This is a genomic window from Dyadobacter psychrotolerans (assembly GCF_004349265.1).
In the GTDB taxonomy this organism is placed as follows: Bacteria; Bacteroidota; Bacteroidia; order Cytophagales; family Spirosomataceae; genus Dyadobacter; species Dyadobacter psychrotolerans.
Window position 1 is genome coordinate 1 of the sequence record NZ_SMFL01000008.1, and the last position, 57671, is coordinate 57671.

At 40.9% G+C, this 57671-nt stretch carries 47 protein-coding genes, 1 tRNA gene, 1 rRNA gene and 2 pseudogenes (1 of these 51 running past the window's edge); 18 read left to right on the plus strand and 33 right to left on the minus strand.

Annotation, left to right across the window (positions count from 1 at the left end; genetic code table 11):
• Positions 1-179 precede the first annotated feature (179 nt).
• A 5S ribosomal RNA gene (rrf, locus tag E0F88_RS20425) occupies positions 180-291 on the plus strand.
• A 96-nt stretch (positions 292-387) separates the two neighbouring features.
• Positions 388-461, plus strand: a tRNA-Pro gene (locus tag E0F88_RS20430).
• 208 nt (positions 462-669) lie between these two features.
• Here the strand turns inward: E0F88_RS20430 and E0F88_RS20435 are convergent.
• The 5 genes from E0F88_RS20435 to E0F88_RS20455 all read right to left on the minus strand — a co-directional run bounded on the left by E0F88_RS20435 (position 670) and on the right by E0F88_RS20455 (position 5629).
• A complete protein-coding gene (locus E0F88_RS20435) occupies positions 670-801 on the minus strand; it encodes a 30S ribosomal protein THX (protein WP_131960142.1) in 132 nt (43 codons plus the stop codon).
• 105 nt (positions 802-906) lie between these two features.
• Positions 907-1986 (minus strand): winged helix DNA-binding domain-containing protein, encoded by a 1080-nt coding sequence (locus E0F88_RS20440; protein ID WP_131960143.1) that lies wholly within the window; start codon positions 1984-1986, stop codon positions 907-909.
• Positions 1987-2032: 46 nt separating this feature from the next.
• Complete coding sequence (locus tag E0F88_RS20445) at positions 2033-2710, minus strand: 2-C-methyl-D-erythritol 4-phosphate cytidylyltransferase (protein WP_131960355.1); 678 nt, start codon at positions 2708-2710, stop codon at positions 2033-2035.
• A 97-nt stretch (positions 2711-2807) separates the two neighbouring features.
• Complete coding sequence (gene queA / locus E0F88_RS20450) at positions 2808-3857, minus strand: tRNA preQ1(34) S-adenosylmethionine ribosyltransferase-isomerase QueA (protein WP_131960144.1); 1050 nt, start codon at positions 3855-3857, stop codon at positions 2808-2810.
• A gap of 266 nt (positions 3858-4123) precedes the next feature.
• A complete protein-coding gene (locus tag E0F88_RS20455) occupies positions 4124-5629 on the minus strand; it encodes an acetyl-CoA carboxylase biotin carboxylase subunit (RefSeq protein WP_131960145.1) in 1506 nt (501 codons plus the stop codon).
• Positions 5630-5815: 186 nt separating this feature from the next.
• Here E0F88_RS20455 and E0F88_RS20460 point away from each other — a divergent pair, with 186 nt between their 5' ends.
• Together E0F88_RS20460 and E0F88_RS20465 are read left to right on the plus strand one after the other, a co-directional pair.
• Positions 5816-7087 (plus strand): aminotransferase class I/II-fold pyridoxal phosphate-dependent enzyme, encoded by a 1272-nt coding sequence (locus E0F88_RS20460; protein ID WP_131960146.1) that lies wholly within the window; start codon positions 5816-5818, stop codon positions 7085-7087.
• Positions 7088-7345: 258 nt separating this feature from the next.
• Entirely contained in the window at positions 7346-7525 is a 180-nt protein-coding gene (locus tag E0F88_RS20465) for a BF3379 family histone-like protein (protein ID WP_131960147.1), read from the plus strand.
• A 55-nt stretch (positions 7526-7580) separates the two neighbouring features.
• Here E0F88_RS20465 and E0F88_RS20470 read toward each other — a convergent pair whose 3' ends face one another.
• From E0F88_RS20470 to E0F88_RS20480, 3 genes are all read right to left on the minus strand, one after another.
• Positions 7581-7994, minus strand: coding sequence for a MaoC family dehydratase (locus tag E0F88_RS20470; RefSeq protein WP_131960148.1), 414 nt, complete (start codon positions 7992-7994; stop codon positions 7581-7583).
• Between the two features lie 119 nt (positions 7995-8113).
• Positions 8114-8497, minus strand: coding sequence for an HPF/RaiA family ribosome-associated protein (locus E0F88_RS20475; protein WP_131960149.1), 384 nt, complete (start codon positions 8495-8497; stop codon positions 8114-8116).
• Positions 8498-8727: 230 nt separating this feature from the next.
• Positions 8728-9030 (minus strand): DUF4286 family protein, encoded by a 303-nt coding sequence (locus E0F88_RS20480; RefSeq protein WP_131960150.1) that lies wholly within the window; start codon positions 9028-9030, stop codon positions 8728-8730.
• A gap of 168 nt (positions 9031-9198) precedes the next feature.
• Between E0F88_RS20480 and E0F88_RS20485 the strand changes: the two genes are divergently transcribed.
• Complete coding sequence (locus tag E0F88_RS20485; RefSeq protein WP_131960151.1) at positions 9199-9618, plus strand: cytochrome B; 420 nt, start codon at positions 9199-9201, stop codon at positions 9616-9618.
• A 119-nt stretch (positions 9619-9737) separates the two neighbouring features.
• Here E0F88_RS20485 and cysM read toward each other — a convergent pair whose 3' ends face one another.
• The 13 genes from cysM to E0F88_RS20550 form a co-directional block, all read right to left on the minus strand.
• Entirely contained in the window at positions 9738-10610 is an 873-nt protein-coding gene (gene cysM / locus E0F88_RS20490; protein WP_131960152.1) for a cysteine synthase CysM, read from the minus strand.
• Between the two features lie 178 nt (positions 10611-10788).
• Entirely contained in the window at positions 10789-12009 is a 1221-nt protein-coding gene (locus tag E0F88_RS20495; protein WP_131960153.1) for an alpha/beta hydrolase family protein, read from the minus strand.
• 75 nt (positions 12010-12084) lie between these two features.
• Positions 12085-12825, minus strand: coding sequence for an alpha/beta fold hydrolase (locus tag E0F88_RS20500; protein ID WP_131960154.1), 741 nt, complete (start codon positions 12823-12825; stop codon positions 12085-12087).
• 164 nt (positions 12826-12989) lie between these two features.
• Positions 12990-14705, minus strand: a complete 1716-nt coding sequence (locus tag E0F88_RS20505) for an AMP-binding protein (RefSeq protein WP_131960155.1) — start codon at positions 14703-14705, stop codon at positions 12990-12992.
• Positions 14706-14841: 136 nt separating this feature from the next.
• The gene (locus E0F88_RS20510; RefSeq protein WP_131960156.1) at positions 14842-15354 is read right to left on the minus strand and encodes a GNAT family N-acetyltransferase; all 513 of its coding nucleotides are present in this window, start codon (positions 15352-15354) and stop codon (positions 14842-14844) included.
• A 45-nt stretch (positions 15355-15399) separates the two neighbouring features.
• Positions 15400-16794, minus strand: coding sequence for a hypothetical protein (locus E0F88_RS20515; RefSeq protein WP_131960157.1), 1395 nt, complete (start codon positions 16792-16794; stop codon positions 15400-15402).
• A gap of 63 nt (positions 16795-16857) precedes the next feature.
• Positions 16858-17949, minus strand: a complete 1092-nt coding sequence (locus E0F88_RS20520) for a hypothetical protein (protein ID WP_131960158.1) — start codon at positions 17947-17949, stop codon at positions 16858-16860.
• A 98-nt stretch (positions 17950-18047) separates the two neighbouring features.
• Positions 18048-18650: a hypothetical protein gene (locus tag E0F88_RS20525; protein ID WP_131960159.1), complete on the minus strand. Its 603-nt coding sequence runs from the start codon at positions 18648-18650 to the stop codon at positions 18048-18050.
• A gap of 18 nt (positions 18651-18668) precedes the next feature.
• Positions 18669-19241, minus strand: coding sequence for a thermonuclease family protein (locus tag E0F88_RS20530; protein ID WP_229213848.1), 573 nt, complete (start codon positions 19239-19241; stop codon positions 18669-18671).
• Positions 19242-19313: 72 nt separating this feature from the next.
• On the minus strand, positions 19314-19712 hold the full coding sequence (locus E0F88_RS20535; protein WP_131960160.1) for a hypothetical protein: 399 nt from the start codon (positions 19710-19712) through the stop codon (positions 19314-19316).
• Between the two features lie 48 nt (positions 19713-19760).
• Complete coding sequence (locus E0F88_RS20540) at positions 19761-20993, minus strand: sulfite oxidase (RefSeq protein ID WP_131960161.1); 1233 nt, start codon at positions 20991-20993, stop codon at positions 19761-19763.
• Positions 20994-21215: 222 nt separating this feature from the next.
• A complete protein-coding gene (locus E0F88_RS20545) occupies positions 21216-22001 on the minus strand; it encodes a ferritin-like domain-containing protein (protein WP_131960162.1) in 786 nt (261 codons plus the stop codon).
• A gap of 29 nt (positions 22002-22030) precedes the next feature.
• Positions 22031-22756, minus strand: coding sequence for a ferritin-like domain-containing protein (locus E0F88_RS20550; protein WP_131960163.1), 726 nt, complete (start codon positions 22754-22756; stop codon positions 22031-22033).
• Between the two features lie 735 nt (positions 22757-23491).
• On the opposite strand from E0F88_RS20550, the gene E0F88_RS20555 reads away from it, so the two are divergent.
• Positions 23492-23797 carry a hypothetical protein gene (locus E0F88_RS20555; protein ID WP_131960164.1) on the plus strand — a complete coding sequence of 102 codons (306 nt, stop codon included), beginning with the start codon at positions 23492-23494 and terminating at the stop codon, positions 23795-23797.
• Between the two features lie 138 nt (positions 23798-23935).
• Positions 23936-25312, plus strand: coding sequence for a sigma-54-dependent transcriptional regulator (locus tag E0F88_RS20560; protein ID WP_131960165.1), 1377 nt, complete (start codon positions 23936-23938; stop codon positions 25310-25312).
• Here E0F88_RS20560 and E0F88_RS20565 read toward each other — a convergent pair.
• The 9 genes and pseudogenes from E0F88_RS20565 to E0F88_RS33745 form a co-directional block, all read right to left on the minus strand.
• On the minus strand, positions 25300-27828 hold the full coding sequence (locus E0F88_RS20565; RefSeq protein ID WP_131960166.1) for a hybrid sensor histidine kinase/response regulator: 2529 nt from the start codon (positions 27826-27828) through the stop codon (positions 25300-25302). The genes E0F88_RS20560 and E0F88_RS20565 overlap by 13 nt on opposite strands.
• Before the next feature lie 91 nt (positions 27829-27919).
• Positions 27920-29443 (minus strand): MGH1-like glycoside hydrolase domain-containing protein, encoded by a 1524-nt coding sequence (locus tag E0F88_RS20570; RefSeq protein ID WP_165940116.1) that lies wholly within the window; start codon positions 29441-29443, stop codon positions 27920-27922.
• Between the two features lie 224 nt (positions 29444-29667).
• Positions 29668-29838: pseudogene (locus E0F88_RS34995) on the minus strand (c-type cytochrome); the annotation flags it as partial.
• Positions 29826-31127: a beta-barrel domain-containing protein gene (locus E0F88_RS20575; protein WP_131960168.1), complete on the minus strand. Its 1302-nt coding sequence runs from the start codon at positions 31125-31127 to the stop codon at positions 29826-29828. The pseudogene E0F88_RS34995 and the gene E0F88_RS20575, both read right to left, overlap by 13 nt.
• Positions 31127-33331, minus strand: a complete 2205-nt coding sequence (locus E0F88_RS20580; RefSeq protein ID WP_131960169.1) for a peptidase domain-containing ABC transporter — start codon at positions 33329-33331, stop codon at positions 31127-31129. The genes E0F88_RS20575 and E0F88_RS20580 overlap by 1 nt, the downstream gene beginning before the upstream one ends.
• A 7-nt stretch (positions 33332-33338) precedes the next feature.
• Positions 33339-34805: an MBL fold metallo-hydrolase gene (locus E0F88_RS20585; RefSeq protein WP_131960170.1), complete on the minus strand. Its 1467-nt coding sequence runs from the start codon at positions 34803-34805 to the stop codon at positions 33339-33341.
• Between the two features lie 22 nt (positions 34806-34827).
• Entirely contained in the window at positions 34828-35970 is a 1143-nt protein-coding gene (locus E0F88_RS20590; protein ID WP_131960171.1) for a hypothetical protein, read from the minus strand.
• On the minus strand, positions 35970-36707 hold the full coding sequence (locus E0F88_RS34785) for a CPBP family glutamic-type intramembrane protease (RefSeq protein ID WP_131960172.1): 738 nt from the start codon (positions 36705-36707) through the stop codon (positions 35970-35972). Before E0F88_RS34785 ends, E0F88_RS20590 begins: the two co-directional genes overlap by 1 nt.
• A gap of 246 nt (positions 36708-36953) precedes the next feature.
• Positions 36954-37109, minus strand: coding sequence for a hypothetical protein (locus tag E0F88_RS33745; RefSeq protein ID WP_165940117.1), 156 nt, complete (start codon positions 37107-37109; stop codon positions 36954-36956).
• Between the two features lie 416 nt (positions 37110-37525).
• On the opposite strand from E0F88_RS33745, the pseudogene E0F88_RS34790 reads away from it, so the two are divergent.
• Positions 37526-37726: pseudogene (locus E0F88_RS34790) on the plus strand (helix-turn-helix domain-containing protein); the annotation flags it as partial.
• A gap of 76 nt (positions 37727-37802) precedes the next feature.
• On the opposite strand, the gene E0F88_RS20605 reads toward E0F88_RS34790, so the two are convergent.
• Together E0F88_RS20605 and E0F88_RS20610 are read right to left on the minus strand one after the other, a co-directional pair.
• Positions 37803-39755, minus strand: coding sequence for a c-type cytochrome (locus E0F88_RS20605; RefSeq protein WP_131960173.1), 1953 nt, complete (start codon positions 39753-39755; stop codon positions 37803-37805).
• Positions 39756-39825: 70 nt separating this feature from the next.
• Positions 39826-41676, minus strand: coding sequence for a 3-keto-alpha-glucoside-1,2-lyase-like domain-containing protein (locus E0F88_RS20610; RefSeq protein WP_229213849.1), 1851 nt, complete (start codon positions 41674-41676; stop codon positions 39826-39828).
• A gap of 178 nt (positions 41677-41854) precedes the next feature.
• On the opposite strand from E0F88_RS20610, the gene E0F88_RS20615 reads away from it, so the two are divergent.
• The 10 genes from E0F88_RS20615 (at position 41855) to cysQ (ending at position 57118) form a co-directional block, all read left to right on the plus strand.
• Positions 41855-42619 carry a 3-keto-disaccharide hydrolase gene (locus E0F88_RS20615; protein WP_131960174.1) on the plus strand — a complete coding sequence of 255 codons (765 nt, stop codon included), beginning with the start codon at positions 41855-41857 and terminating at the stop codon, positions 42617-42619.
• A 186-nt stretch (positions 42620-42805) separates the two neighbouring features.
• Positions 42806-43372, plus strand: coding sequence for a hypothetical protein (locus E0F88_RS20620; RefSeq protein ID WP_131960175.1), 567 nt, complete (start codon positions 42806-42808; stop codon positions 43370-43372).
• Positions 43373-43468: 96 nt separating this feature from the next.
• Positions 43469-44386 (plus strand): hypothetical protein, encoded by a 918-nt coding sequence (locus tag E0F88_RS20625; RefSeq protein ID WP_131960176.1) that lies wholly within the window; start codon positions 43469-43471, stop codon positions 44384-44386.
• A gap of 319 nt (positions 44387-44705) precedes the next feature.
• Positions 44706-47699, plus strand: a complete 2994-nt coding sequence (locus tag E0F88_RS20630; protein ID WP_131960177.1) for a glycoside hydrolase domain-containing protein — start codon at positions 44706-44708, stop codon at positions 47697-47699.
• A 208-nt stretch (positions 47700-47907) separates the two neighbouring features.
• Complete coding sequence (locus tag E0F88_RS20635) at positions 47908-50928, plus strand: SusC/RagA family TonB-linked outer membrane protein (RefSeq protein ID WP_131960178.1); 3021 nt, start codon at positions 47908-47910, stop codon at positions 50926-50928.
• 18 nt (positions 50929-50946) lie between these two features.
• Positions 50947-52461 (plus strand): RagB/SusD family nutrient uptake outer membrane protein, encoded by a 1515-nt coding sequence (locus E0F88_RS20640; RefSeq protein WP_131960179.1) that lies wholly within the window; start codon positions 50947-50949, stop codon positions 52459-52461.
• A 134-nt stretch (positions 52462-52595) separates the two neighbouring features.
• The gene (locus tag E0F88_RS20645; protein WP_131960180.1) at positions 52596-53996 is read left to right on the plus strand and encodes an aryl-sulfate sulfotransferase; all 1401 of its coding nucleotides are present in this window, start codon (positions 52596-52598) and stop codon (positions 53994-53996) included.
• A gap of 135 nt (positions 53997-54131) precedes the next feature.
• The gene (chrA, locus tag E0F88_RS20650) at positions 54132-55334 is read left to right on the plus strand and encodes a chromate efflux transporter (RefSeq protein WP_131960181.1); all 1203 of its coding nucleotides are present in this window, start codon (positions 54132-54134) and stop codon (positions 55332-55334) included.
• Positions 55335-55350: 16 nt separating this feature from the next.
• Positions 55351-56343 carry a sulfotransferase family protein gene (locus E0F88_RS20655; protein ID WP_165940118.1) on the plus strand — a complete coding sequence of 331 codons (993 nt, stop codon included), beginning with the start codon at positions 55351-55353 and terminating at the stop codon, positions 56341-56343.
• 13 nt (positions 56344-56356) lie between these two features.
• Positions 56357-57118, plus strand: coding sequence for a 3'(2'),5'-bisphosphate nucleotidase CysQ (gene cysQ, locus E0F88_RS20660; protein WP_131960183.1), 762 nt, complete (start codon positions 56357-56359; stop codon positions 57116-57118).
• Positions 57119-57257: 139 nt separating this feature from the next.
• Here cysQ and E0F88_RS20665 read toward each other — a convergent pair whose 3' ends face one another.
• A protein-coding gene (locus E0F88_RS20665; RefSeq protein WP_131960184.1) for an acyltransferase family protein crosses the window boundary here: on the minus strand, positions 57258-57671 show its 3' end. 693 nt of this gene lie beyond the right edge of the window; 414 of the gene's 1107 nt are visible here — the last part of the coding sequence; its start codon lies off the right edge, out of view — the gene reads right to left on this strand; it ends in the stop codon at positions 57258-57260.

A 57671-nucleotide genomic window follows, 5' to 3' on the forward strand; every position in this document is an offset into this window, starting at 1 on the left:
CGACGTTGATAGGCTGCAGGTGTATGTATAGAAATATATTCAGCCGAGCAGTACTAATTACCCAACAGCTTGCACATTAAATCTCTTTATTTTATCTCTTCTACTTCCAATATGACATGAAATTCAATGTTAATCATTGAAACTCAAAAGACATTGTTGATAAACCAACAGAAAATCTTGTTGGTGGCTATTGGCCTGGTGTTCACCTCTTCCCATCCCGAACAGAGAAGTTAAGCCCAGAACCGCCGATGATACTTGGGTCAAACCTGGTAAAGTAGGTAGCCGCCACAATACTATTACAAATCAAGCCATCCTGAAAAGGGTGGCTTTTTTGCTTTAAGTAGAGACCCTAAGTTTTATATTAATAGAAATAGGGTTTATTTTCTTCGGGGAGTGGCGCAGCCCGGTAGCGCATCTGGTTTGGGACCAGAGGGTCGCAGGTTCGAATCCTGTCTCCCCGACACTATTGAAACAGGGAAGAAATCTGGTTTGGGACCATAGGGTGCCGGCTGGCGTTCGAATCCTGTTTCCCAAAAGAAAAAGAGTCAAACAACAGTCGAATCTGTTTTTTGATTCTTTTTTTATTATAGCTATAAGTAAGTTCTGTTATGGTTTAGGTAAATCTATTTGAGCTTCTCCAAATCTGCATAACCCGGAAAGGCATTCGCTTTAATAGCTTTTTGCAGGTTTATCTGGAACGTCAGATTCAGGCCTTTTTTCGTTTTCCAAAGGACGGCGTAATTTCCCGAAAGTACCAAACCAAATTTTACCTCTTTTTGTTTTTCTGTCTCCTTTTCTCATTCTACAAGTTTTTAGGATTGTAAAAAAAAATAGAAGACAAAATAATGAGCGTCACAAAATTGTACAGTCCAAAACAGAATTTTTTATTCTTTTGTAGATGATACCTTATTGTACCGACAAATCCATACCAAGATAAGCTGAATACTTTTTTGCAGCGATTTCAATTTGGTTCAATGTGGTTTTGCTGAACTTCGTAAAAGGCAGTAGTGCGAGTAATATCTTCTCCTTTGTTAAGGTTCTTCTCCAAAGTCCTTCAATCTTACCATTAATTACAATGGTCGGCATAAACATCCCATTATTTCCGGGGACGATTTTGGGCAGATGTATGTGGTCAACAACCAAAGTACGGTCGGTATAACCCAGCATATATTCATCAAAACCGGGTAGCAAATGAACTGACGGGCGGGAAGTATTTACCAGGTCCGGTAGAGAACGTTCCATCCAATAGGTTTTTTGATCAATAATAAAAGATTCAAGCTGATCAAGTACAGAGTTTAGTCCTTCTTTCGCATCGGTTACTTTTAATCCGGTCCACCAGATGAAGTCCTGCAGTGTCGCCGGGCCATGACTTTTAAAATACTTTAAGGCAATTTCCGCCAATGCTTCTTCTCTTGACAACTTCTTTGAAACAGGTATCCATTCATCTAAAAGTACATAAGTAGCCTGTTTGTCGTTATGTATTCCATGGCATAACAACTGCTTTTGTGCTAAATAATTTATGATATGAATGCCTCTCTGGCCAGTTGTAGAAATAGCATTGCTTTCCAGTAAGGCATAAAGCTCACTTCGCATAAGCTGTTTTCCGCCTTGCAGTTCTTTGGATAAAAGATCATAACTTTTGTTAAAAATACTATCATCCAATTCCAATTGACGATACCGGCCGGCAGCTCCTTTTATGATCCGTGGTGTAAGTAAAGTAAGCATCCAGTGGACAACTTCCGAAGCAATAAAGTGAAGCGTTCCCCGCATAGGCCAGGTCCTAACGACAGATCTTTCTGATATTGCTTTATCAATATCTTCTTCAGAATGAGCTGGAGCGCGAAGACCCAAAGACCATTTGGCCCCGGCGTAGTCCTGAGCCTGTACAGCACCAAGCCACGAGACCACATCTTTAACTTTTTTAAAAGGGTGGTGGAAGATTAGCTGATTATGAAGCCGGAGATTGACTAAATCGTTTATTTTCATATTCTGACATAAGTCCAATTTACTCAGGGTATTTGAAATACCTGTTTTAAGTATTCTTTATGAGGTAAATTTCTGCCCAGCGCAGATCTTCCGGGGTAGTGATTTTAATATTTTCATAAGCGCCTTCTATCAGATGAATAGAATATCCGGCTGATTCCAACACACTGGCACAATCCGTAAATGTTGGTTGATAGGATTGAGAAAAAGCAGTTCGCATCCAGTCCAGACGGAAAGTTTGGGGTGTCTGTACCAACCGATAAGAACTTCTATCGAGTGCAGTATTTTTACCTTCTGCACTGATTTGCCGTAGGGAATCTTTCATTGCGACTGCCGTAACCGCAGTTCCGGAGATAAGCGCTGTTGTAAAGCTGTTTTTTATAATCTCTGTGCTGATTACCGGGCGCACTCCGTCGTGGACAGCGACTAATCCTTCTTCTCCGCTTATATGGCCTAAACCGTTCTTTACTGAATCAAAACGTGTTTCACCACCCACCACCAACTGATGATCTGTTTCAAACCCGTATTCCATGCAGAGCTCTTTCCAAGACGTTAATTGTTCTTTAGGAAGTACTACGTTAATAAATATATTGGACGAATAACTTTTAAATGCATTGATTGTGTGCATCAGTATTGGAAGTCCGTTCACAGCAATAAACTGCTTAGGGATGTTGCTCTTCATCCTGCTTCCGGATCCGCCTGCAACTATGATCACATATTCCTGCATAGAAGTTGTGTTAAATGATATAAAAAAAGTCACTTACTTTCAGGAGCGTTTTACATGCCTGGTGGTAAGTGACAAAAATATATTTTTAAAACGATTTTCAGATGATCAGCATCGCATCACCATAGGTGAAGAATTTGTATTTTTCTTTAATCGCCATTTCGTAAGCTTTCATAACCAAGTCAAATCCCCCGAAGGCACATGCCGACATCAGCAGAATGGATTCAGGTAACTGGAAGTTAGACAACATTGCGTTAGCTATTTTGAAATCGTAAGGAGGGAAAACAAATTTATCTGTCCAGCCTTCAACTGCCTTTAAATGGCCGCTCGCAGAAACAGATGATTCAATTGCCTTCAATGATGTAGTTCCAACTGCACAAACACGTTTTTTTGCATCAATAGAAGCATTAACAATATCGGCGCTGGCCTGTGAAATCCTGTAATTTTCAGAATCTGTTTTGTGTTTGGTTAAATCTTCCACGTCTACTGTACGGAAAGTACCAAGACCCACGTGAAGTGTAACCGGAGCAAAGTTCACACCTTTAATTTCAAGGCGTTTCATCATTGCTTTTGTAAAATGAAGACCGGCTGTTGGTGCTGCAACCGCTCCAACGTGCTCAGCAAAAATAGTCTGAAAACGTTCACGGTCAGCAGTTTCAACCTTACGACGGGAAATAATTTCCGGAGGAAGCGGTGTTTCGCCAAGTTCATCCACCAGTTTCATAAATTCATCGTTATTACCATCATACAAAAAGCGGATAGTACGTCCACGGGAAGTAGTATTATCGATTACCTCAGCAACCAGGTCGCTATCGCCAAAATATAATTTATTACCAACACGGATTTTACGGGCAGGATCTACCAAAACGTCCCATAAACGCATTTCCCTGTTGAGTTCTCTCAAAAGAAAAACTTCAATTTTTGCACCGGTTTTTTCTTTCTGACCATAAAGGCGGGCAGGGAAAACTTTGGTATCATTGATTGCCATTGTGTCGCCGTCATCAAAATAATTGATCAGATCGGCAAACATTTTATGTTCAATTTCTCCTGTTTTACGGTTTACAACCATAAGGCGTGATTCGCCGCGGTCGGATGGGTGAAGTGCAATAAGACTTTGAGGTAAGTCAAACTTAAATTCGGATAGCTTCATAGCTGATTATTCAGTGAAAGTCGATAGTCGTTCAGACCTTGGGGCGGCCAAATGTGACAGTTATATTGGTATTATCAAGTAATCTGTTTAAACAAAAAAATAAGATTCAAATGACCGTATTGCACAATACAACAAGAACAAATATCAATTTGAATACTTTATTTCAATTTAATTTTTAACAAAATCACATAATTATCTGAATTTGCAAAAAATTAAGACCGCAAAAGTAGGAAAGTTTCGGAAAGAATCCTAAGGAATTGTTGGATTTAGTTGCTGTTCAGCTTCCTCGCTCGCCATTTTGATACAATGGCAGCATCAGGTTCCATTTGAGTAGGCCTGGCTATATCCCCCGCAGCAGAAATTTTGGCTGTCATGAATGCAGCAAGCTGCAAAATGTGGGTATCAGGTTGTTTCAGCAGATTTTTAGGAGTAAAAAATTGATTAACAAAATTGGTATCAAATGTTCCGTTTACAAACACTTCGTGCTGCATCACAAAACGGCAGAATTCAAGTGTTGTCTGAACACCTGAAATCTGATATTCGTCGATTGCCCTGGTCATCTTTGAAATTGCCTCTTCCCTGTTCTCGCCGTATGTAATCAGTTTTGCAATCATGGGATCATAATATATCGGGATCTCCATACCTTGTTCAAAACCGTCATCAACGCGCACACCGTTGCCCTGAGGCCTTACGTAAGTTTCGAGCTTTCCCACATCCGGCAAAAAATTATTGGATGCATCTTCGGCATAAACGCGTACTTCGACGGCGTGGCCTTTGATGAATAAATCCTCCTGTCTGATAGCAAGCTGTTCTCCCTCTGCAATTTTAATCATCTGTCTCACCAAGTCTACCCCGGTAATCTGTTCTGTAACCGGATGCTCAACCTGAAGCCGGGTATTCATTTCCAAAAAGTAAAAATTACGGCGTTCGTCCATGATAAACTCAACGGTTCCGGCTCCGTAGTAACCGCATGAGCGGGCCACATCAATGGCACACCTGCCCATCGCTTCCCTGATTTCAGGAGTAACCGAAATTGATGGTGCCTCTTCTATTACTTTTTGGTGCCGTCTTTGTATAGAACATTCTCTTTCAAATAGATGAATAATGTTTCCATGCTGATCACCAAGTACTTGTATTTCGATATGCTTTGGGGAAGTAATATATTTTTCGATAAAAACAGCTCCGTCTCCGAAAGAAGAAATCGCCTCGCTCACGGCACGATCCATTTGCTCATCAAATTCTGCTTCATTCTCCACAACCCGCATCCCTTTCCCGCCACCTCCTCCACTCGCTTTAATCAAAACAGGGTATCCGATGGAAGCAGCAACTACTTTTGCTTCCACACGGTCGGTTACTGCAGAAGAAGTGCCGGGAACCATGGGGATGTTATACTTTCCTGCTGCCTGTTTTGCAGCGAGTTTGTTGCCCATAATCTCAATGGCGTGTGCGGATGGTCCTATGAAGATCAGGCCGGCTTCTTTCACCTGTCCGGCGAAATCAGCATTTTCTGAGAGGAATCCGTAGCCGGGATGAATTGCATCCACATTTAATTCCTTAGAAATTTTAATAATTTTATCAGCCCTCAAATAGGACTCAGCCGAAGGAGCAGGACCAATGCAAACAGCCTCGTCTGCATAGCGCACATGAAGCGACTTCCTATCGGCTTCACTAAAAATTGCAACCGTTGAAATGTTCATTTCACGCGCTGTACGCATTATTCTCAAAGCGATCTCCCCCCGGTTAGCAACCAGTATCTTTTTTATTAACGACATGAAGAACAGAACGGATAGTGGTAAACTGTGGAATTTATGATTGCTATTTAAAGCAGTATTTTTTATTATTTTACTAACTTACGAACTGCTTGACGACGAAGTCATTATTAAGGTAATGTAATTTTTTTTATTTTTGCATTTATCTAACATATATAATCATTGGTTACCCATATAAATTAGAAGCGAGTGGATATTTTTGAGAAACTGCAAAACAACTCCGGGCCTATCGGCAATCCTGCCAAAATGCTGAACAGCCATCACTATTTTTCATTTCCGATGCTTGAAGGCGAGCTGGGGCCGCGTATGCGTTTTATGGGACGGGAAGTGCTGAACTGGAGTCTGAATAACTATCTGGGGCTGGCCAACCATCCTGAGGTAAGAAAAGCGGATGCTGATGCAGCAGCGAAATGGGGGCTTGCCTATCCGATGGGAGCAAGGATGATGTCGGGAAATTCAACCCAGCATGAGGAGTTTGAAAAGGAACTGGCTGAATTTGTAGGAAAAAAAGATTCTTTCCTTTTAAACTACGGTTATCAGGGAATTATGTCAGCCATTGAATGTATCTGTGATTACCGCGACGTAATTGTTTATGACGCAGAGTCTCATGCATGTATCATTGACGGAATCAGGCTGCACAAAGCAAAATTGGGCGAATACTACAAGTTTAACCATAACGATATGGAGAGCCTGGAGAAAAACCTGAAACGTGCAACCAAACTGGCCAATGAAAAGGGCGGAGGCGTATTGGTAATTACAGAAGGCGTCTTCGGAATGTCCGGCAAGGTTGGTAATCTTAAAGCCATTGCTGAACTTAAACAAAAATATGAGTTCCGTTTACTTGTTGATGACGCCCACGGCTTTGGTACAATGGGAGAAACCGGTGCCGGCGTAGGTGAGATGCTTGGGGTGCAAAAAGAAATTGATCTTTATTTTTCAACGTTTGCAAAATCCATGGCGGCCATCGGAGGTTTTATTGCTTCCGACGATCCTGAGATTATCATGTACCTGAAATACAACATGCGGTCCCAGACTTATGCCAAAGCTTTGCCTATGCCTTATGTTGAGGCAGGACGGAAACGTTTGGAAATATTAAAATCAAATCCGGAACTGAGAACAAAACTTTGGGAAAACGTAGCAGCAATGCAGAATGGTCTGCGGAGTCGTGGTTTTAACATCGGTTCAACAGAATCACCGGTAACGCCTGTATTTTTACACAGCGAAGGCGGGGTGCCCGAAGTAACACGCATGGTTCGTGACCTCCGTGAGAACATGGGTGTTTTCTGTTCAATCGTTGTTTACCCGGTAGTGCCTAAGGGGCAGATTATGCTTCGTATCATCCCAACAGCTTCGCATACGCTGGAAGATGTTGAATATACATTGAATGCATTTACTACCCTGGCAGATAAATTAAAGAACCGGGTGTATCAAATTGAAGATGTGCAGGAGGTTGTTGAATAGATAAAATATGCATTTTTTGCGTTCAAGAGGCATTTTGAAAAAAATGTCTCTTTTTTTGTGTTTTTTCTAAATAAATATTTTTATTTTAAACATCTGATTATTAAGTAGTTGTAAAAATATCAAAATTAAATTGCATTATAGAAGTGTTTTTTTTTGTTTTTTGGATTGCGGTAATGTTTTTAATTACTAAATTTCGGGCAAAACATGCGTTTCTAGCCTGTTTTGGGCATTTTTAAACTAAAAAAACAAATAAAGAACATGGCACGATTTGATGAAGTAAAAGACTTGATTCTTTCCCTGGAAGGTGACTTTGATAAGTTCTACAACAAGGAAAACCAGGCTGCTGGTACACGTGTACGTAAAGGCATGCAGGATCTGAAAACACTTGCTCAGGAAATACGTTCTGAAGTTCAGAACAAGAAAAACGCTGCAGAATAGTATTTTAAAGCACACCAAAATTTTGGGCCCGGTTCGTCAGAACCGGGCTTTCTGTTTAGAAAAGCTTTTCGTTGATCATCGTTGCAATTCCCCTTGTCACTACCTTCTTAGTGTTAACATCAAAAATTTCGGTGGAAATTTCGGCAATGTGTTTCTCAGGTTGTATTGTCTTAATTGTAAAAACAGCTTTATAATCGGTTTCAACAAACATAGGACGCAAAAACTCCAGGCTTTGCTTTAGGTAAATGGATCCAAATCCGGGGAATTGTGTTCCCAGTACTTTGGTAAATACTGTTGCTCCAAGCATACCATGGATAATTGGCCGCTTAAAATTAGTTGTGGCCGCATATTCAGCGTCCAGATGCAGCGGATTGTTATCGCCGGTCAGCTCTGCAAAGCGTACAACCTCATCCTGAGTAAACTTAAACAGATGCTCAAATGAGGAATTTACTACTGGTTCTATATTCATAATTATGTATTTCTTTTTTTCAAAAATCGTTTAAATATCGGTTTCCTGCAACCGAAGAGGTACAAAAAAAGGGAAGTTGCCGCTCTGGCAACTTCCCTTTCATATATATGATATGAATATTATTCTTCAGTTTCGTCGGCTATAACAGCGATGGAGGCTTCTTCATCATCCACTACTCCGTCAACAGGTTTGGCTGCCCTCGAAGCGCTGCGCTTGTCTTTAAATTTGATAACCTGCATTTTTAATGTATCTACTGCGAGGTCAGTTGCTTCTTCAAACGTTGTTCCTTTTTCCGTTACGAAAACGGTTCCTCCGGGTACGTAAAGTTTAACTTCTAAAAGTTTGGTATGTAATTTAGCGTTATCGCTCTTGTCTAATTTCAAAAATACCTCTCCACTTGTAATCCTGTCATAAAACGTATCGAGTTTATCCAGTTTCTGTTGGATAAATAATAATAATTTCGGATCAGCATCGAAGTGAATTGCTTGCATCTGCAGTCTCATAAGCACTTAGGTTTAAGGTAAAACATTACTTTAAACCATTCGTCACAAAATTTATACCCGAAGATTGCGACGGTATGTATCAGGTCATGAAATAGTACAAACCGATGCATTTTCCGGCAACTGCCAGGACGAATGGTATATTAAATAAAGAAAATTAATACCTTAAAGTCAAGTGCGGGACGAGGTTTGTTTGAATTAATTCGTAACATTCAGCTGATGCACGTTTTAGCTCAGGCCTCTTCCAAAAGTGTACGAAATGATACGTATTGTCCGTTAAATTTCTGATGGTGTTTCTCCTGAAGCTCAGACTGGTGATTTGTCTGGTACGCCAAAAAGTCCTCCATAGTCCTAAATAAAAATTGTGACGTATAGGTTGAGCCTTCGTTTTCAATTTCCGTTAAAAGACGAAGTAGTTTACATTCCAACGGAAGTTTTGTCGCCAAAATTTCCGGAATGTGAGTTTCTTTCATGTAAGCAAGCCATTCTTTTTCAGCAGCGTAACTGATATTGACTGTTATGTTAAAAATAATCATTTCTTGTATTCGTTAATTTTTTATACTTACTGCAAATATTGCAATTATAATTTTAGCATTCTGAATTCCCTCTATACCTGATTTCGGGACTGATTACATTTGGGAGAAGGTGTTTTGAGACTTACCTTTGTATACTTTCACAAGTTCACCATAACTCGTTTTACCTTTATGAATATTCTTTTACGTGCCCACTCGGGCCTGCGGTATGTAGTATTAGGATTACTTATCGCAGCTGTTTTTGCTGCATATTCCAATTGGCAGAGCAACAAACAGGGAGACAGCAAAATTTATCTTTTTGCACTGATTGCCACGCATACTCAGCTTTTGATCGGCCTGATACTTTACTTTATGAGCCCGAAAGTGGATTTTAGTCTGATCAGCAATAAGGTTTTTCGGTTTTATTCTATTGAGCACGTTTTTATGATGCTTATAGCGATTGTGCTGATCACCGTAGGGCGTGTCCGTTCCAAAAAACTGGAAGGTGCTGACAAACATCGCACCGTGCTTTATTTTTATGCAATGGCATTGGTTATCATTCTTGCAGCTATTCCTTGGCCGTTCCGTAATCTTGGATCGGGCTGGTTTTGATTAGCTATTAGCGGTTAGCTGTCAGCTTTTAGCAGACAGTTGACCGCTAATGAAAAAACTTTCAGCAAATTCACATTTAAGCGAATTATGGCTGATAGCTAAACCCCGGAAGCTAACAGCTAACCAAATAAATCACTTGAAAGATAGCGATCTCCCCGGTCGCAGATGATAAATACAATGACGCCGGAAGTTAATTCTTTCGCAAGTTCTACTGCCGCCCATGCTGCGCCACCGCTGCTCATTCCGGCAAAAACTGCTTCTTCTTTTGCCAGTCTACGGGTCATATTTGTAGCATCTTCCTGCGTAACTTCTATTACCCGGTCAATTCGTTTTTTATCAAATATTTTTGGCAGATATTCTTCCGGCCATTTTCTTATTCCGGGAATGCTCGAACCGTCAGCTGGCTGACATCCCACAATCCGGATGTTTTCGTTTTGTTCTTTCAAATACCTCGACACACCCATAATGGTTCCTGTTGTTCCCATAGAGGAAACAAAATGTGTGATTTGCTGATCCGTATCCTTCCAGATTTCGGGGCCGGTTGTATTGTAATGAGCTTTCCAGTTATCAGGATTTGCAAATTGGTTTAACATAAAGTAGCCATTTTTTACCGCTTTATCTTCTGCATAATCCCGTGCACTTTCCATGGTTTCAGTAAGTGTTACTGTTGCACCGAAAGCCTCCATCGTCAGCACCCGTTCGCGTGTGGAATTCTGAGGCATAATCAGTTCAATTTCAACGCCAAACAAACGCGCTATCATTGCCAGGGCGATACCGGTATTTCCGCTGGTTGCTTCAATGAGTTTTGTGCCCGGTTGAATTTCTCCCCGATCCAGTGCTCCTTTGATCATACTATATGCCGCGCGGTCTTTGACGCTGCCGCCCGGATTATTACCTTCCAGCTTACCGTAAAGTTTTACAAGAGGATTCGGATTGATATGCGTTAATTCAACAAGAGGCGTATTGCCAACTAAATCAAGAAGTGAAGACATTTTAAAATTTGAAAACGTGAGATTATTAAGAAACAGATTTTACGATTGCTATACAGCAACATCGTAAATCACTTTTTCTCACGTTTTTATTAGTTGTAGAGTGCCTGGAGGCAATCGATTTTTGTAAAAACATATTTAATCTATCCATTTAATGGACAACAAATATAATTGATAAAAATCACTTCGTCTCGGTAAAGAAGGTATATGTTCCCAAAAGAAAGGGCGTAACAGAAGAAGCGTGGGTTCCTCCTGCAACTGTGATCAGTTCAACGTTAGGTGCTCCAAGCTTTTTCATAGCCGTAACTGCATTGACCGAATTGAAGTAAAAAACCAAAGGATCTTTATCTCCATGATATAAACGGGTCGGAGTTTTCGGCTTCCAGTTATAAACATTATTATCGGCCACTGCATCCACAAAGCTTTTGTCAGTTCCGTCGTTCAAAGCTTTTTTAAATGAATCGGTCAGGATCGTATTGAAACTCTGCGCAATCGAATAACCTGTTCCCAATGTGCCAATTTGCGTCGCGTAAGGTTCTTTAAAGTAATATGAGGCCGGTTTGCCGATTTTGTAAATCCGGTCATAAGTTAACATGACCCACAGATACAGTCTGTTATAATTTGCGATACCATGCGTAGTGTTGTTAACGACCTCATTCATAAAAGCGGTTTTATCATAAGCACCCGCACCGCAGCTGGAAGCTCTCAAATTAAACTCGGCGGAAGCTTCTTCTTCTATTTTCTTTTGAAGAGACATTGTTGCGAAACCACCTTCGGAATAACCTCCGATATATAATTTTTCATCCCACTTCACCTCGCTCTGATTTTTTAAAAACTCCTTAGATGCGCGTAACATATCCAGCGAAGCGGAAGCAAGAGAAGCCCTGTGTTCGTACGGATGAGGATAATCTTTTGAAGCGCCATAACCGATGTAGTCCGGGTAAGCCACAATATATCCAAGTGCACCAAACAGTGTTCCAAGGCTGGTGCTTTCCGAGTTTACACCATAATTGGACGGGGCTTCTGCATCGGAGCTAATTGTGCCGTGCTGAATACTGATCAGCGAAGCTGCCTGACTCGTAACAGGAACGATTAGCGCGCCTGAAGCCGTGATTTCGGCTCCGTCGGTATTTTTTGTTTTATAAGTGATGCGGTAAGTTTTTACACCATTTTTTACATAAAGCTGTGCGAAAAGCTTTAATGCCTGGTCCTGAGCGGCTGCTGTTTGAATTACTGTTTCTTTTGAAATAGTCCCAACCTGCGTACTGCTTACCAGAAGGGGTGTCTCATCCGGATCGGGGGTGACCTTATTATCATTATTACATGCACTCAGGAAAAGTAAACACCAGATAAGTGAAATGTAAATTTTACGAAATGAAATAATAGATTTAGAAACTTGCATAGCGTTGAAAAGATACGGGTCAGTATTCAGTTATAGCTAACGAATACAGACCCGTTTTAGATCAAAATATTAACTTTAATTAGAAGAAATTTTATTCATGTACCAGTTTATCATTCTGGATGTAGCGTCGGGGCGTTCTATCATACCCATATGACCAGCTTCTGCCAGAATAAACGGGTAACTTTGTTTAGGATATTCCGACAAACTGATACAGCTTTCAAAAGGAATAAGCTTGTCTTGCATACCGATAATAAACAAAACGGGAAATGGCATGTCAGCCAGAACGGAAGTCCTGTCAGGACGGTTTTTCATTGCTACGATCCCTGAAATTAAAGCCTGAGCCGGTAGTTTTCCATAACGCTCAATGTGTTTTTGCAGAAGTTCAGGATGTAACTCTTTGAACCTTTCTCCAAACAGGTTACCTGCCGTATTTTTCACAACTGCCTCGGTTCCGTGATTTTTTAATAGTTCAATGGTTTGTTCGCGCTGCTGTTTTTTTGCTTCATCATCCGCATAGGCTGTTGAATGAAATAAACCAAAACCTTCCAGCATTTCAGGATATTTTTCAGCGAAGGCGAGCGCAATATAACCGCCCATTGAATGACCAATCAGCGTGAATTTATTAATATTTGCATTGGTCAGAAAGCGATGTACTTCTTCGGCATATTCCTCAACAGACTGACTGGATGTATAAAGTGAAATGTTGGGTCTGACAATAGTAAAATATTCGTTTAACGCAGCATCAAGATTGTCCCAGATTGTATCATCCGCGCCATGACCATGCAGTAATACCAGGGTTTTCCGGTGTAGATTCATAATTATTTACTTTCAAGGTTTATATACTTGTTTGGTTAAATATACATAAAGGTCATTCCAATGTGGCGCTTTAGTGTAATTGATTTGATAAATATGAAGCAGAAGACTAAATAAAAAGGCCCGGATTGGACATCCGGACCTTTGAAGTAAATTTAAAAAGAAAGCTATTTTGTCTTAGCCAACTCTTCTTCTCTCAGCGCTCTTCGAAGAATTTTACCGACGTTTGTTTTAGGCAATTCTGCCCTGAACTCAATTTTTTTCGGACATTTATAAGCAGTCAGGTTTTCCTTGCAAAAAGCCTTTACCTTTTCTTCTGTCAGTTCAGGATCTTTTTTTACGATAAAAACTTTCACAAGTTCTCCCGTTTTTTCATCAGGAATCCCAACGCAGGCAACTTCCAGAACACCGGGACATTGTGCAACGACATCCTCAATTTCATTTGGATATACATTAAATCCCGATACCAGGATCATATCTTTCTTACGGTCTACGATCCTGAAAAAACCGTCCGGGTCTTCAATCCCGATGTCGCCTGTCCGGAACCAGCGACCGTTTTCATCTTCAAAAATAACTTTAACCGTTTCGTCAGGGCGGTTGTAGTACCCAAGCATGATCTGCGGACCCTTAGCGCAGATTTCTCCTTTTTCTCCAAGTTCGGCCCAGGTGTCGTCGTCCCTTAAAATGCGAAGTTCCGTACTCGGAAAGGGAAGACCGATTGTTCCCAGATGATGCTTTCCGTCCAGAGGATTTACCGATAACACGGGAGATGTTTCAGAAAGACCGTATCCTTCCACCAACACACAGCCTGTGACTTCTTCCCAGCGTTTGGCAACTACTTTTTGCAAGGCCATGCCTCCGGCAATGGTTATTTTCAATCCGCTGAAATCGATATCCTTGAAATCAGGGTTGTTCAGCAAGCCGTTAAAAAGGGTATTGAGACCCGGGAAAATATTAATTTTGTATTTTTTTAGCTCTTTTACAAAAGCCGGAATATCTCTTGGATTGGTGACTAGAATATTAAGAGCGCCCCATTTGATCCCGCAAAGGGCATTGATAGTCATTGCGAAAACATGGTACAGAGGCAATGCACCCACCATTGTTAACGAACCTGAATGATCAGAATTTCGCATTTTTGACATCAGCCATTCATTAACGCCCTCCACATTAGCCACCAGATTACGGTGACTAAGCATGGCTCCTTTGGAAACACCAGTAGTTCCTCCGGTATACTGGATAAAAGCTACATCGATACCGGAAATATTCGGTCGCTTATAAGTTACGCCTGCACCTGTTTCCAGAGCGTTGTTGAAGGAAACGCTTTTTGAAATATGGTAAGCAGGAACCATTTTCTTTACATACTTAACCACTGAATTAACAATCAGCTTTTTGGGAAAACCCAGCAGATCACCAATTTCAGTAACAATGACGTGTTCAATGACCGTACTATCCAGAATTTTTTCCAGATTGGCAGCGAAGTTGGCCATAATCACAATTGCCTTTGCACCGGAGTCGTTAAACTGATGCTGCATTTCGCGGCAGGTATAAAGCGGATTGGTATTAACGATTATCAGTCCGGCTCTCAGCGCACCAAACATCACCACTGGATATTGCAGCACATTAGGCATTTGAATCGCGATACGGTCTCCTTTTTTCAAGCCGACGCTTTGCAGATATGCAGCAAAATCACCGGATAACTGACTTAGTTTTTTAAACGTGATCTGCTTACCCATGTTGGTATAAGCAGCATTATCAGGATATTTTTCAAAACCGGTTTCAATCAGATCCAAAAGCGAAGTATATGCATCCGGATCGATTTCATAAGGAATGCCCTCAGGATAATGTTTCAGCCAGGGATATGTATCTTTTGATATGGACATCATAATTACGGTCAGTACAGGTTATTGTTTAGGGTATCTTTATATTAAACAATAAATTAAGATAAAAATTTATAAAAACAGTGCAATTAATTTATGAAAATAAGATTTGCAGTGATTTCAAAGGTGTCAACGGGCGGTTTCAACAAGGTTTTTTAATTTCCCAGCGCCAGAGAGGACCTTCATCAGGATCGTTGACGTCTTCTGTTTGAACAAAACCTACTTTTTGAAGTATGTGACCGGAAGCATTTTCTTCGGCGAGGGTGTGTGCCACCACTTTATGTACGCCGCTTTTGGTGAAGGCATGTTTTACAAGCCCATGTGCAGTTTCCGTTCCGAGACCTTTAAGACGGTGAGAAGGCATAATTTCATAACCGATTTCAACCATTCCGGTTGAATCAGGTTCGCCTTTGTAACCGCAGGATCCGATCAATTGATTTTCCGGAATGTGTATTATGAGGTAAACCCACCATTCACGAAGAGGAGGATGTGCTTTCCAGCGATGATAGGATGGGGTAAAAGTATCGCGGAATTCTGTCCACTTTTTTGGGACGTTCACACCCATAACGCGGGCGAGGGTATTGTTGCCCATTCGAATGGCATCGAAAAGGGTATCGTCGCAGGGAACAATTCTTAAATTGGGGGTTAAAATCATATTATTGGTATCCTAAAAAGATCTGAACCCCCAATTTAAGTAAAATCATTGTGAGTTGTTTTCATCGAAGCGATCTGTGATCGCTTTACGGATCGCCTGATGCGGACGCATTCCGTTGCTTCTTGCCCTTGTAACCGCTCTGTCAGATGAGGCATTTGATTTTGCACGCATAGCCAGATCAGATACGGTCAGGTGACGATTTCGCCAAGAATCATATTCTTCTTCATTCATGACCTCACGGGTAACCTGCCCACGAGCATAACCGTCTCCGAAAGAATGAACTCTACTTTCAGTCAGCGCCTGTCTGCGCTCTTCTTCAAGTTTATCTATGGCAGCAATTATCTCTTTTTCATCTTCTTTCAATTCTTCCCGGGATGGAAGTACGGAAAGCTCGTTTTCAAGAATATTTTTCTGTGTACGATGATTGGACAAAGTATTTAAAAACGGCTCCATTTGTTTCATGGTTTTCTTACGTCTCCGTCGCAAACGCCAGAGCTTCGGATCAATCTGGAGCCATCGGTACCAAAATCCTTGTAAGACAGGCAATGCCATACCGAGAGAAACCGCACCGGCAATGGCAAACAAAACACCGCTCAATACGAATGAAAGTAACGCCCATGGACTGTTGACCAGATCCAGATTCAGCTGATCAGAATTTTTGAGTGCCTGTTCGATTTTGTTAGTAAGTTCCGGGCTGCTGATCGGTGCACCGGTCATTGGATCGACCGCATTCAACTGAAGGTTTTTGACCGACTTGTTAATCGCTTCTTTCAGCTTGTCAGTCCGGTAAGCTTCATAACGGAACCAGCCTAATACAATCAGGGTCACGATTGCAAAAATAGACAGAATGAGCTTAAATTTTGCATAACGGGACTTGGCTTTCTGCGTATCCTCATTGTGATAGGGTTCCTCAATCAGCCGGTCATATGCCGGTTTAAGTAAGACCGATAGCATGGCAAGGCCAATTGCAAATGCCCAGGCTTCGTTTGAGTTGCGGATATTCAGGGCGTAGGCGACTATTTCGTGGGAGATAATCAGGTCACCAGCTATAAAAGAAATACCGGCAGCAAGAAAGATAAGACCGGCTATCAGGGAATATGACGGTCCCTTATCTTTTCTTTTTTGTTTTAAAACTTCGGTTTCAGAGTCGATTGAGGCAACCGTTTTTTCAAGTTCCTGAACCTGGCGTGAGCTGCGATCCAGGCCGGTTAGCTCTTCCTGCAATTTATCAAAAGAAAGCTTCTGTTTGTTTACAGTTTCCTGATGTTTACCACGGATGGTATTAAGCTGTTCTCTTTTCTGATTAAGATGGTCATTAACCCAGTCATGATTAACATTGCTGGATAAATATGTTTCGTACGACTGCCGATCCAGTCCTTCTATTCCGCTGGTGTAACCGTGCTGGTAGTCACCGTTCTGGTTGGGATTTTGCTCGTCCATATTATTTAAATTTTGAATGAGAGAATGATTGAACAGGAGAATGAGCTAAAATGTGCCCGGTTACTATTGGCCTCCTTTTTGAATATAGTTCAGTTGTTTTCCGGTCAGCTGATTTTTCATGCGTCTTGCAAGAAAAAACTCACTTTCGAAAAGTTTAACCAGCATATCGCGGCGGGCATTGATGCGATCCCGCTCGGTTTCTGCCGTACTTTGTTCACGTAACACCTGCCACTTTTTTACACGCAGTTCATCCACTTCTGCCTGTAAATCCAGCACTTCGGATTCCCAGTTGGCAGCATCATCAGCAAACTGTTTGCGGTTGCGAATGGTTCCCACCCAGGATTGAAGGTCGTTGCGGAGAACCGTAATATTGCTCAGGAAAAGTTTTCCTGCGAATAGAAAAAGGAAAAAGATAAATACGAATAGAGCACCTGCCTGTAACCAGCTCTGTGTGGGAAGTACGTTGGCAAAAACAAAAAGCGCTGCCGCAAAAGGCAGACCAATTTCTTCCAAAAGCGGACGCCAGGTTACCTTCGATTCTGAATCATGAAACATCGATATCCTGCCAAAAAGGCTAAACATCCCAGCCAGAAATATTCCAAGTGCGATCCAGGAGCTTTCAGTAAAAACCGGGCGGAGCGATTCACGGATCAAAAAAAAGTTCCCAACACACATTGCAGCACATAAAGCCAGGCCAATCAGTGTGCGGGGCAGGTGATGGTCAGATTCTGTTTTTGCAATGGTATTCGTATTGAGTTTGTCTTTCAGTTCTTGGATCCGGTTCGTTTTTTGGCCGATAAAAAGATTGAGTTCCTGAATCCGTTCATTATGCTGCTCAATCTGGCTGATAGGTTCAGCGGCCAGATGAGAAAAATATTTTTGAATGATGTCGGTCTTTTCCGTTGGGTCGGATTCTGATAAGCCAAAAAGAACACCTTCGTCTCTCAATGTATCTTCATCTTCAAGCCAGTAGGGAATGGTAACTTCCGAAACCGGTTGCGATTCGATGTATACAGAATGGTTTTGCAGAGGCATAACATCGGCGAAACCAGCCTGGGGTACATTGGTTTCTACAGGTTCGTCGTCATAGTATTGTTCCTCGTCGGCTTTGGACGTACGGAAAAAGGAGGAAAGGTATTCAGTGAGTCTGGCCATAGCGTTTTCATAGATTAGCCTGCGATTATCCATGAAAACAGGGAAGTAACCTACATTATTGTGATGATCGGTCAGAAAATAAGGTAAGTTGCTCTTAACTAGGCTTTTTCAAATATTTTTTGTAATGCCTGCCAGAGTTTTCTTTTAAGGTCACGATCTGCTTCAATTACTACAAGAGGATCTGTCAAAAGAAACCAGATACCTTCCACCAGCTTTGGCGTGTAAGGTACAAGCAGCAAATCCAGATTGAGTTTAATCAGTGGAACTCCGAATGTAATAAAGTAATTTGTCTTTTTCTCTTTAAGCACGTTTCTGGCATCCTTTCCAGGTAAAAAACTGAAATTAATGATGTCGGCATTGCTAACAGAATATTTGACAGCCTTTAAAATATTATCCAAAAACAGCGATTCAGAAGCCAGCATTTCCTTATGCTTTGGTTCGTCTGTTAAGATTAAAATTTTATGATTTAAAGTCGGGAATTCGATTACCGGATCGGGCGTTGGGGTTTTAGGAGCAGTGATGGCAACTGGTTCTGTATCAACCTGAATAGGCAATGCTTTCTTTACAATTACAGCAGGTTGCGAAACTGTATCAATTACCGGTTTATCGGTTTTTATAACAACTTTACTTCTTTCTTCATGTGTATGAAATAAAGTTTCGTTATGAAAAAGTATCCGGAAAAGTGCCGCCTGCGAACTCATATTATTTTGACTGATGTTTCAGAGTTTACCCAAATTTACCTGCTCTAAGCTCCAAATCCCAATTTTTTTATTCCTGGCCTGAATTTCCAGATTTGAATATTCGGCACTTGAGGAATATTTTTTGAAGTGAACGGCATAGCCCTTTTTGACAAGCTCCTTATTGAGAACTTTTCCGTCTGGTAAAACCAATTCTCCCAGCAACCTTCCATAGCGGTCAAAATTGCCTTCATGCCTTATTTGCACTACTTTTCTGAAACACAAATCGGAGGTAAACTGCTTGGCTACTTTATAGTATGGCTTCCCGCGTTCTGGACTATTCACATGCAGGAAACGTATTCTCAACGGCATATCCTTACGATGTCCGGCTTTTTTTCCGGTAAAAACAAATTTAAGTTCAATGGTGTCGCCGTCCTGTATGCCAATTACCTCTGCTTTTAGAACCTGAGGAAGGACATCACTTGTGGTAATTGTTCCTTTGGGATAAATTAGTTTTGCTTTTTTCTGGCCAAAAGAAGGCAAAGCAAAGATGAAAATAAGAACGAAAATGTAAGCGGTTCTTATTCTGTAAGTTGATTGTAAAATAATTGACACGCGTATTAATTCATAACAGATGAGACTTTAAAGATAGCCATTCTTAAATGTCCCGGGTTATAAAAAAGCAGATTACTTTACTTCAAGTTTATACCATTTAATATCTTTCAGAGCTTCGCGGCGTGCAACTGTTTGAGTAGGAGCATAGTACTTTTCAAGATAATCAAGAACCTGTTTTTCGGTTTCTCCCAGGTCCCACAAATTATGGTTGGCCTGCATCCATCGTATTTTTTGTTTCCAGCCGTCTCTTGTAAAATGGTTGGCAATAATAAGTTTTGACGAATGGCAGCTTGTACATTGTGCCTTCACCATAAACAAGTCTTTATCCACAATTAGCCCGGTTTCTTTGTCTTTTTTCAGCGTATCACTCACCGCGGCAAAACTTGAAGGTATGGAGCCATTGTCAGTTCTTTCCGTAAAAGAGCTGGCTAAAATGGAGAAACCAATAAGTATAATTAAAAGGAATTTCATGTTTTATATTTTTATGAACCAGCGATCAGTTCTTCCCAAACCCAAGCCTTACTCCACTTTCACAGCAATTCGCTCACAGGCATTGTTCAAATATCCTCCCGGGTTCCATGCAGGAGAAATCATTGGCTGTGAAACGCCCTTGGCATCTGTTGCGCGTACCCAAACTTCATAATAACCTTTTTGGGGTAATTTTACTTTTGTATTCCAGTGCTGCCAGGCAAGCCGGTTTGCCGGAGTTTCCAGTTTGCAATTCTGCCAGGTAGCACCAAAATCAATCGAAATGTCAACGCTTTTTACCGCGACATCACCCGCCCATGCATGCCCGCGTAGCGGTAATTCCGTACCAGGGGTTAATACTGCACCAGTTTTGGGATAAGTAATGATCGACTTAACCGGCATCGATTCTATAATTTTAAAATATTCATCCGTCTGCGGTACGTCCTGGCCGGGAGCAACCGGATTTTTTGGCATTTTATAACTATGCCCATCCATTTTTGCACCATCGTGGACTTTGTTCCGGATGGAGATAGAACTTAACCATTTTCCTGAGACCGAAGCCGGCCATCCGCCGATAACCAGGCGTAAAGGATATCCGTGAAACTCGGGAATGTCCTTGCCATTGACAGCCCAGGCGATAAGCGTCTCATCTTCCATCGCTTTGGCAATAGGAACGCCCCGGGAAATGGATTCTTTTTTCGGATCACGGCTCAGGTGAATGTCTTTGCCATGATATCCTATGTAAACAGCATCACTTTTTACGCCGACATCATTCAAAATGTCTTTCAAACGGACACCAGTCCACTGCGCGCAATGTACAGCTCCCTGTCCCCAGGCATTTCCTGAAGTCTGCGGCTGAAAACCGGAACGTCCGTTTCCGCCGCACTCCAATACAAGCTGGTATGTATAAGTTTTGAAACGTTTTTTTAAATCCTCCAGAGTGTAGGTTTTAGTTGACTTTGAAGATTCTCCGTCAATTGTTAACGTCCAGTTTTTGACATCAACCTTTTCAGGAATTAGTCCGTTGTTTCGGATAAACATTTTATCTATTGGCGTCACTTTATCATCCAAAAGATAAAGCGGCGTTTCGACATTCCAGGGTTTGTCTCCCTGTACGATCATATCGGGATTTTTTCCCTTTAAAGCATCTTTCTCATCAAAAACTAAGGGAATGTAATTCCTTGGAAGTTTATCAGCAAAAACAATTTCACTTCCCAGGGCAGCAGTGATTGCTGCAAGACTGGTTTTCTTTAAAAAGCCGCGTCTGTCAAAAGCAAATTTCATAGTTCAGGATTCAGGTAATTCACAAATTTACATGTTAGGCTCACATATAATATTATTCAGGAATAAATATATATATGTTAACAAGTGTCAGATACTGGCTGCCTTAAACAAAAGTAAAGGTTACCCGTAGCCGGATAACCTTTATAATATTATAAACCCAATGAATCAGAACTTTGCTTTTTCAAGCAAAATGTGTGCAAATGTTCAACAGGCTGTTAAATCTTACTTAAAGAACGGTCCTGCAATTGCTAAAACTGTCGCTTTTGGCAGTGTTTCGTCAAATGCTTCAGAAATTGCCGCATCCGATTTTCCTGCTAAGCCTTTAAGATTTACTCCACCCTGAGTAAGGTTTTCTTCACCATCGTAAACAGCCTGTACCAAAGGTATTGGAGACTGATTTCCAGTAATCCAGCCTTTTGTAGCTGCTGATGAATTTACTACTGCAAAAATACGACGAACCTGTGCAGCGTGACGTGCTTCAACAGAATGTACCTGAAGAGCAACTTTAAGAATAGCCGGATCCATCATCAATGCACCAGCCTGACCTTTGTATGCGCGAACACCAGTATCTTCCAAAGCGCAGGCAACAGTGATAAACGTGCTGAAATTAGTGAAGGTATCTGTAAGTTTTCCTCCGTATGTCCAGTCATAGCTCAATGTCATTTTACCAACTGCTGCTTCAAGATATGCAACGTGTTGCGCTTCATGCTTGCTGATCTGAGTTATAGAGGTAAGATATTGTGCAGGGATTTTACCCGCTTTAATACCTTCTTTATAAAAAGCGTCCTCCAGATATTCCAGAGTTAAAGCAAATTTCAATACATCAACTGCCGCCGCAGATTGTGCATATGCTTTGTTAAGAATCGTACCGAAAACCATCGGTGCTGCAACCGTAGCTAGTTTGCTGCTTACACGATTCATAAAATGACGGCGCGAAGCATGCTCAATGCGGCCCACTGCGTCTCCGTCAATTTTAGTTAATTCGTCAATTATTTTGAAAATATCCATTGTTTCTGAAATTGAAGTTGTGTTGAAAATTATTTACCCACGTTTGATCCATTGATCGGATTTTTGATATACTTCTGAACCGCAGCAAGAATAGTTGCAGGATCAATAGCTTTATCTAAACCACTTGTATCAACCACATCATCACCAGCAAAATCAGCAGTATTTTTGTTTATCAAATCACGAATCACAGATGCGTGACGAGCTTCAACTGAAACAATTTTACCTGCCAAAACAAGATAATCAGCAGTTTTAATCAGATTTCCTGCACCATTATAAGCAGCAACACCTGTATCTTCAAACACTTTTGCAGTACCTAGTACAGAAGTTCTGCTCTTAAAATCAACTGTCGAAAAGTCAGGGGTAAGTCCCGGAATAATTTGAGAAGGAGCGGCAGCTGTCAATGCAGCTTTAAAGAAATCTCTGTGAATAACTTCGTGATCGCGGATGTCAGTAAGAATTGTCTTTTCTTCCGCAGACATATTGTCGTAAGGAGTGTCAATAACCTGAATGTAGAACGCTGCTTCAAGTTGTTCCAGTGCGTATGCATAGTTAAGTACACCAACGTCACCTGCTCCCAGATTGACTGTTGTACCTGTGCCAGGGGTTGGCTCATGATCCTTAGAACAAGCTACCATTGCTGCTCCTACGGATGCCGCAATCCCTGCTGACATCAAAAAAGAACGTCTGTCAACTTTTGATGACACTTTTTGTTCTTCTTTATCGGAAGTGTTTTGTGAATTAATAATTCTGTTCATAACAAAAAAGGTTTATGTTTCCTTTCGCCCATCGAAAGACAATCTGGAAAAACATACGGGCTTAATTTTGCTATAGATCAGAGCGGATGAAAAAGAAAATATAAAATAGTTCAAAACTGAACTGCGTATATTGCAATTTTTTGAAACTTTACTGTGTGTAATACTCTTTTATTCAGATAGTTGTATAATATTTCCCTTGAAGTGAAAATTATTATATTTTATTTTGAAAAATGCAGAAGTTAGTAGCTTATCGCTTTTACCGGGCTATTAAGAATGATGTTTTATAGAATAGCTGGAAGTCATATAACAAAAAAGACCTGTTCCCAGGCCTTTCATGCAAGATGACTAACGGATAAGGTAACGTTGAGTAAAACTATTCGGACAAGGCAGCAACGGGAAACATTTTTGGATATTTCACGATTTTAATGGATTTTGTGGAGATTATTCGTTACTTGTTACAAGTAGTTCTACAAATATAGAAATTGTGTTCATCAGCACAATACGTTTTGAAATTTTTTCTTAAAAAAAATAGAAGTTTTTTAAGTTGGACACAATAAATTTATTTATTGACCTAATTTTCTCCAAAGTGTTGCGGCAAAATATTGAAAAAATTACACGTTATGATCTCTACTTATTCCCAGATAGGTTTTTGGAGAAAAATTTTGCTCTGGCATCATTATGGTAGGTATCACATGTAAAATACGTTAAGTAGTAAACATTTGACTAATCAAGATCATGAAAAAGCTAATCATATCAGCCATTGCGCTAACACTTATATCATTTGCAAATGTTCAGGCCGGTACAGTCCAACACCTTAATACAGTCGTAACCTTATCTCAGGAAAAAGTTGCTGTTAAACCGGAAGATTTGCCTGAAGCCATTAAAACCACTTTGGGTGGTGATACTTACGCCGGATGGCAGGTGACAAGTGCTTTTTTGGTTACCAAAGAAGATAACTCGCAATTCTATGAACTTTCTTTAAAAAAAGGAGAGGAAACGTCTACACTCAATCTTGATAAAGACGGAAAGAAAGTTGAGTAATCACCACCTTAGAAATTGAAAACTAGAGATTTAAGAGAGCCGGAGATTATTTCTCCGGCTTTTTGGCGTTAGATTTTATAATTTTACATTTTTTAAGATCGTTAAGACAAATAACTTTTTAAAATTTATCATAGTAACATGGCTCACCTGCTCCTGCTTGAAGACGATACCACATTTTCAAAATTGCTAAGTACTTTTCTTGGTAAACACGGACATAAAGTGCAGGTTTGTTCTACACTGAAGGATGCCAAAACCGCTCTTGTTAACAGTCTGGATGAGGGGAGTCCTTTTGACGTGCTGATGCTTGATTACCGCTTACCGGACGGGAACTCAGTGGATTTTCTTAAACAGGTAAGAAGCGACGGAAATCGGACACCTGCGTTTATTATGACCAGTTTTCATGATGTGCGAACGGCTGTTAATGCCATGCAGAACGGTGCATTTGACTATATCACCAAACCGGTTCACCCCGAGGAACTGCTTATGGTTCTTGGTGAAGCATTACAGAAATCGGATACTTCCACGAGTATAAAAATGGCATCACCTGCAAAGGGCGGCAAAAAACTTGAAAAGCAGTCCTCTGATTTTATTGAGGGGAAAAGTAAAATTTCCAAACAGCTTTATGAATACGTTCGCCTCGTCGCTCCAACGGATATGTCGGTAATTATTCTTGGTGAAAGCGGTACCGGAAAAGAGCATGTAGCCAAATCCATTCACAGACTTAGCAAACGTAGCAATGGTCCGTTTGTAGCCATCGACTGTGGTTCACTTTCAAAAGATTTGGCCGCCAGTGAATTATTTGGTCATAAAAAAGGGGCATTTACCGGTGCTCTTATGGACAAAATAGGACAATTTGAGGCGGCCGATGGCGGAACTTTGTTTTTGGACGAAATCGGAAATTTAGGATATGATGTTCAAATTAAACTTCTCAGAGCCTTACAGGAGCGCATTATCGTTCCGATTGGAAGCACGCAGCATGTGAAAGTTGATGTGAGATTAATTGCTGCGACCAATGAAGATCTGATGACGAGTGCTTCGACCGGTGATTTTCGTGACGATCTCTATCATAGGCTAAATGAGTTTAAAATAGAAGTTCCTCCGTTGAGAAAACGAGGAGAGGATCTTCCGATTTTTATCCAGCATTTTGTGGATAAGGCCAATGAGGAGCTTGATAGAAATGTCCAAAGTCTGTCAAAAGAAGTGATGGAAGTTTTCCAAAAATATGACTGGCCGGGAAATCTCCGTGAGTTGAATAATGTAATTAAACGTCTGGTTTTATTATCTAAGGAAGAAATCGCCACACTAAACGCATTGCCGGCAGAAATGATCACTTCCATGGAAGAACCGCAAAAATCCACAGGTTCGGACTTAAAAGCTTTGCAGGAAACGCATGAAAAGGAAATGATCGAGAAAGTGCTTCAAGAGGTACGTTATAACAAAAGTAAGGCTGCCAAGTTACTTAACATTGACAGGAAAACGCTTTACTACAAAATCGAAAAATATCATATTGAGTAAGATAAGGCTTTCTCTTCAACCTGGTCGATAAGTGAACCGGCCAGGTTGATTACTTCCCTGATCTCTTTCTGTGAAACTTCCTGCCCATTTTCACGGATAGCAATTTCAAAATGACGGAATTTTGATGATAAATCTTTTGCTCCGATTTGTCCTGTCCTTCCTGCCATACGATGCATGAGTTCATGCATTTCCTCAGTTTGCGCATTTTCAAGTAATTCAGTCAGTAAAGAAAGATCCTGTCTAGAATCTGTCACAAACTGATCCAAAATCTCCCGCATCACACTTTCATCGCCAAAGGTCATCTGACTTAAAAGTGAAAGATCCAGTTTTTGCTCAATTTTTTTTGCAGGTTGTTTTTTGATACTTGACTTTTCAAGCAACTCAAGCAATTCATTGGAATGAAAAGGTTTCATTAGTATCCCGTCAAAACCCATATTCATCAGTTTGCTGCGTTCTTCCGGAAGAGCCTGTGCGGTTAAGACATAAAATTTTACAGTTGGCGGTGCGACTTCCCGAAGTTTTTCACACAATTCGGCGCCGTTCATACCCGGCATACGCATATCCGTTAGTACAAATTTTACATTGTCATCCCAGGGTTCGTTTAAAACCTGTTCTGCGGAGGAAAAACACGAATGTTCAATGTGATACATTTCCAAAACAGAAGCACACCATTTAAGAATAAAAGTATCATCATCAACCAGCCAGACTTTACCATTGATCTGATAGGTCTTTTGTTCAATTTCTTCCGGTGTAACAACAGGTGTTTCTGCTTTTTTAAGAATTATATTTACAAAAAACGTGGTACCAACACCCAGATTGCTTTTTACCTGGATTCCACCATCCATGCACTCAACCAAAGATTTTACAATACTCAAACCCAGACCGGTGCCTCCATATTTTCTGGTGATAGACGGGTCTGCCTGTTCAAACTGGTGAAAAACCCGTTGAGCCTGTTCCGGTGAAAGTCCTATTCCTGTATCAGCAATCTGAAAATTAAGGGCAATTCCTTTTTCGGATTCAACAGATGAAGCCTGCAGACTTACCTCTCCCGTTTCGGTAAATTTTATCGCGTTTGTTAACAGGTTATACAAAATCTGACGCAAACGAAACGGATCTCCTTTCAGAAAAAGATTATTGTCCAGCTCATTTTTCAGAGAAAGTAAAAGTCCCTTTTGCTTCGCAGTTGGCCGGAGCATTTGCACGACTTCATTCAGTAACGGCGTGATGGCGAAAGTTCGTTCTTCAAACGTGAACTGGTCCGAAATAATACGGCTGTAATCCAGGACTTCATTTACCAGGTAAAGCAGATGTTCCGAAGCAGAATGCAAATTGTTGAGGTCCTGCTGATTTGGTTTTTCGTCTTTTTTTAAAGCCTCCGTATAACCAATGATTGATTGCAATGGAGTCCGGATCTCATGGCTCATATTGGAAAGAAACCGCTGCTTGGCCAAACCATGAAATTCCGCTTCATCCTTCGCTTCTTCCAATTCATTGCGGTAACGGTTGCTTTTGGTAATGTCAGTAAAAATAAGGTAGGCCATCAACGCGGTCAGGAAAAAGAATCCAAGCATAACCCATTCAATCCTGTCGATACTTGCACCAACCATTTGTTTTGTTTGGGAGCTCTGAGTATTGGATTGCAGTACGACCTTATTTTCGACTTCCTGCATCACCTGAAGCAATTGGCTAACCAGCGAATTTCCTGCGGTAGATAATTCCTGTTCGCGGTCAACAAAGCTTGTTGTTCTTTGTTTCTGAGATTTTTCAATAGCATGAACTGCCTCTCCGACCAATTGAATTGTGCTGTCCTTCGGCGCCACAGTCAGGGTGTCCACCTCTACATTAACTTCTTGTTTTTGAACAATTTTGGATGGAGGCTGCGGAGGATCTTTCTTCGCTTTTTTAGAAGAAAAAACCCGGTTGAAAAAACCTTTTTTTTCTTCTTCCGCTTTCCGGAACGAATCAGCAACTTCTGTATAAGTTGTAATTGTGGTGGTCCTTTTTTCTGTTTTTACAACGGTGCTGTCCGGTTTCAGTTTGTTGGTTGTAATCAGGCCGGAAATGGATTTTACTTCATCTGAAAGATCCTGATTGCTGACAAGCTTGGATCTAACTTTAACATAATTTCCAAAGATTTCTTCCCTTCTTTCCAGTATCCGTTTCATTGAATCGATCCTGATAATCTGGTCAGCATCATCAATACTAAGCTCACTTAACGAGTCCAGCGTCGATATCAGTTCGCGGGATTGTGCAAGAAAGAGCTCTTTGGTATCCGATCCCTCTATGGAACGGGCATTCTGCAGATGATCGAGCGTCAGAATACTCTTAAAAACCTTATTAACCAGCCGGAGTTTGTCGTTGGGCGCGGAGAGCACTTCCAGTTTATTCAGCATATTCTGGAAAGCCACCTTGCTGATAATCCAGGAAGCCCCCAATGCAAGCGCAGCAATGAAAAAACCCAGAAGGACCTTTCCTTTGACAGAACCGGTAAAAGATGATTTACGCTGGGATGGCATTATTGAAAAATGTTACGACAAGTTGTAACGAAATTTAAGAAAGAAATGGGGTATTTCAATAGAATATTTGGCAGTCGTGCACTCGCATTTTTTATCTCGCAAATATAAAATTGAATATACCGGTTTTCTTTGTGCCATTATTTATTTGATAAATCGCTGCTGAATTCTGCTGTGATTTTAAGAATTTCAATGTTTGATTCTGTGCATCTGTAACGGTAAGGATATTTTTTCCATTCACTGGAAGGGCAACGACAATATTCATATTACTTGTCTGTCCGGTCATTTTATACTTTACCTTAACAGATTCAGAAGTTGAAGCGATGTAAATGTTCAGACGATTGCCGTCCGGAAGCATGAGCTTCTCCAGAGCGATATCTTTTCCGGTCAGTAAAGAACTTAAATTAGGTCGGATTGTGATCGTTTTGGTAAATCTGTTGTAATCGATGCCAAAAATATTTTCTATCAGGATCTGGATATATTGTGCTGCTGTCCATGCATAACGTTTTACACCCTGACCGCTTGCATCCGAAGTTTTAAGGAATTCAGTATAATTAGCATTAAACATTTTTACAGTTTTTAAGCTTAGTTCAGAGGCAAGATCATATCTCCCGATGTCTTCAAGTCCTTCAATAACCGCTTCGTTTCTAAGTGTCCAGATATCGCCTGACCAGGCCGGATTTCCGTTGTAATCACCAACGGTTTCGTTGTAAAGCTTATCGGTTTTGGATACGCTTGTAAGTGCATTTTCGTCCCAGTTGAAGTACCGGTTATCGGTAAGCATGTTTGTCATGGCAGGAAATCTTTCGGGAGATGCAATCTGGTGTCTGAATGGATCGAAAGTATAACAAATTAACTTATCATCCAGCTTTTGCTCATTTACCAGATAAGCGTAAAAAGCGCCGGCAGATTCATTCCACATGTATTTGTTAATACTTTGTTTCAATCCTTTTTCCAGCAACCTGAATTTTTTTGCATCTTCTTTTAACCCCAGATAATCCGCAATTTTAGCTACATAATGGCAGCCGGCAAGTACTTCCACATTCAGATCGACTTGGGCCACTGCTTTCAGTCTGTTTTCAAAAGGGGGAAATGATTCTTCAAAAATACCGGTGATCAGTCCGCTTTCTTTATCGAGTCTTTCATCTGAGAACCACCAGTTCAGATAGTTTTTTAATGTATAATAGGTTTCCGCAATCAGCTTTTTATCCTGTGATTGTTTTAACACATCATAAGCGCTTCGGAAAAGTTTTGGCAAAGAACTGCAGGTAGGGAAATTAGGTACGTTATCATGACCGTAAAGCGGAATCCGGCCATCCGGTTTTTGAACTGCAGCAAAACCCCGCAGCATGTTCTCCGAAAATTTTTGATTCACCCATTTAGTGCCCTGCATACTGATGGAACCATCGAGTTGCCACCAGCACTGTCCATAATGACCACCCGGCGCAATAAACGGATATGTAAATCCAAAACCGGGATCCATTACGAGGCATTCATTGAGAACGTTAAACGCATCTTTGAAATCTGCCTGTGTAATTCCCGGGAAGGTTAGTACCGGAACAACATTGTCACCGTTAACATTTTCTCTTTTTCGCACCGAATCTGCTGGCGGTACCATGTTTGGGCAAGAAGCATTTGAGTAGTTATCAAAAGCTATGATTATAAGTACTAAAAGAAAGAAACGTTTGAAAGGCGTCATCAGCAGTTTTTGTTACTGCTTTATTAAGGCTGGGAAAGGAGAAAACTACCGGGCTGGCAGTTATGTGAAAAATCTGATTTCCTGACAATCAAATAAAAACAAAGGCTACTTCGCGAATGAGGCAGCCTTTATCAGTTCAAATATTACTTCGCCAAACTATTAATCCAGGAAGCAATTTTCATGGCTTCGGCTTTTGGTACTTGTGGCAGCGGAGGCATCGGCGTAGCGAATTCCGGCCAGTTTTCCGGCTTCGGCGAGTAGATAAGCTCAACTATTTTTTCATTGGAATACTTGCGTTTGGCTAATGTTGAGTAGTCGTCATCATCCTTCTGATTTGGTAAAACAATCGTTCAATGAGTCTCAAATCTTCTGTTACAATTTCTGCCGAAGCTGTCATTCCTGTCTTGTAGACCAATGTTTTATTAAAATTTGTAGTAAGACCATTAGGCAAAGACATAGTAGCTAAAAAGTAGGTGTTGTCCTGGGATGGTACTTTTGCAATATTGGTTATGTTACCTTCGACAGCACCATACTCTTCAAATGGATAGCCCTGGAATTTCACAAGAACGCGCTGCCCTTCATTCACACGGCCGGAATTGATCTGTGGAATACGAATTTCACCCATGTAATTCTTCGTGCCAGTACCGATATACATTACCTCAATTCCGGCTTTAAGAGATTGTTTTTCCTGTAGCGTAGTTGCAAAAAAAACGTTTCCTGTTTCCGGTGCTGTCAGCAGATATCTGGACTTCCACGATTCAATTGCGCTGCGAAGGGTGTTAAGTGCTTGTCCAAAATTCTCTGTCTGTTCATGAACGGTTCTGTCCAGTTCAAGTATTTCGTTTACTTTTGTATTCTTTTGATTTTCATTATTGATACGTAAAGTTTCTATATTTTTTATCGGAAGAAGTTTCGCCAGTGCTTTACTTTCTTCTCTGTATATGTCAACATCAGCTATCACTTTTCCGCTATAAAGTTTTTTATGGACATCATATTCCTTTTCTGCCAATTCCGAATCACGTAAGTATATAACGCGCTGTTCATCAAGCTGTTTTGCTGTGGTTTCTGAGCGTTCAATGTCATTTAATAGCAACCGCCGTTTTTTTGCATAAAAGCCATCTCCATATAGCGTTTTGATTTGCACGAAAATTTGTTGAAAACTCTGGTAAGCACCTTGAACCTCTCCCAAATGTTCAAAATCGTTTAATCTGACCAGACTTAAACGTGAAAAATCCTTTCCGGTTACAAGCGCTTTTATTTCATTCAATTCTTTTTCAAGGTCGAGTATTTCACGATGATTGGAAGTACTTTCTATGTAAGCCAGAATATCTCCGGCTTTAACCTTCTGATTCTCTTTTACAAATAATTCTTCAATAAGACCGTCTGTTTTAAGCATTACTGCTTTGGGTAGATTGTTTGATATAAGCCGGAATTCGGCACGAACAATAGTAGGATAATGAATAAACCAGCTGATTGCGAAAGCCACAGATAAGATCAGGCATAATGATAGTGTTCCCCAGCGGATAAGCCATTTGGGTGGCTGATCCATAAAGTCCCGGACAGCTTCACTTCTCATGTCAACGTCTTCCTGTGCCTGTTCCATTAACTGCCGAGTTCTAATTGATTCTTTACCAGGGAATAATAATAGCCTTTACTTGATACCAACCCGGCGTGTGTTCCCTTTTCGATGATTGTACCTTTGTCTAAAACGATAATTTGATCCGCATTTTTAACAGTACTGAGCCTGTGAGCTACCACCACCACTGTTTTTCCTTCAAAAAATTCTTCCAGATTTTTCATGATAACAGCTTCATTGTTAGCATCCAAAGCGCTGGTAGCTTCATCAAAAAAGATATATTCAGGATCTTTATAAACTGCTCGCGCAATGAGAACACGTTGTTTTTGTCCACCACTGATACCCATTCCACTAGCTCCAATTCTGGTGTTATAACCGTTAGGTAGCTCGTTTACAAAATCACCAATATTAGCAACATGAACAGAGTGTGTAAGTCTTTTACGGTTAACTGCACCATTTTCATCTGATTCGCTGATGTTACGTGCAACTGAATCTGCGAAAATATATCCTTCCTGCATAACAACACCACATTGCTTCCGCCAAAAGTTGTAGCTCATATTTTTAAGATTTCCATTACCGATTTCTATTTTTCCATCCGATAGCTCATGGTATTTTAACAGCAGTTTTAATAATGTTGTTTTACCACTTCCGCTGGCACCTACAATGGCTGTAACTTTTCCCTGTGGAATTTGGAAGCTGATATTATTAAGTACCAATGGAGAACTGCTGCTGCCATACCGAAAATTTAATCCTGAAATCCGGATTGTCTTATCATCAGGCAATGTACTGATCAATTGTTCGTCAGGGTTTTCTTCATTGGTTTTGTTGTGGATTTCAGCCAATCGTTCAAGACTTAATTTTGCATCCTGATAACTTCGGATAAAAGAGATAAAATTATTAACCGGCACATTCATTTGCCCGATGATATATTGCACGGAAAGCATTGCACCCAATGTCAACTCTCCATTAATAACCGACCTCGCCGCGATATAGCTGATTAAAATATTTTTAACCTCATTAATAAACCGTCCTCCCTCATTCTGGGATTGTGATAATGATAAGCTTGCCATATTTAATTTGAACAAACGTGCTTGAATTGCTTCCCATTCCCAGCGCCGGCGTTTTTCAGATCCATTCAGTTTTATCTCCTGCATACCGTTGATTAACTGAATGGTACTGCTTTGGTTGCCTGATGCCTGATCAAAATACTGGTAGTCAATCTTGGCTCGTTTTGCCATAAACAACAGAACCCAAGCCATATATAACGCTGACCCTGCTATAAAAACAAGAAAAAGTTGTGGATTGAAATAATAAAGTATGGCTCCGAAAATGGTTAGTGTTACCGTGGAGAAAAGTACATCCAATGTAGTTGCAGATAGAAATGACTGCACACGGTTATGATCCTGAATTCTTTGCATAATGTCACCGGTGGACTTAGATTCGAAAAACGAAATTGGCAGGTTCATCAATTTCATTAAAAAGTCCGATAGCATTCGCAGGTTAATCCGGCTTGTCACATGTAACAATATCCAGTTTCGTATCACACTCAATCCGGATTGTGATATAAACAATACCAACTGAGCTACCAATACTAATGTGACAAAATTTAGATTACGTGTGTTGATACCAGTATCCACAATTTCCTGTGTCAGGAAGGGCAATCCGAGTTGAAGCAAACTGGCAAGAAACAATCCCAAAATTAATTGCCAAACGTGACGCCGGTAAGGCCTGAAGTAAGGAGATAAGAACCCTGTAATTGATTTTGAAGAAACAGTGCTGCCTTTTTGAGCAAAAAAAGCAGGTGTAGTTTCAAAAAGCAAAATAATTCCTTCAGAATCATTCTCAGCATTTTTTTTGGGAATCCATCCTTTCACAAATTCCTGCCGGGAGTAAGTAATGAGTCCGTAACCAGGGTCTGCAATCACTACTTTGGAAGGAGTCGCTTCATAAACTACTACATAGTGCCGCTGGCGCCAATGTGCAATACATGGAAGTGGAATTTGTTCGGCTAATGTCGTGTAGTCAGCACTTAGCGCCAATGTGCTAAATCCGATATCTTCGGCAGCATCAACCAGGCCTCCCATTGTTGTACCATCTCCTCTTAAATTAGCCAGCTCTCTTAAATAAGCCCCGTCATAAGATTTGCCATGAAACTTACTGATCATGCGGATACAAGTAGGGCCGCAATCCATTCGGTCATATTGGCGGTAAAAAGGGTATTTCTTGCTCAAAGACTTGTTATTTAATTTCAACCATTTTTTTAAGGTCTTCAAAAGTCCCAAATTCCTTTTGCCCTTTTAGCGGCCACGAAGTGTAAATTTTGTCAACCGCAAGATTTTTAGATGTAATCAGGTCATACACTGCTTTTCCGCGTTGTCCCAACGGAGTTATTCTGCCGTCAGAACGAAAAGAAAGTAAATCGCCCGTCCATAATAGTTTACTTTCCGGAATATAGTAGACCAAATGTTCGTCGGTATGGCCGGTAGCTTTTCCAATCTCATAAGCAACAATTTTGTTCATAAATGTTCTTTCCCCATTCAATGACACGAAATCAAATTTTAACTTTTGTACTTCGTCTGTATTTGTATTGCTAAGCGAATGCGGGCTTTTCATTAAATCTTTAAAATATTCCTGATTTCCAATAGTCGTAACCATTGTAATGGGTAATGATGTATAAGCTCTGACGCCACCAGCATGATCCGGGTGATGATGTGTTACAAACAAATACTTTAATGGTTTAGTCGGATACTTCTTATGCAGTTCTTCCAAAATCTGGCTGTTTAATTCAATTCCGGCCGGAACCTCAAACAAAGCAATGTAGTCTGCAAATTCTACAAGGAGCATTTTGTTGTTTTGTGATTCGATCCTGATCAAATCAATATTGGAGGCAATGTTCTGAAAAATTAAACTGTCTTTTGTAACTATACTTTCCATCATTTTATTTCTGAAATTTTCAGGAACCGATCCAATTTTCAAATCAGATGTATCGGGTTTCACATCTGAACGCAAATTGCCATACGTAACTTCTCTTTCCGGTTTGCCATATTCATAGTCAATTCGTGACAGCGGCATTTTTATACCCTTCTCAATTTTTTGTCCTTTGTATTCAGTAGCGAATATGACATCTCCATATAAGTTGTCGTAAGCCAGATACTCTGTTTTTTCCAGAAGCTGCGTTTTCTTATTAATAAATAACGTAACAGGTTTTGGGCCAAATGAAACCCAGTCATATAATTTATCTCCGCCTAAATACCGCAAGGAAGCGCGGGATGTCCATGCCAATTGCAACAACTTAACAGGAATTTTCCGGGCAAGCTCAAAGATTAAATCCGTATTTTTTTCTTTGGACATTTTATTCTCATAAAATCCCTTGTTATACACAGAGTCCTGCTTGATAACAGCCAGCTCTACAAAAGAATATTTGTTGTTAAGCATCGTGCTACGCATGTAGCCGGATTCTTCTTTTTGAAAGAATGCATCTGTTTCTTCAAAAGGAATATCTTTTGTTTTACCAGGAACTTCATAATGTCCTAAATTATGAATGACACCCTTCGAAGTTACCAACAAGTTATTTGGCACCTGACTTCCCGTAGCATTTATCGAGTTTTTTAATATGAATATTGCTTTCTGATAATTGGCTGTGGTTTGGGAAAACGAAATAATAGGTGTCAATATAATGATGAGCGTGTATATCCTGGCTTTCATTCAATGAGTTTCGTTTGTGATTTTAATATTTTGCGGGGATTGGATTTAATTTTTGAAAAAGATCATACTGAAAGGTATATGGTTGATTCCTATAATCAAATTGTGAAATTTCCTTACCATATCGTTCCGTCATTGTCTCAAAACCTTCTGCAAACTGCCGATGAAAATCGAGGCCCTCTTCCGTAAGAATTTCCGGGTTATTCATGAGTTTAAGGTCTAAATAAAATTTGTTCATGTAGAAGCCGATGCGCCCCAAAGCCTCATACCTCATTATTTCAGAGAAATGCTGACTTTGAAATACATGATGCAGCGCATGTAATATGCAGGTGTAAGTAAATAAGCCATGAAATGCACCGTACGCACCTCGCATTTCACCAGGATTACTCGAATACTTTTTAAGCGGATGATCTTTTGGAACCTTTAAATATTTAGGTGTATCCAGGGTAAGTACATTGAAAATAATATGTCCGCATTGATGCGCAATATCATCAATGAAAAATACGGGCGTTTGAACCTTATTTTCGGTGTTGAAATATGCGGTACCATGATGCATAATTCCTGCAAATGAATTGTGATTGGGGCTACTAAATACTACGAATTCTCTTGTAACTGTTTTTATTATAGTCCAGAAATCAGATAGTTCCTTTTGAAAGAAATCGGTTGCTAAAAACAAAGATTCTTCATTTTTGTTCAAAGTAATTTCAATTGATTCATGAAATTGAATATTGTCCTGATTTCCCAGCAAATCCGTTGGATGCAGACAAAGACGAATTTGACTGTTTTCTATGAAACGATTAGGTATAAATTGTTCACTTAGATTAGTTACATCGATTGAAATAGTTTGATTAGGCTCTGTTCGTAAATATCCTAAATTGGGCAGGTTGATCATTCCAAATCTATCGGCGGAGAGAGATATTATAGCAAGCCTTTTCTCAACAGGAATATAACCCACTACCGATTGAAGCAGGGGAATTTTATTCGTTTTGCTGATATCGGACAGGAAATAGCAAAATAATGAGGGATCTAAAAATGTAAAATCATCTTCGAAGTCGAGCTGTTCAAAAAGCTTTGGATCTTCTTTATGGAAAGCCATTCTTATTGTATCCGAAAGAGCACCGTTCGTGGCTCGTAAATGGGTAATTTTATACCATGATAATCGATCCATTAATTTTGTCTGGAAAAGTTGCTTATAATTAGAATACCTATAAAATTAGACATGGAATGAAGAAAAATGGAAAGGATCACTCCATATTTTAATCTGGCATAGCTTAGAGTGATACCGGCAAGAATCTGTGGTAAAGTAAGTAAAGGAGTAAGCAACAAAGTCATTGTACTCCAGCGGTAATTCAGAATGTGAAAGAATGCAAAACAAAGAACGGATGTATAGAATATAATTTTAGGGTAAGTGAACCAGAAATTTATTAATAGTAAATCAATGTTTTTAAACTTTTTCAAACAAAGAAAATGGATGCTACATATAATCAGAGTTATAGTTACTTTTAGAATAATTAGTCTATTTTCGTTTAAATTGACATTAGTATTAAGAATGTATCCTAAGCCAAAAAAAGATAATGAACCAATCATTAGTGTCAAGTTCCATGATGAATACTTTAAACACAACCTCCATGCTACTTCTTCAAGAATAGGTGCCAATAAACATCCCATGATAATAATATATATCATCCCATTCTCAATAATTAGGTCTTGAAAAGGTTTCTGACGTATTACTAAATTCAATGGCTTGAGAAAATAGAAAATAATTATAGTAAATATCATTCTTGCAATTTCTATTAGTACAAAAAGCAAAAGAAATTTATATATAGATTCTGACTTCTTAAACTGGTCATTTATGACAACTCCATGCCTTAATAAAGAAAATATTTCGGTTGCAAAGGTTTTCATTAGGTAGTAACAAAAATGAAATAAATAACTATATTACAAAGAGACTGAACATGAAATAAATATAATATTATTCACAACCCATTCGTCATCCAAAAGAACACTTTATAAGCCTTTCTGAACAAAATGAAATACCAATATATGTGCGAGATAGATTTAATTTACATAGAATTACAACGTTTAGAATATGTCCAATTTTAAGTTGGACATATTCTAAAACTATTTACTATAGTGAACGAAATTGTATAATTAGTGTGTTGAATTATACCAGATAATAAAGTTAACTACATCTTCACACCATCCACAGTGGCAATCTGCTGCGTCACCACCTTTTATCGCTTCCAGACTCTCTTTAACCTGATCAGCCTTCTGAGCCTTCAACTCTTCCAATGATAATCTCTGCATTTTTATTAGATTAAGATAAGTAAAAACCAACCTTCCCACCTCCTGGCCAGGTATTGTTTCGAGCTGTGATGCAAAGCTGAAAAACTTTTTTTTGATCTTCTATTACTTTGGTAATAATCTCAGGCGAAGAACTAAATCTATTACAGGTGTAATAATATATTTTATTTCAAAGAATAAAATATATTGATTTATATATGTAACTTTATGTTAATCAATGTGTTATATATTTATGTATAAAATTCGACTTCAATCGGTTGAGCAGGTATTTTATATTGACAATTAATTAAGCTTAATTTGTTATGCAACGATATGGAAGATTTTAGATTGGTAGAAGGGTATACAGTACTTTATTACTCAGAAGTAAATCACAAAACAAATCCGTTGCAGGATGACAGCAGGAAGCATTACATACATACTACAAGAAAAGCGGATGCTCTCAGCCAGAGATCGCCGCAAGGTTAGAAGTCAGCCAATCGGCCATCCACAATTGGCTAAGCGGAAAAACTAAAATTCCTATGGAGTATTATCAAAGCATAGCTAAGCTTTGTGGGATTAAGCTAACTGAAATATTACCTGAAAGCTGGAAAATCACTCTTGGGTATGAAAAAGATTTCTAGTTTTTTTATTAATGTTAAATATAAAAAGGCCGCCTGAACAAATCTCAGACAGCCTTTAATACTAATTAATCGTCTCTTACTTCGCCAGAGAATTAATCCAGGCAGCAATTTTCATGGCTTCGGCTTTTGGTACCTGTGGCATAGCGGCCATTGGTGTTGCGTAATCAGGCCAGTTTTCCGGTTTTGGGTTGTATATCAAATCAACAATTTTCTCATTGGAATACTTGCGTTTGGCAACGTCGGCATAAGAAGGACCAACTACTTTTTTGTCGGCTGCATGGCATGCCAGACAAGTGTTTTTTGTAAGCAACGGTTTTACTTCTTCCCAAGTTGGTACTTTTGCAGCTGCTGTTTTTACAGGTGCTTTAGCAGGTGTTTTGCCTTTTCCATCTGGTGAAACGTGTTCTTTAACCGGAGCGGTTTCCACAGCAGCCTTCATGTTTCCTGAACGTGTCGTTTTCAGGTCAGATATTTTTAGCTTTTCTCCGTCAGGAATATTATTTAGCGTGTAATATGCGTCAGGGTGTACAAGCGACCATGAATTAGCCTCTGCACGAACACCTTCCAGCTGAATTTTATGTACATAATACTGACGGATACCGTCGATTACCAGCCTTACTTTTTTACCATCTTCGGATACTTTCACACCTTTGATATTCAGGTTTTCTGTATTCACCATCGGACTTCCGTAAACAGGGAAGTGTTTGTAGATGTAACTGCTTACTTTGTAAGAATCCAGGTCTTCTGCTGATTTACGATCAACAGGCATGGTAAATTCAATTTCAAAACCATCAGGCATTGCTTTCACCGTGTACATTTCGAAAGGCATTTTACCATTCCAAACCAAACGCTGCAAGCCCTGATTTGCATCCCCGGCCGAACCCCAACCGCGGTTGGTTTCACCCACGAACATTGAGCCGTCTTTATCAAAAGCCATACGCAGCACACCCGACTGGAAACCGCTGCGGAAACCAATGGAAGCACCCTGATATTCACCTTTTACTTTTTCAAGCACCACACGCATGATGTTACTTTGTCCCTGGTCACCTACGAAAACCTGACCGGCAAACGGGCCAAAGTCTCCTTTGGTATTATCCATGATCAGCTCGGAAGTTGAAACTCCGTGAACACCATACGGTAACCAAACGGCAGGAAGTCTTACTGCATCATACTTTTCTTTTAGCTGATACAGAAATTCAGGTTTTTCATCTACGATGTTTTCCGGTTTGATGGCCCGGTCCTGTGCATTTCTTTTCTGGCGGTTATCACGTTCAGCAAAAAATTGTTTTTCCGTCAGTTTCACGGGGGAATTTGGCAGGCTCGACCATTTTAATCCGGCCGGATGGCCCATGAAGTCTCCTTTTTTTACCTGAAAAATACCACCGGTTCCCATCCAGTCACCCTGGTTGTCGGTATAAAAAAGCTCTCCGTTCAGCATACTGATACCTGCAGGGGAGCGAACGCCGGTTGCGTAAGGTTCATATTTACCTTCATTGGTGATATGGAAAATCCATCCACGGCCCGGAACCCGGCTTTCGCCTCTCCACCATTCTTCATCCCCAAAAGCTACGTTTCCACTGACAAAAAAGCTGCCATCCGGTGCCAGTTTCGGGCCAAATGAATATTCGTGGTAGTGTCCGGACAATGGCCAGGCATAAACGGTTTCATAAACGTCCGCTTTTCCATCTCCGTTTTTATCGATCAGTTTGGTAAGTTCACCGCGCTGTGCACAGTAAAGCGCGCCATCTTTGTAGGCAAGCCCAAGAATTTCATGAAGACCTGTTGCGAACTTTCTGAAAAAAGGTGAACGGCTTGTCGGGTTATCCACGATCCAAACCTCACCGCGGCGTGTGGAAATGGCCAGCGAGCCATTTGGCATGGTTGTCAGTCCACCTACTTCCAGAATAATCCCTTCGGGAATTGACGGTGTTACGATTTTATAAAAATCCTCTTCTTTCGGAGACTCCTGCGCGCGAACGGCGGTTAGGGTTGTCAGGAGGATAAGTGCTATACGAGCAATTTTTTTCATGTTGTTTTTTAGCTTTCGGTTTTCAGCAATCGGCTTTCATGCGCACTGCCGGAATCCATTGATTGGTTTATCAGAATAGGATAGAATATTTTACTTCGCCATTGCTTACCGGAATCAGTAATTCCTGCTGTCCGTTTGCACTTCTGATCTCAGGTTTTACATTTTTATCAGCCAGCTGGATATAATACGATTTTCCATTAACCGAGTACAATCCGTCGGAAACCTTCTCGATGGAAGCGCCGTCGGCTACTCTTGCAACCAATCCTTTTGTTGGATTGCTTACTTTGATGATACGTTCGAAGTACTGATTATTTACAACAGAAATATAGTCTGTTACCGGTGATCCAAAAGCCAGATATTGGAAAGTAGGTACATCATTAGCATCTAACACATAACCCTTTGGACGGTAGCCGCTGCCGGTTGTGTCACTTTCCCATTTCGATTGTCCGTTGATTTTACCTAAAACCATGTCGTCACCCAATAGAGTTACACTTCCGCGCGGTCTTGACGAACCATCTCCGCGATCGTGCCACATAGGTGTTGCGTCCAAAAATTCACCACGCCAAACCTGAAAGATTGTTCCTTTATCCAGGTCGTAGGTGTAATGCAGGTTTGCAGGGCTTCCGACTGAAACGGCATGAACAACGCGTGTTCTTTTTGCATCGTTATCCTTTTTGTAATCCATAAAACTGCGGGTGACTGTGTTTGTTCCTGCAGTGATCAGGATCGGATCTGTTCCGCCGCCGCCTGTTGAGGAGCTTACCGTGTTGTAGGCAACTTCTCTGAAGCCGGGTCCGGTAACCCAAAGTCCAAGCGCAGGTTTCAACCAGCCATCTCTTTTGTTATTGAATATTTCAATTGTATGATCACCGGCTTTAAGTTCGACAGACCCGAAACGGTTATCAGCATTACCTTTGTATTCCTGAGCAATTACCTCCTTGCCGTCAACCTTCAGATAGGCATGGCCGGCAGCCTGTAAACGGAATTTGTATGTACCAGCATTTGGGACATTGTATTTTCCGTTGTAAACCAGCGAGTAATTATTATTGTCCTTTAAAACTTCCCAGGTAAGTGCTGGAATTGTTCCGGATTGTGTTACTTTTTGTTTTGACAAATCTTCTTTTTCTGTCAAGCCGCCATAGTAAAGCTTGTAATTCAGGTCCGACAACGTTCCCGGCTTGCGGTCAAAATTATTAACCTTTATGTTTTTGATAGCCAAAGAACCGTGGTCACCCTGGAAACGAAGCGGGCCCATTGCCACATCTTCCGCAGTTAGGGAACCTCTCGTCGGTCCGCTTACTTCCACATTTTCATGAATAGTTACGCCATTCAGAACAACAGAAAGGAAAACCGCATTGGAAACTTTTTTACCATTTGCATCAAAACGAGGAGCCTGGTAAGAAATCTTGATGTTTTGCCAAAGACCCGGCGCTTTTGCTACATTAAAACGAGGTGCATATCCTTCATAGCCTTTTTCACCTTCCGGTTTCGAATCGTTCCAGCGTTCGTAAATTCCGCCGCAGTCACTGTACTGCGCTGTTTTTTTACCCCAGCTATCAAAAAGCTGCACTTCGTAATTTCCCTGTAAATAGATTCCTGAGTTGGATCCTTTCGCCAGCATAAAGTCAAGCTCGATATCCAGATCGCCATGTTTAAGATTGGAAATCAATTCAAACTGGTTTCCATATTTCCCTTTTTCATGGATACATGCCAAAACGCCCTTGCCGGGTGTGGTAGTCAGCACGTTTTCTTTAAAAATATCCACCTTTGCATCACCCACAATTTTCCAGTTGTCGGATTTGGTTGTAAATGCACTGAGGTCGTTAAGAGGGATGGCTTGCTGGGCAAACACCGACGGCGTCGCGAGGGCAGTCAGCCCCAGCATTAAAAATGATAATAAACGATGGTTAATTTTAAACATACTGTCTGCAAGCTTAGGTTTTAGATTAAGGTGCCGTTCATGGCGGTGCAAATTACGGTATAAGATTTCGAATCTTATATTTAATTAGACGAGAATAACATTTGTTAATGCTTTTTACTTAATGTTGTGTTTTGATTTATTTCAATGAGTTATTAGACTAAACAGTTATTTTCCAAAAATGAAAAAGTTAATCCTAACCGCGTTTGGCTTTGCAGCCGCTTTTGCTGCACATGCTCAACTACAACCTGCTAAACAAACACCCGAATCCAGCGAATTGTGGAACCCGGTTCCGCGTGTAGTAACACCAGGGAAGCCGAATCCGGCAGTTTCCGGTTTTACAGCACCTTCCGACGCCATTGTTTTATTTGACGGTAGAAATCTTGACAGCTGGGTTTCAGCAAAAGCGGGCAGTCCGGCTGCTCCCTGGACAGTCGGCGATGGCGCCATGACTGTTGCTCCGAAATCAGGTGATATACAAACAAAACAGTCTTTTGGTGACTACCAGCTGCATATCGAATGGCGTACACCTGCGAAAGTAGAAGGTAACAGCCAGGGACGTGGGAACAGCGGTATTTTTATGCAGGGAATTTATGAATTGCAGGTTTTGGATAGTTATAATAACCCAACTTATTCAAACGGACAGGCCGGTTCTATCTACAAACAGACAATGCCGCTTGTAAATGCAACCGTAGGGCCAGGCGAATGGCAGGTTTATGATGTGGTTTATACCGCACCGCATTTTAACAAAGACGGGCAAATGGTTATTCCTCCGTACATCACCGTTATTCACAATGGTGTTTTGGTTCAAAATCATACGGCCATTCAGGGAACAACTCCTTATGTGGGTCAGCCAACAATCGAACCGCACGGACGCGGCCCGATCAAATTGCAGGATCACAACAATACAACCAGTTTTAGAAATATCTGGATCAGGGAGTTGTAGAAAAAGGAGTTAAGAATTAAGAAGTTAAAAATGAAGAGTTGCAGAATCATTTAAGTTATTCTGTCACCTTTTAATTGATCTGTTTCTGCTGATTCGGGAATAATATTTGTTTAGACTTAAATGATGCTGGACATCATTTAAGTCTTTTTTATTTTTCAAGAAGTATTTAAAGTAGCAAGAGGAGATATGCAGGAAATAGAGCCATACTACAACTGGGAAAAACATTATGTGGCCAGCCGAGATAAACGGTCGCCTTTTTATGGCCGTACCTACAATCTTGACTATTACGAAAATGCGATCTATGGTTATTATATCCATCCGCTCTGGGACGAAATCGGTTCTGAAACGCTGTATGTGAAGATTCTGTTTGCAGATTATGATAAAAAATACGTGATCATTGAGATGTTTGGCGAGTGGAATGATGCCCTGCACAACGATATTATGTTTTTTAAACGCCAGGTAGTTGATCCGCTGGTTGAAGAAGGAATCAACCAGTTTATCCTCATGGGAGAGAATGTATTGGATTTCCATGGGGCACAAGACGACTATTATGCGGAGTGGTTCGACGACGTTGAAGATGGATGGATTGCTGCGGTGAATTTCAGGGAACATGTCGAAGAACAGTGGAAAAAGTTTCGACTTGATTATTACATCAATTTCGGGGGAACATTACAGCTCAATAACTGGCGGACTTTACAGCCGGACCCTTTTTATGAATTTGTTAAAAAATTGATGATAAGAAGATTAACATAAAGTAAAAGGTGTGTCAATTGTTTGCAACGTTGCAAACTCCTTTGTAGCTTTCGCATTCATCCTGTTTTATCCACATAACCTTAAACATTGTTCACAATGGCAGAAAATGACGAACCAATACCAAATGATGCGCAAGAATCACTGGATAAAAAAATCGAAGAACTGAAAGTTATAACATCCGATGCAAAAGACGACGTGTTGGATAAAACTGCGGAGGTGAAAGAGGAAGCGGTCCATGTTGCAGAAACTGAAATTGCATCAGCTGAAATAGCGGCGGACGAAAAGATCGAGGAAGTGAAAGAAGGTGCTGCAGATGTTAAAGCTGAGGTTACAGAAAAAGCCGAAGATGTTAAGGAATTCGCGACCGAAAAAATTGATCAGGCGCAGGAAACTTTTGCAGAAGTGAAAGCAGAAGCTGCCGAAAAAGCAGAAGAAGTTGAAATTGCTGCGGACGAAAAAGTAGACGAAGCCAAGGAATTCGTTCAGGAAATTAAGGCCGAAGCATCTGCGAAAGCGGAAGAAGCCGAAGTGGCTGCAACAGAACTAAAAGAGGAAGCAGAAGCAAAAGCGGCCGAGGTAAGCGAAACGGTTGAAACCAAGGTTGAAGAGGTTAAAACAGGTTTTGCCGCGAAAACAGAACAGCTACAAAATGAAGTGGAATTGAATATTGCTGCCGGAAAAGTAAAAGCGCAGGAAATTGCTGATGACTTTTCAGACAAAGCTGAGGACCTGAAAGCTGCCGCTTCTGAGAAATTTGACGCTGCGAAAGTAAAAGCACAGGAATTTACCGCAGAGACATCGGAGAAATTTGCAGATCTGAAGGAAGACGCAGCCGAAGCTTACGAAGATGCAAAAGAAATTGCATCTGAAAAACTTGCGGAAGCGCAGGTAAAGGCAGCAGAACTAAAAGCGAAAGCCGAAGTGGAACTCGATGAACTGAAAGAAGCAGCTTCGGAAAAATATGAAGAAACGAAAACAAAAGCAAAAGGTTTTTGGGCCAGGTTGTTTGGCTGATATCAATTGGATTACAAACTAAAAAGTGCCTGTTTGATTTATTTCATGCAGGCACTTTTTAGTTTGATACGTAACGCTTTTTCTTGGCTAAGGCCGCAACTGTGAATTTGGATCAGTGTCCCCGGGCTAAGGCCCGGAATTAAGTTGTATTTTTCTTTCTCACAACTGTGGAGGTCTATCACATAATTCGACGGGACATGCACCAAGTATCGCATTTCTGAGTTATTACTCCACATAAAATGGTTATCCATTTAAGCCGTAAAATTAAATTTTGCTTAATGTGTGTACGAACACATTAAATTGTGTTAGTTTCGCCTTCATGAAAATAGGGACTACACTTTTCGGAATTTTCCTGCTGACATCTCTCAGTGTCCTTGCGCAGGAGGTGATTTACAAATCAGGCGCTGACCAGTGGAACGGCGACTCACTAGGGAATCACCGGGTAGTGGTACATGTGGCAGCTAAGGAGGATGTTTCAAAAGCACAGGTTGAATGGCGCAGAAGAGATCATCATACTGATGCCGAAATAATCGTAGTTGATGCGAAAACGAACAAAAGAATCCCAAATGTAAAAGTTGGAAATGTCAACCGGGAATCTGGTGACATCTTCTTTCAGCCTGTTTCTGGCGCCGGGGAATATTATATTTATTTTCTTCCGTACAGCGTTCAGGGGCGTTCTAACTATCCCAATGCATTTTACCTAAAACGAACGGACACCGCCAATCCCGAATGGCTTAAAAAAGTTTCGGGTACGCACCCTGCCGCTCAGATACTTTACATAGAGTCGCTGAACGAGATGAATAGTTTTTTTCCGATGGAGGTCATAGCGAAGGCGGCCGAGGTAAGTTCGCTGATTAAAAATAATGCCGGAAAAAGCTTTCTTATTTTTCCGGAAGACCGTCTTCATCCTATCAAAATGACTGACGATTTACCTTACAGATGGATTCAAAAAGGAGTTACAGGAAAATTTGATGATTCGGTTTCGCCAGGTGAGCATTATTCTTTTCAGCTTGGTATCTTTCCGTTAAAAGATCTAAAAAATGTAAAGGTCAGATTTTCAGATTTAAAGGATAAAAACAAAATAATTCCTGCAAAATTATTTTCATGTCTCAATACCGACGGCACTGGCTGGGATGCAAAGCCGGTTAAAATAGAGGTGAATGTAGTCAAAGGAAAAATTCAGGCTTTATGGTGCCTGGCAGATATTCCTGCAAATACTGCTTCCGGCGAATACAATGGCGTTGTGTATGTATCTGCCGACGGAGTTGCTGAAACACCCGTTCAGTTAAATATTCTGGTTAAGAAGGAAATCCTGAAAGACGGCGGAATTTCCGAACCGGTTAAACAAACGCGTCTTACCTGGCTGAATTCTACTATGGCCCAGGAAAATACGGTAATCAGCCCATACATACCTTTGAAACGTGAGAATAATAGCATTTCACTTCTTGGCCGTAAACTGACGCTGGGCGAAAACGGTTTTCCTGTAAAAATCGAGACATTTTTCACTCCGGAAATGACCGGTATGACCAAAGAACCCAAACAGGTTATTCAGGCGCCCGTGCAATTTGTTATTGAAGGTGCAGGAGGTGAAATCGAAAAACTGGTTTCATCAGGATTAAAATATACTTCACAAACAGCAGGTACCATCGGCTGGACTTCCAACAGTACTTCTGCAAACATGTCGGTTGACGTTCAGGCGTATGTGGAATTTGACGGATTTGTCGCTTACCAGGTAAAGGTTACTGCGCTCAAAGATGTAAACCTGACCGATATTCGTTTGGATCTGCCGATGCACAAAGATGCAGCCAGATACATGATGGGATTGAATCTGAAAGGTGGAAACCGGCCTGCTTCCTATGATTGGAAATGGGATGTGGTAAGCAAAAATCAGGATGGCGCATGGCTTGGAGATGTAAATGCCGGTTTAAATTTTTCTCTTCGTGATGAGAAATACGTGCGTCCGCTGAACACCAATTTTTATTTGCAAAAGCCTTTATTGCTGCCGTCTTCGTGGGGAAATGAAAACAAAGGCGGAATCCGTATTTCAGAAAACGGTGATCAGGTTTTGGTCAAAAATTACAGCGGTGAAAGAAGTATGAAAAAAGGCGAAAGTCTTTATTACAATTTCACTTTCCTAATTACGCCTTTCCACGCTCTGGATACGGATTTTCAATGGAAAACAAGGTTTTATCATAAATATGAAAACGTAGATTCCATCAAAACCAAAGGTGCTACGATTGTTAACATTCACCACGCCAACGCGATAAACCCTTTTATCAATTATCCTTTCATCGAGCATAAAGCCATGAAAAATTACATTGATAAGGCACATCAGGTTGGGCTAAAAGTGAAAATTTACAATACGGTTAGAGAGGTTTCAAACAGCGCTTACGAACTGTTTCCGCTAAGAAGTTTGGGACATGAAATATTTTCTCCCGGAAAAGGTGGCGGTTATTCATGGCTGCAGGAACATGTCGGTGAAGATTATATTGCTGCCTGGTATGTACCGGAAATCAAAGATGCTGCGGTGGTGAATTCTGGAATGAGCCGCTGGCACAATTACTACGTCGAAGGCATGAACTGGCTTACGAAACAGGTAGGCATCGACGGAATTTATCTTGACGATGTTGCCTTTGACCGTACGACGATGAAACGTGTAAAAAGAGTGCTTACCCAGGATAATCACCCTGGCGTTATAGATCTGCACTCTGCGAATCAATACAATAAAAACGACGGATTTAATAACAGTGCCAACCTTTACATGGAGCACTTCCCGTACCTGAACCGCCTCTGGTTCGGAGAATATTTTGACTACGAAAAAAACGAGCCTGACTTTTACATGACCGAAGTTTCCGGAATTCCGTTTGGACTAATGGGCGAAATGTTACAGGATGGCGGAAACCTCTGGCGGGGAATGGTTTACGGTATGACCAACCGGATGCCTTGGGGCGACGGCGACGATGCCCGCCCGATCTGGAAGGTTTGGGATGAGTTTGGAATTCAGGGAAGCAAAATGCTTGGTTACTGGACTAAAAGCAATCCTGTAAAAACCGGCCGTGCCGATGTGCTGGCAACCAGTTATGTCAAAGATAAAGCGGTGCTTGTCTCCGTCGGAAGCTGGGCGAAAGAGAATACTTCTTTTAAACTCAACATAGATTGGAAAGCACTTGGGCTTGATCCCACCAAATCAACCATTTATGCTCCGCCAGTAAAAAACTTTCAAACTGAGGCGGTTTTCAAAGTTGGGCAGGATATTCCAGTGGAAAAGAACAAGGGCTGGCTCCTTATAATTTCAGAAAAAGGTAAAATATAGTTTTTGTGATTATCAAAACAGTAAAATTTTCTTCTAAAACCTAATAATGCAGGAATATTTAATTTTGTGTGTGTACGAGCACATAAAATTTATATATTTGTTTTGTTCCTTTAAAATATTTGTATTCAAGCACTTCGGAAGATGAATTTCTTCCGTATGGGCAGCGCTTTGTCAAAACAATTTATTTCTAACCCCAAACACAGTTTAAATGACACCCAGACTTTTATTTACACTCATTTTTGTTTCACTCTTTTTGTCCGGAAGGGGTTACGCCCAGCAGACGAAGCCGGCTGCGGGTGACGCACGCCGTGTGTCGGGAACTGTTTCGGATGCAAAAGGAGGTGAGATTCCCGGTGCAAATGTTTCTATTGTAGGAACAAATACCGGAGTGCTTACCGATGCGAAGGGAATGTTTTCCGTGGAGGTACCAAACAGCCAGGCCGTACTTCGTTTTTCTTTTATTGGTTACAAAACGACAGAGGTTACCGTTGGTAATAAAGACCAGTTTTCCGTCACGATGGAGGAGGATGCCAAAACCCTTGATCAGCTTGTAGTAATTGGTTATGGTACACAAAAGAAAAAGGACCTTACCGGCGCGATCAGTTCGGTTTCTCATGAAAACCTGAATTTGGGAGGTGTGACTTCCAACGTTGCGCAGGCTTTGCAGGGGCGCGCTTCCGGTGTGCAGGTAAGCCAGGCGAATGCGGCTCCCGGCGGTTCAACCGTTGTTCGTATTCGCGGCGGAAACTCAATTTCATCAACAAACGAACCTCTGTATGTAGTCGATGGCTTTCCCTCAGAAACAGGAAAAGACATCAACCCAAGTGACATTGAGGAAATTCAGGTTTTGAAAGATGCTTCTGCAACGGCCATTTATGGTTCACGTGGTGCAAATGGCGTTGTTTTGATCACGACAAGAAGAGGAAAAGCTGGTAAAACGGTTATTGAATACGATGGTTATTATGGTATTCAGAAGATCCGTAAAAAACCGGATTTGATGAATGCACAGGAAACAATGCGGGTAACCAACGAGAAAGCTGCTGAACTTGGAAATCCTGCGGAATATTCAGCAGCGGAACTTGCAAGCAACGTGAATACGGATTGGTTTAAACTGGCAACACGCAGTGCCGTTGTACATAACCACAACATCAACATAAGCGGTGGAAATGATAATACCAAAATCTCGCTTTCCGGTAACTATTTTGCTCAGGACGGCGCTTTGAAAAAAACGGATTATGATCGTTATTCGGCACGTTTGAATGTGGACAAGCAATTCGGCGACAAATTTAAGGCCGGTGCGAGCATGTACGGTTCACGTTCATTTTCTCAATACAAAACCTACGATGGTAACATTGTACCTTCCAATGTACTTTATGGTTTGCTGTTAACATCTCCTGCAATCCCGGCTTATAATGCTGATGGAACTTACGGAAGACGGAAAGGACGTGACAATCCTTTAGCATGGTTACTTGAACCAACTAACGACCGTTATGTTAACAAGCTGAATGCAAACGTATTTGCTGAGTATGAGTTTATTGAAGGACTTTCTCTGCGCGTAAACGGCGGTACTGAATATGCAACCACGAAAGAAGGAAATTACCTGCCAACTACTTTGGTATCGGGCGAAAAGGTAAAAGGACAAGCAAGTGTAAACGATATAAGCACTACACGAAACCTGCTTGAAACTTACCTGACTTATAAAAAGAACTTCGGAACAGTACATTCATTAACAGCTCTTGCAGGATTTTCCCGCCAGTCGGATGTTCGTGATGCGCACTACACGCAGGTTCAGAAATTTACTACCGATACCTATTTATACTACAATCTGGGTGGTGGGGCGGAACGCATTGCGGCAACGAGTTCAAGAATTGAAGCAAAACTTGCTTCCTTTTATGGTCGTTTGAATTATGGTTTTAAAGATAAATATCTGGCTACTTTCACACTGCGTTCAGATGCATCTTCCCGTTTCGGGCCTAACAACCGGGTGGGTTACTTCCCGTCGGGTTCGGTTGCATGGCGTGTGATTGATGAGGATTTCATGAAAAGTAACAAGGTTTTTTCTGATCTGAAATTCAGAGCAGGTTATGGAGTTACGGGTAATGACCGCATCGGGGATTATATCTATATGTCTACCTTCGGGCCGACTGGTGTTTCCCTAGGTACAGGCAGCGATTTGTACGGTGGTGTGGTCGCAACAAGAGCTTCCAATCCTGATTTGAAATGGGAAAGTACGGCACAGACGAACGTTGGTGTAGACATGGGATTCCTTGGCGGAAAAATTACTGCAACAGCTGATTACTACCACAAAAAAACCAATGACCTGATTATGGATATTCCGATCGGACAATGGTGGGGATTCAGTACACAGACTGTAAATGCTGGTTCTATTGAAAATAAGGGGGTTGAATTGTCGGTTACTTCAAGAAACATTTCTACCAACGATTTTAGATGGACTACAACGCTGAATGTTGCTTACAACAAACAAAAAGCAACGGATCTGGGCGGCAGGCCATACATCAGAACGCAGACTGCCAACCCAGACGGAGCTGTACCGGCAGCAGATTTTACCGAACTGGTTGTAGGACGCGAGCTGAGCGAAATCTTCGGTTATGTATATGAAGGTGTTATTCAAAAAGGCGAAACCTACACGCCTCAGCCACTGTCGAAAGCAGGAGAACCAAAATACAAAGATTTAAACGGTGACGGAGCCATTACCACAGCTGATCGTCAGGTTCTTGGAAACGCAAACCCGCATTATATTCTTGGTTTCAATAACGATTTGGCATACAAAGGTTTTGAGCTGAATATATTCTTCCAGGGTGCTTTGGATTACAGTCTTTACAACATGAACCGTCTTTTAATGGAAACCTACTCTGGTAAAGACGCACTGGATCGCTGGACGCCGACTAACACGGATACGGAAATTCCTTCAAACGGATATTTTACTTCAAAATACGGTGGTTATGTTAATTCGCGGTTTGTTGAAAACGCATCTTATCTGAGACTGAAAACACTTACACTAGCCTACAATGTGCCTTTGAAAAAACTTGGCATGCGCAGTTTACGTGTTTATGTAACTGGCCAGGATCTGTTGACATTTACCAATTACAGCGGTACCGATCCGGAAGTAAATACAAATGGCGGCGATGCAAACCTGAGAGCTGGTCTTGATTTCAACGCATATCCTGCTTTCCGTTCTTACACTGTTGGTCTGAAATTGAATTTTTAATAAGGTGATTTAAAAATTATGAAAAAGTATATCATTCCTTTCTTTGCTGTATTATTTCTTTCATCCTGCGAAAAACTGGCAGAACCGAAAGTATACAGCTCCCTTACAGATGAAAACGCCTTCCGCTCCAAAGCGGATGCCGTTGCGGCTGTTAACGCAGTGTATGCAAGATTAAAACAGCCAAGCGGTATCAGTGATTCGTATCAGTATTATGCCGGTTTTCAAATGGCTATCACTGATTTTACTACCGATATTGGTCACTCTTTCCAGGCGGGAGATATTTCACAGCTTTCGGACAGCAAGTGGTCGACGAGTAACAAGTATGTAAACTTTGCCTGGCAGCATCAGTACAAACTGGTTGCCGATGCAAACAATGCTTTGTACTACGTTCCAAAAATCGCTACCCTTACTGAAACGGAGAAAAAGCAGTTTTTATCTGAAGTAAGATTTCTTCGCGCGCTGGGTTACATGGACTTAACGGATTCGTTTGGGCCGGTTATCCTTATGACAGAAAAAGACGTGGAAGCGCCGGCTTATGAATCCAAGCCTGAACCGACACCGTTGGCAGATATCAACAAGTTTATCATTGCGGAACTGGAATATGCGGCTGCAAACCTGCCTTTGAATTATGTTGGCAATGCGGTTTATCCAACCAACGATGTGGGCCGTGCGACCAAAGGTGCAGCGCTTTCATTACTCTGTAAACTTTACATGCGTGAACACGACTGGCAAAAAGCAGCAGACGTGGCCAAGCAGGTGATGGACCTGAAACAATATGAGTTGTTCCCGACTTACGGCGGTTTGTTTGCAGAGAGCAACAAATGGTGCAAAGAGTTTATTTTCAGTGCTTTGGCAGATGCATTAAATGACGGAACCGAGTTGATGAATCACTTCGGTCCTTTGAATAACCCGATCGTAACAGATCGCTGGCAGTATTATGCCGTATCGTGGTATTTCTGGAATAGCTATGCAAAAACAGACGAACGACGTGAATCATTTTTCTATGACTACATTGGTTCTGATGGATTGCGTTATCAGCAGCCCGTTGCCGGTCAGACAAATCCTCCGGCAGGTGTTTATTTTCTTCCGGATGTGGCTACCAAAAAGTACGCAGATCCGGCAGGTTCCAAAACTTATTATGATGGGCACGGTATTCCAATCCTTCGTTATGCCGACATTTTGCTTTGCCGCGCAGAAGCGCTGAATGAGTTGAACGGACCAAATGCAGAAAGTATTTCGCTGATCAACCAGGTAAAAGCCCGTTCAAAAGCAACGGTTTTAGGTGCTGCTGCGACCTTCACAAAAGATGGTCTGCGTGATGCTATTTTGCAGGAACGCGGATGGGAATTTTTCTTTGAATGCAAACGCAGACAGGATCTGATCCGCATGGGCAAATATCAAAGTGTCGTAAATACCTATCTGACGGCTGTTGGAAAACAGGCTGCAATTGATATTTCAAAACACAAATACTTCCCGTATCCACAAGCGCAGGCTGATATCAACCCGAACCTTGTCAATACAGGCAGACAATAAGTTTTAATACATTTCGGCGGGCAATGTGCATAAGCTGCATGTTGCCCGCTGTCTTTTTAGGCTGTGTCTAATAAACCTTTACTTCGCGACTTTCCTTTATATTTACAAAACCGGAAAAGGTCATTACATATCTGATGAAATACATTTTTAAAGGAATAATACCGCTGCTTTTTATCTGGTTTTTAGCTGCCTGTTCAACAACGGGCGAAATAGAAACCATCAGCATGAGTGCGCCGGATCATAATACTTTAAAGGTCCGGATTGATGTAAAAACAAAAAATACACAGGATGTCAGGATAGAATACTGGCAAAAAGGCGATTCGCTTCAGCGGTTTGTTTCCTTGGTTTCAAAACAAACTAAGGACCATCGTTTGATGTTGACCAATCTTCGTCCTAAAAAAGAATATAATTACCGTATCATTACATCAAAAGACGGTTCTGAATCGAAGAGTAAAAGCTATACTTTTTCCACACCAGGCTATCCGATGTGGATTCAGGATTTTTTCAAAGTTACCGCTCCTGATTCCAATGTGATTCCCAAGGTTTTTAAAGAAGGTTATATCCTGATTTCAAGACGGGAAACGCCGGGGATTATTTTTATCCTGGATCAAAAAGGTGAAATCCGCTGGTACCACCAGGTGAACGGAACGGGCTTTAAAACGGTGCACTTTACACAAAATCAAACATTGCTTTCCATTTTAGGAACTGAGGAATATCCAACCAGCTACGGAAATGAAATACTGGAAGTTTCGATGACCGGAGATACCCTTCTTCATCTAAAAAAGGGTGAAAAGGATTTTAAAGAAACAATACACCACGAAATTATTCTGAACGATAAAAACCAGATCGTCACATTAAGCGTCCAAAAGAAAATATTTGATCTTAGTAAAATTGGCGGGACAAAACAGGATACCGTTAAAAGTGACGGAATTCTGGTATTGGACCGGAAAGGCAAAAAAGTATGGAGCTGGTCGGTGTTTGATGAACTAAACCCGCTTGACGACAAAAAAATCCTGGAAGAGAAAAAAGACTGGATGCATGCAAACAGTGTCAGTTTTGATAAAGATGGCAATTACCTGATCTCATTTTACAACAACGGACAGATATGGAAACTGGATGCAAGGTCGGGGAAGGTCATCTGGAAATTCGGCAGGGGCGGAGATTTTGTTATTCCAAAAGAAGGTATTTTTGATCAGGGACACGCCGTGCATCGCAATGTCAATGGTGAACTGATGCTGTTCGACAACGGAACAAGCAAACAATTATCCAGGACTCTGGCGTTTAAGCTGGACGAAGCCGGTAAAAAATCAGAACTGACTACCAATATAAATCTTCCTGTTTCAATTTATACTGCACGCATGGGAAGTGCCTATCAGGTTGATCGTGATGCCATTCTTCAATGCAGTTCCAAAACAAATACCGTTGTACTGACAAACAAGGCTGGCAGGTTCCTTTGGATGCTCAAGAGTAGCATTATGCCTTACCGGGCGGAGTTTATCAAAAAAGAACAACTTTTGCCGTACATTGTAAACTAAAATTTATACAGCATCAAAAAAGCGATTGGACTTTGCTGTACTTGTTTTGGCCGGAAAAAAGAAAACGCTGTTGCTTCGCCCGACGTCCATTACTTTTACTTTCCTGCGGACTGCATACTCAATAAAATTTAAAGAATGAAAGTAACCCTGACCTATCTTTTTTTTACATTCCTGCGAATAGGTGCAACCTCCTGGGGCGGGTTTATGGGCGTGATTTCAATGATTCAAAAAAGGGTAGCAGAGAAAGACGGGAAGATTGAAAATGAAACGATTATGGAAGGTATTTCACTGGCTTCAGTTCTTCCGGGGCCAATGGCAGTGAATGTGGTATCTTTTGTGGGATATAAACTTGGTGGGATCAAAGGCGCCTTTGTCAGTATTATCGCCGTTTTGTTTCCGTCGTTTGTACTTATGCTGGTACTTTCCCATTTGTATTTTAAATATGGTGATATTCCTGCCATGAACCATTTTTTCAGTGGTGTTCTTCCGGCCGTTGCGGCGGTGATCCTCAGCGTGGCTGTGAGTATGGGAGAGAAAAATATTAAAGATTGGCCACAGGGTATCATTGCCATTGCTGCCGCGGCTATCGTTGCTTTTTCAAAATCTTATCTGACAACATTAATTGTTTTAATCGTCAGCGGCCTGATTGGTTATTTTTACTACAACCAGAAAAAAACAGCCAAAACCGTTAAGGTAAAAAAGAAAGATAAAAAGGAAGTAGTGGTGATTGAACAGGCTGGAAAAGGAATTACCTATTCCATTATCCTGATTACGGCGGTTGGCGCATTTGTCTTTTTTTACAACGGACAAAATGTTTTGCTTAACCTGCACAGACAAATATTTCTGACTTTTTCCTCGATGAGCTTAACCCAGTTCGGTGGCGGATATGTAATTATCCCAACGATGCAGAAAATTATCGTGAACGGGATGAAGTGGTTAACCAACAAAGAATTCGTGGATGCAATTGCTATGGGACAAATTACTCCCGGACCTATTTTCGTCAGCGCTACTTTTATCGGTTACAAACTTTCCGGATTTTGGGGAGCTTTAAATGCAACGATTTCCATATTTCTTCCCACGGCCATCCTGACGATTGTTTGTACCCGATTTTTCAATCAAATTAGCAAATCGACTGCTTTGATTGCGGTTTTCAAAGGGCTTCGCCCAGCCATTATCGGCATGATCGTTTCGGCGGCTTATACAATCATGGCAAACAATGGTTTTACAATTTTTACCGTGATCATTTTTGTTATTGCCCAGCTTCTGGTGATGAGGTTTAAAGTTGATCCGGTTTATCTCATACCTGCGGCGGGAGTTGCAGGATTATTGATTTTATAAAATGGTTTGTATTCAAATGATCGGTACCCAGCGGTCGGGTTCCAACTTGCTGCGCCTGATGTTAAATCAGCTTAAAGGAGTTTCTGCACCGCATCCGCCTCACATTCTGGAAAGGTTTATGCCGCTGCTTCCGGCTTATGGAGATTTAAACGTCCCCGGTAATTTGGCGCAACTGGTTGAGGATGTGTGTCTTTTAGTGGAGTATAATCCTGTTCCCTGGGCGGGAGTTCTTTTGGATCGGAAGGTAATTATTGATAGAGTTACAAGTCCGACCCTTATTGAAATAACACGTGTCATTTACGAAATAAAGGCAGAAAGTGAAGGTGCCTGCATTTGGATGTGTAAAAGCATGGCCAATATTCGTTACGCCGAAGAGCTGGAAAAATATGCAGAAAAACCTTTGTATTTACACTTATTCAGAGATGGAAGAGACGTTGCTTTATCATTTAAGAAGGCGATTGTAGGTGAAAAACACATTTATCACATTGCCAAACAGTGGAAAACAGAGCAGGAAGCATCAATCAAACTTCGGGAGTTATTAGGTCCTGAGCGGGTCATTCAGGTGAAATATGAAGATTTGCTTGGCCGGCCGCAAACGGTTCTGGAAGAATTATGCAGTTTTATAGGAGCAGAATATTCCGATGAAGCCATGGAATACCATCAATCCAGTGAATCCAAAGAAACAGCGAATTCAGGGTTGATGTGGCAGAATGTAGTGAAGCCTGTTTTGTCCGATAATCATAACAAATTTCTGAAAGAACTAAGCGAAGAAGATATTCTGATTTTTGAGCAGGTTGCCGGAGACACGCTTGAAAAACTGGGATATAAAAAATATTTCCGGAATGAAAACGAACGCAACTTTACCCCCGAAGAAATAGATACTTTTTCTGAAATTAACCATAAAATGAAACAGGAAGTAAGGCAGCAGCTGAAACCTGAAGATCTGTTAAAGAGAAAAGCGCAGGAAGAGTTGTTGCGTTCGGTAACCAGCAGGATGTCGGCTCTGTAATCAAGCTAAAACAATGATACAAATAGATATAAATGAGCTCTTGTCTATCGCGAGGGAAGCCGGAGAAGCGATTCTGAAAATTTATAACGATCCTGAAAAATCGGATACCGTTACTTACAAATCGGACGATTCGCCGCTGACACTTGCCGATGAAGCTTCCAATGAAGTGATCACAAAAAGGTTAAAGGCTTACTTTCCTGAAATACCAATTCTGTCGGAAGAAGGACGTCACATTCCTTACAACGAACGTAAAAACTGGGATTATTTCTGGTGTGTGGATCCGCTGGACGGGACCAAGGAATTCGTAAAAAGAAATGGCGAGTTTACCGTAAACATCGCTTTGATTTATAACAACGAACCTGTTCTGGGTGTGATTTATGTGCCCGTTACAAACATTATGTATTACGGAAGCGACTCTGACGGCGCCTGGAAAATCGATGCAGAAGGAATCAAAACACCGCTAAAAACAGATACGAAATCAAGTGATTGGACAGCTGTTGGAAGCCGTACGCACAGTTCTCCCGAGGAGGCAGAAATGCTTGCAAAATTTCCGGTTGTGAAAAGTGTATCGGTTGGAAGTTCTCTGAAGTTTTGCCTGCTGGCAGAAGGTTTGGCTCATATTTATTTCCGCCAGGGACCAACAATGGAATGGGATACCGCCGCCGGGCAGGCCGTTCTAACGCATAGTGGAGGTACAGTAACCAAGCCAAATGGTGAACCGTTTTTGTATAACAAAGAGTCGCTTTTGAATGGGAGTTTTCTTTGTTTAAGCTGATTGTTTAAACGCGGAGTTTCGGAAGTTCAAAGCAGAGTTTCGCTTAATTGGGATTTGCGGTATACTGAGCTTTTTCCAAAGCACCTTAAATATGATCAGACAGTAAGTACACCATTAATGTAATATTGTTCCAGGATTTTTAGACTAATTTGTCGTATTCAGGTCTATTAGTGAGCCGGTATTTAAAACGTAAAAAATAAATTTCGAAAGTATGATAGCTTATTACACTGACAAGCACAACAGCAAATAAAAATAATATGATATAGGCCTTAGAAAATACATATTTATTTTCTAAGTAAACATAAACCCCTCTGTACAAAAGCCAATGATAAATGTAAATGCCATAGGAGTATGTGCCAAAAAATGTGAGAAATTTAAAACTTAAAATTCGGTTTATGAAAATTCCAACTTGCTTTGTGTCATAGATAAATGCGATAATACTCGCAAATAATAAAGCAAATAAAGTATACCCACCTCTTACAAAGTATGGATTTCTAAAATAAAGGTTGGGAGAGATGTAACAAATTATTGACAATGATATTATTGTGGTTAA

Bases quoted from the DNA above. Each gene is read 5' to 3' on its own strand.
- E0F88_RS20435 (WP_131960142.1), bottom strand. From the start codon at position 801: ATGAGAAAAGGAGACAGAAAAACAAAAAGAGGTAAAATTTGGTTTGGT.
- E0F88_RS20440 (WP_131960143.1), bottom strand. From the start codon at position 1,986: ATGAAAATAAACGATTTAGTCAATCTCCGGCTTCATAATCAGCTAATC.
- E0F88_RS20445 (WP_131960355.1), bottom strand. From the start codon at position 2,710: ATGCAGGAATATGTGATCATAGTTGCAGGCGGATCCGGAAGCAGGATG.
- queA (WP_131960144.1), bottom strand. From the start codon at position 3,857: ATGAAGCTATCCGAATTTAAGTTTGACTTACCTCAAAGTCTTATTGCA.
- E0F88_RS20455 (WP_131960145.1), bottom strand. From the start codon at position 5,629: ATGTCGTTAATAAAAAAGATACTGGTTGCTAACCGGGGGGAGATCGCT.
- E0F88_RS20465 (WP_131960147.1), top strand. From the start codon at position 7,346: ATGGCACGATTTGATGAAGTAAAAGACTTGATTCTTTCCCTGGAAGGT.
- E0F88_RS20470 (WP_131960148.1), bottom strand. From the start codon at position 7,994: ATGAATATAGAACCAGTAGTAAATTCCTCATTTGAGCATCTGTTTAAG.
- E0F88_RS20475 (WP_131960149.1), bottom strand. From the start codon at position 8,497: ATGAGACTGCAGATGCAAGCAATTCACTTCGATGCTGATCCGAAATTA.
- E0F88_RS20480 (WP_131960150.1), bottom strand. From the start codon at position 9,030: ATGATTATTTTTAACATAACAGTCAATATCAGTTACGCTGCTGAAAAA.
- E0F88_RS20485 (WP_131960151.1), top strand. From the start codon at position 9,199: ATGAATATTCTTTTACGTGCCCACTCGGGCCTGCGGTATGTAGTATTA.
- cysM (WP_131960152.1), bottom strand. From the start codon at position 10,610: ATGTCTTCACTTCTTGATTTAGTTGGCAATACGCCTCTTGTTGAATTA.
- E0F88_RS20495 (WP_131960153.1), bottom strand. From the start codon at position 12,009: ATGCAAGTTTCTAAATCTATTATTTCATTTCGTAAAATTTACATTTCA.
- E0F88_RS20500 (WP_131960154.1), bottom strand. From the start codon at position 12,825: ATGAATCTACACCGGAAAACCCTGGTATTACTGCATGGTCATGGCGCG.
- E0F88_RS20505 (WP_131960155.1), bottom strand. From the start codon at position 14,705: ATGATGTCCATATCAAAAGATACATATCCCTGGCTGAAACATTATCCT.
- E0F88_RS20510 (WP_131960156.1), bottom strand. From the start codon at position 15,354: ATGATTTTAACCCCCAATTTAAGAATTGTTCCCTGCGACGATACCCTT.
- E0F88_RS20515 (WP_131960157.1), bottom strand. From the start codon at position 16,794: ATGGACGAGCAAAATCCCAACCAGAACGGTGACTACCAGCACGGTTAC.
- E0F88_RS20520 (WP_131960158.1), bottom strand. From the start codon at position 17,949: ATGGCCAGACTCACTGAATACCTTTCCTCCTTTTTCCGTACGTCCAAA.
- E0F88_RS20525 (WP_131960159.1), bottom strand. From the start codon at position 18,650: ATGAGTTCGCAGGCGGCACTTTTCCGGATACTTTTTCATAACGAAACT.
- E0F88_RS20535 (WP_131960160.1), bottom strand. From the start codon at position 19,712: ATGAAATTCCTTTTAATTATACTTATTGGTTTCTCCATTTTAGCCAGC.
- E0F88_RS20540 (WP_131960161.1), bottom strand. From the start codon at position 20,993: ATGAAATTTGCTTTTGACAGACGCGGCTTTTTAAAGAAAACCAGTCTT.
- E0F88_RS20545 (WP_131960162.1), bottom strand. From the start codon at position 22,001: ATGGATATTTTCAAAATAATTGACGAATTAACTAAAATTGACGGAGAC.
- E0F88_RS20550 (WP_131960163.1), bottom strand. From the start codon at position 22,756: ATGAACAGAATTATTAATTCACAAAACACTTCCGATAAAGAAGAACAA.
- E0F88_RS20555 (WP_131960164.1), top strand. From the start codon at position 23,492: ATGAAAAAGCTAATCATATCAGCCATTGCGCTAACACTTATATCATTT.
- E0F88_RS20560 (WP_131960165.1), top strand. From the start codon at position 23,936: ATGGCTCACCTGCTCCTGCTTGAAGACGATACCACATTTTCAAAATTG.
- E0F88_RS20565 (WP_131960166.1), bottom strand. From the start codon at position 27,828: ATGCCATCCCAGCGTAAATCATCTTTTACCGGTTCTGTCAAAGGAAAG.
- E0F88_RS20570 (WP_165940116.1), bottom strand. From the start codon at position 29,443: ATGGTACCGCCAGCAGATTCGGTGCGAAAAAGAGAAAATGTTAACGGT.
- E0F88_RS20575 (WP_131960168.1), bottom strand. From the start codon at position 31,127: ATGGAACAGGCACAGGAAGACGTTGACATGAGAAGTGAAGCTGTCCGG.
- E0F88_RS20585 (WP_131960170.1), bottom strand. From the start codon at position 34,805: ATGAAAGCCAGGATATACACGCTCATCATTATATTGACACCTATTATT.
- E0F88_RS20590 (WP_131960171.1), bottom strand. From the start codon at position 35,970: ATGGATCGATTATCATGGTATAAAATTACCCATTTACGAGCCACGAAC.
- E0F88_RS34785 (WP_131960172.1), bottom strand. From the start codon at position 36,707: ATGAAAACCTTTGCAACCGAAATATTTTCTTTATTAAGGCATGGAGTT.
- E0F88_RS33745 (WP_165940117.1), bottom strand. From the start codon at position 37,109: ATGCAGAGATTATCATTGGAAGAGTTGAAGGCTCAGAAGGCTGATCAG.
- E0F88_RS20605 (WP_131960173.1), bottom strand. From the start codon at position 39,755: ATGAAAAAAATTGCTCGTATAGCACTTATCCTCCTGACAACCCTAACC.
- E0F88_RS20610 (WP_229213849.1), bottom strand. From the start codon at position 41,676: ATGTTTAAAATTAACCATCGTTTATTATCATTTTTAATGCTGGGGCTG.
- E0F88_RS20615 (WP_131960174.1), top strand. From the start codon at position 41,855: ATGAAAAAGTTAATCCTAACCGCGTTTGGCTTTGCAGCCGCTTTTGCT.
- E0F88_RS20620 (WP_131960175.1), top strand. From the start codon at position 42,806: ATGCAGGAAATAGAGCCATACTACAACTGGGAAAAACATTATGTGGCC.
- E0F88_RS20625 (WP_131960176.1), top strand. From the start codon at position 43,469: ATGGCAGAAAATGACGAACCAATACCAAATGATGCGCAAGAATCACTG.
- E0F88_RS20630 (WP_131960177.1), top strand. From the start codon at position 44,706: ATGAAAATAGGGACTACACTTTTCGGAATTTTCCTGCTGACATCTCTC.
- E0F88_RS20635 (WP_131960178.1), top strand. From the start codon at position 47,908: ATGACACCCAGACTTTTATTTACACTCATTTTTGTTTCACTCTTTTTG.
- E0F88_RS20640 (WP_131960179.1), top strand. From the start codon at position 50,947: ATGAAAAAGTATATCATTCCTTTCTTTGCTGTATTATTTCTTTCATCC.
- E0F88_RS20645 (WP_131960180.1), top strand. From the start codon at position 52,596: ATGAAATACATTTTTAAAGGAATAATACCGCTGCTTTTTATCTGGTTT.
- chrA (WP_131960181.1), top strand. From the start codon at position 54,132: ATGAAAGTAACCCTGACCTATCTTTTTTTTACATTCCTGCGAATAGGT.
- E0F88_RS20655 (WP_165940118.1), top strand. From the start codon at position 55,351: ATGATCGGTACCCAGCGGTCGGGTTCCAACTTGCTGCGCCTGATGTTA.
- cysQ (WP_131960183.1), top strand. From the start codon at position 56,357: ATGATACAAATAGATATAAATGAGCTCTTGTCTATCGCGAGGGAAGCC.